This window comes from Ensifer sp. YR511, assembly GCF_900103045.1.
Lineage (GTDB): Bacteria > Pseudomonadota > Alphaproteobacteria > Rhizobiales > Rhizobiaceae > Ensifer > Ensifer adhaerens.
In genome coordinates this window covers 280,559-335,958 of record NZ_FNGR01000002.1, presented here as the reverse complement: position 1 = coordinate 335,958, position 55,400 = coordinate 280,559, and the positions used below count along the sequence as shown (strand labels likewise).

Here is a 55,400-nt window from a genome sequence, read left to right as displayed (position 1 = left end):
AACCGCTGTCAGGATCTGCTGGCGGGCCGCGTGGATCGCGTCCGGATCGTTGTTGGTGCCGATCTCGCGGGCGATATCGGATTCGCTCGGCAAGGCCAGCGCCTGCGAACGGAAGGCCGGCTCCAGGCTGTTGTCGGCGGCGGCCCGTATCAGGCCGTCGATCAGCGCCTTGTCCGAGGTGACCGGCTTGCCGGCGCGGACATTCGCCGTCGCCTCGACGAGATTGCCAAGCGCGATGGCGTTGAGCGCCTGCCAGCGGGCGAAGAGGTCGCTTTCGTGATGCGCGATCAGCGCCAGATCGTCGGCATTCTGCTCGATATGCAGGTTGACCGGCGCGGAGAAGCTGCGGTTGAACGACGGAACCGGGCGCGACGGGATGCCCGAGAAGACCACCGTCTGATTGCGCTCCGTCAGATGCAGGACATCGTCGGTCATGTCGGCGCCGGAAACAGCGGCAAGGGCGGCTTCGCTGCCGTCTTCGAGCAGCAGACCCATCTTCAGCGGAATGTGCATCGCTTCCTTGGCGCTCTGTCCGGGCGTGGGCGGCACGGTCTGTTCGAGCGACAGGGTGAAGGTCTGCTTGGCGGCGTCATAGGCGCCCGAAGCGGTGACCAGCGGCGTTCCGGCCTGGTGATACCAGAGCGCGAACTGGCGCAGATCCCGACCGCTTGCCGCCTCGAAGCAGGCGACGAAATCCTCGATCGTCACCGCCTGGCCGTCGTGCCGGTCGAAATAGAGATCCATACCCTTCTTGAACAGATCGCGGCCGAGGATGGTCGCGATCATGCGGGTGACTTCCGATCCCTTTTCGTAGACGGTCGTCGTGTAGAAGTTGTTGATTTCGCGGTATTTCGTCGGGCGCACCGGATGGGCGAGGGGACCTGCATCCTCCGGGAACTGTTCCGACTTCAGATGCCGCACTTCGGCGATGCGCTTGACCGCGCGTGAGCGCATGTCGGCGGAGAACTCGTGGTCGCGGTAGACCGTCAGGCCTTCCTTCAGGCAGAGCTGGAACCAGTCGCGGCAGGTGATGCGGTTGCCGGTCCAGTTGTGGAAGTATTCGTGCGCGATGATCGCCTCGATGTTGGCGTAGTCCGCATCGGTCGCCGTTTCCGGGTCCGCAAGCACGTATTTGTCGTTGAAGATGTTGAGGCCCTTGTTCTCCATGGCGCCCATGTTGAAGTCGGAGACGGCGACGATCATGAAGATGTCGAGGTCGTATTCGCGACCAAAGGCCTCTTCGTCCCACTTCATCGAGCGCTTGAGCGCATCCATGGCATAGGAGGCGCGAGGCTCCTTGCCGTGTTCGACATAGATCTTCAAGGCAACGTCGCGGCCGGACATCGTTGTGAACGTATCCTCGACCACGCCGAGGTCGCCGGCGACCAGCGCAAAGAGATAGCTCGGCTTCGGATGCGGATCGAACCAGGCGGCGAAGTGACGGCCGTCGCCCATGTCGGCGCCGCCGAGATAGTTGCCGTTCGAAAGCAGGAGGGGAGACGACTCCTTGTCGGCGACGATGTTGACCGTGTAGACGGCAAGTACATCGGGACGATCGGGGAAATAGGTGATGCGGCGGAAGCCTTCGGCCTCGCACTGGGTGCTGTAGACGCCGTTGGTGCGGTAGAGCCCCATCAGCTGCGTATTGGTCTCGGGCGAAAGCAGGGTGGTGATGGTGATTTCGAACGGGGCGGTTTCGGGCAGGCCGCGGATCGTCAGCGTATCGTCGGCGACATCGTAGAGCGTTGCGGCGAGTTCTTCCTGGTCCAACAAAAGGCCGGTCATGGTCAACTCGTCGCCATCAAGCACGAGCGGCGCGGCACTGTCGACACCTTCGCGGCGATGGAAGATCAGCCGGGCCTCGACCTTGGTCTCCTTCGGATCGAGCTCGAAGGTCAGATCCACTCTCTCCAGAACGAAGTCGGTCGGCCGGTAGTCTTCCAGATGAATGATCTGGCCAGTATTTGTCCGCATGGTCAGTCCCGCTTGCACCGTTCTACTGGAGAATTTGTAGAGGGTGCCTGTGATGGTGAAAAGGCCAAGGGGCGAAAAGCTGGGCTGTGCCACACGATTGTGATGCCGGCGACCGCACTTCCGACAGAAAAGACATGGCGCCCGTTATTCTTCCCGCTCCCTTATCGGACCGATGTGTATCGAAGTGGGACTAACAAGACATGAATTGGAAAGGTTTTTTTCGGGGCAGCTAAAGAAAAGCCGGCCGCCCTACTGTCGAAGGTTAATCGATCAAGAAAAAACGTCATTCATCACGAAGTTTGATCCGACTTTCGAGAAAAGCGTCGCTAAGGTGGCCCGGTCCTGCAGCGGTGCTCTCCGCTGAAAAATCTCCAAACCAGCCCGCGTGCCAGCTGATCGCCGGTCAAGGCTGTTCGAAAAGTGCCCTCAATGGATGCGGAAGTCGAAAGCCCGATGAAGGGGATCCTGCTCAAGGTCCTTTCAGTCGTTATTTTCGTTTGCATGTCGACGCTGATCAAGGCGGCCGGAAACGAGATCGCCACCGGCCAGATCACCTTCTACCGCTCGGCCTTCGCCATGGTGCCGATCCTCGGCTATCTCGCCTTCCGCGGACAGCTGCGCGACGCCTTCAAGACCGAAGATTTTACCGGCCATATCGCTCGCGGCTTCGTCGGCATTCTCGCAATGAGCTTCGGTTTTTACGGCCTCGTACACCTGCCGCTGCCTGAAGCCATCGCCATCGGCTATGCCATGCCGCTGATCGCCGTCGCCTTCGCCGCGATTTTTCTAGGCGAGTCGGTGCGGCTCTACCGTTGGTCGGCCGTTGTCGTCGGGCTGGTCGGCGTGATGATCATCACCTGGCCACGGCTGACCCTTTTTCGCGAAGGCGGCTTCGGTTCGCTGGAGGCGCTGGGCGCTGCTGCTGTGCTGGTTTCGGCGGCCCTGGGCGCAGTTGCCATGGTGCTGGTACGAAAACTCGTCAAGAATGAGCGCACCCACACGATCGTGCTCTATTTCTCGCTGTCGGCCTCGGTCTTCTCTCTCGCGACCTTGCCCTTCGGCTGGCCGTCGATCTCGCGCGAGGCCTTCCTGTTGCTGATGGTCGCCGGTTTCTGTGGCGGTGTCGCCCAGATCCTTTTGACCGAGAGCTATCGCCATGCCGACATGTCGACCATCGCACCGTTCGAATACACTTCGATCGTGCTCGGCCTGATCATCGGCTACTTCCTGTTCGACGATATCCCGACGGCCGCCATGCTCGTCGGCACGGCCATCGTCGTTGGCGCAGGCATCTTCATCATTTTCCGCGAACATCGGCTTGGCCTCGAGCGCCGGGGCGCTCGCAAGCATGTGACGCCGCAGGGCTGAGCCACGGCCTACGGCCGCGGGTTTTCCCAGGCCGGAACCGTATCGTCGTCGATCAGCGGTTCCTGCGCCGCCTGCTGGGCAGCCGGGCTCGTCACATCAGGGCCGGGCGTCGGCATGACGCTCGTTGCCTGGAAGTCGGTCTTGACGACGAGCCCCTTGTGCTGCTCGCGCCGCAGAATGCGCCAGGCTGCATAGCCGCCATAGAGCGCGAAGTAGACGGCAAGGACGAGAAACAGCGCCGCCGGGCCGAAACGATCCATGACCGGACCGACCATCAGCGGGCCGGAAATCGTGCCGAGCCCGTAGGTGATCATCAGGCCCGAGGATGTTTCGACATACTCGTTGGGTTTGGCGAGATCATTGGCATGGGCGACGTTCAGTGCGTAGATCGGGAAGAGCACCGATCCGACGAAAGCGGCGATGATGTAGAGAACGGCGGGCTGGCTGCCGATCGATGCCGACATCACCAGGCACGAGATGACGCCGACGATGCCGCAGCCAACCATGACGATGCGCCGGTCGATCTTGTCGGAGAGACGTCCGATCGGGATTTGCGAGAGGGCGCTGCCGGTCAATAGCGAGGCGAGCAGTGTCGCGCCTTCCGCCGTCGAAAGTCCGATCTTCTGGGTGAAGACACCGCCGAGGTTCAGCCAGGCGCCCGAGAGCGCGCCGGCGAGAAAACCGCCGACGACGGCGACCGGCGAGCGGCGGAAGAGGGCGGGGATATCGAACTTCGCCTGTGCCGGTGGCGCCGGCATGGGGGAGGAGGAGAGCGCCGTCGGCAATAGCGCCAGCGAGAACAGCACGCTGCAGAGCATGAACAGCGACGTGTTTGTCGGGTCGCCGAGCGGCACCATGTACTGCCCGCCGATCGTGCCGACCATCGTCGTGATCAGGTAGAGCGAAAAGAGCAGGCCGCGGTTCTCGTTGGTAACGCGCTCGTTGAGCCAGCTCTCGATGACGAGATAGCTGCCGGAGATGGCAAAGCCGGCAATGGCACGGAACACAATCCAGAGGCGCCAGTCGACGATGAGGCCGCAGAGCAGGATAGCGATGGAGAGCAGCGTGATCAGCGCGGTGAAGACGCGCACATGGCCGACACGCAGCACGAATTTCGGCGTGACGACGCAGGAAAGGGTGAAGCCGACCGTATAGCCGGTGGCGATCACCGAGACCGTCAGCGTCGACCAGTTCTCGGCGACGGAACGCACGGGGATCACATAGCTCTGCAGGCCGAAGCCGACCATCATGAGCAGGGTCGACACCATCAGGCTGAAGACGGAAGCGAGGCTGGCCAGCATCGGCGCTCCTGGAAACGTGGCGCTTCGTCATTTGTCCGATGACAAGCAAACGCAGATGGAGCGAGGAACGGTCTGGCAGGGCCGGATGAGCCTGACACTCCTTAGTCGGGACGAGTGTGGCTCTATCCAGTTTTTTACGCCCTGTCGATTGCGACAGGCGATGGCAAAAAGGCGGTGCTTATACCTGCGGGCAGCAGTCAGTTCGGCAGCAACGGGCTCACGGCCGTGCGATGGGCGCGGCGTGCATCCTTCTTGGTGCTGAGAACGGTATATTCGCGCGAGGCGCGCACGGCCGTACCGATGTCGGAGATCGAATCGAGCAGGACCTTGAGGCTGGCAATCGGCTTGGTCATGGGTTCGTTCCTTTCTTCGTGTCGGGTCAATCGATGCGTCACGCGATACGCAAAAGCCGCGTATCGCGTGGGGATCAGCGCTGGATGAAGTCGGCGAAAATCTGCGCCGGACGGGTGGTCCGGGCGAGGCCGATCGCGGTCATCTGCTCGTTGGCTGCCGTGCCAAAGCGGTTGAACGGCGTCCGGTAAGCAGCGCCAGTGTGGCGGAGCGTCTCAAAGCTGCTGTGGATCGGACGAAAGCGGGCAGTCATGGTTCAATTCCTTAAATTCCATTCCTCCCGTGCCAGTATATTGCGCTGCAACATAACGTTTTGCAATGCGTCAAAATGCGCCGCTGATATGCGCAAACCGCATGGCTTTCTTCATTCTTTGTTCATGAAACGGGCAAGCGGCCGGGAGCACGATCCGGGCAGGGCGCTTTCCTTAGGATCAGCCGTGAATGCGGGCCTTGAAGGCAAGCAGGTCCTGCCAGGCGAAGCGCTTGTTGATCGGCGCCGTCACCAGGTCCTGCGGATGCAGGGTGGCAAGGGTCGGCACATTAATGCCGCCGATCGCAAGCTCGCGCCATTCGCCGCGAAGCTGGTGGATCGTGTCGTTGCCGCCGAAGAAGAAACGGGCGGTGAAATTGCCGAGCAGCAGCAGATGCTTAGGCTCTGCCAGCGCGATCTGGCGTTCGATGAAGGGTCGGCAGATATCGGCCTCGCGCGCCGTCGGCACGCGGTTACCCGGCGGGCGCCAGGGCACGACATTGCTCAAGAGCACGCTCTCGCGCGTAAGACCGATGCCCGCCATCATCCGGGTCAGCATCTCGCCGAGGCGGCCCGCAAAAGGCTGGCCGTCGCGATCGTCGTCGGCATAGGGCATCGGGCCGACGATCATGATGCCGCTTGCCGGATCACCCTCGGCAAAGACCAGATTGCGGGCGCTGTTCCTGAGATTGCAGCCGGCAAAACCTTCCATCGCAACGCGGAGCTCGGCGAGCGACCGGGCCGTTTCGGCGGCAAAGCGCGCCTCTTCGATCGCCTGCGCATCGGGGATGGCGACCGCAGGGGCGTTCGCGACTGGGGCAGGTGCGCGGGAAGGGGTGGGAGCAGCGGCCGCCGCTGTCTGGCGCGCCGTCGGTTGCGAAGCGGGTGCCTCCGCCCGGTTGCTGGTTGCCGCCACGCGGGCGTTGCCGCGTGCTGCCTTCATCGCCTCGAACTCGGCGAAACGGTCGACCGGTTCCTCTTCCAGCAGCCATTCGACGCCCGCATCGCCGTGGAAGGCGAGAAGGGCGGCAAGCTGCGCCGGAGAAAGGTCGTTGGCGGAAATCATGGCCGCCAACCTAGCCCATAAGCGGCCGGACCGGAACCGCTTTTCCGGCGCTCGACCCTCCTATCCAAGGTCATGCACATCCGGTTCGCGCGTCGGCTCAGACCGCATTCGCGGTCCAGTGGGCGATGTCCTCGTGCTCGCCGATCAGCGCCAGGCCATGGGCGATCGACAGCAGTTCGCCGCCGCTCTCGATCCGGTCGGCATCGAAACGCCGCTCGAAGATGCCGCGTACGGCCGGAACGAAGGAGGTGCCGCCGGTCAAGAACACCTTGTCGATCGTCTCGGGTGCCGTTGCCGTCGACTGCAGCACATCATCCAGCGCGCCCTCGATGCGGGCGAGCTCCGGCGCGATCCAGCCTTCGAAATCGCTGCGGCGAACGGTGCGGCGCGACATTTCGCCGAGCGGGGCGAAATAGAACTCGGTCTCGTCCTCCTTCGACAGTTGCATCTTCGTGGCCGAGATTGCGTTGTAGAGCGGATAGCCCTCGTCATGCTCGATCAGGTCAACGAAGGCCTCGAGCTTTTCCGGCTCCAGGCTCTGGCGCACGAGCTTCTTCAGATCGGTGAAATCTTTCAGTGTCTTGAAGATCGAAAGCTGATTCCAGCGGCCGAAATTCGCGTAGTAGTTCGACGGCACTTCAAGCAGCTTGTCGAAGCTCTTGAACAGACTCCCCTTTCCGATCAGTGGCGAGACGACGTTGTCGATGATGCGGAAGTCGAAATGGTCGCCGGCGATGCCCACGCCCGAATGGCCGATCGGGGTTGCCGTCAGGCGCCCGGCATTGGTCTCGAAGCGGATCAGCGAATAGTCGGTGGTGCCGCCGCCGAAGTCGGCGACGAGCACAGTTGCGTCCTGCTTCAGGTTCTGGGCGAAGTAGAAGGCCGCTGCCACCGGTTCGTAGACGTAGTGCACCTCCGGAAAGCCGAATTCGGAGAGGGCTGCGCCATAGCGCTCGAGCGCCAGCGCAGGGTCGGGGCTGGAGCCGGCAAAGTGCACCGGACGGCCGACGACGATGCGGCTGTACTGGTCCGCCCAGCCGTCACCGGCATAGTCGCGCAGCTTGGTCAGGAACACGCGCATCAGGTCTTCGAAGCTGTGGCGCTTGGCAAAGACCTGCGTGCCCTGGAAGAGGGGGCTTGCGGCAAAGGTCTTGATCGACTGCAGGAAACGACAGTCACCGGGATTGTCGATGAAGGCGCGGATGGCGGCCTGGCCCGCCTCGACCTTCAGCGCCTGGGCGCCAAGCTTGGCATCCTTCATGAAGGAGAGGGCAGTGCGCATGGCATCGGTCGAGCCGGCGAGGCTGTCGAAGCGCATCGAATGGGTCGTGTCGCCCGCGGCAACCGCCAGAACGGAATTGGTGGTGCCGAAATCAAAGCCGAGTGCCTTGACCATGAGTGTCTCCTTGCATCTGGCGTCGCTTCGCCGCCCGGAGTGGGGCCGGTGGCGCGCGACGCAACATGAATTCCGTGGGCCGCTTTCGGGGATCGATGGGCGGCCGGCTTCAAAGCCGAAAGACACGCCGTCCGGACGCCGAGAGGCGCCTTGCCGCGTGCCGATTGCGAATGGGGTGTGCCAGCGCGTACCGCTGGAAGGGTGCGGCGGCCTCGTCGCACGGCTCTTCGGCAAAAGCAAGGCCGCATGGGTCATAGCTTCGCTGCGCGACAAATTGATGTATTTACGTTTACGTACACGTCATATAGATATTTGCCTATACTCATGACCTCATGCGCAAAAGCGGGCATCGTCTGTCGCATCCCGGCTCGACAAGCCAAACTGCATTTGCCATGACGGAATGATATGCCCTGGGAACGGAGCCGGCAGAAGACCGGTGAGACTGGAGAGACGGTATGACCGAACAAGACCTGCCCGAACGCGAGAGCATGGAGTTCGACGTTGTGATCGTGGGTGCGGGGCCGGCGGGTCTTGCGGCGGCGATCCGGCTGAAGCAGGTCAATCCGGAGCTTTCGGTCGTCGTGCTCGAAAAGGGCGCTGAAGTCGGTGCGCATATCCTGTCGGGCGCCGTCGTCGATCCCATCGGCATCGACCGCTTGCTGCCGGACTGGCGCGCCGACGCCGACCATCCGTTCAAGACCGAGGTGACGGACGATCATTTCCTGTTCTTAGGGCCCGCCGGCTCGATCCGCCTGCCGAACTTCCTGATGCCGCCGCTGATGAACAATCACGGCAACTACATCGTATCGCTTGGGCTCGTCTGTCGCTGGCTGGCGACAAAGGCGGAGGAACTCGGCGTCGAGATCTATCCGGGCTTTGCCGCCACCGAAGTGCTCTACAACGACGAGGGTGCGGTCATCGGGGTTGCCACCGGCGACATGGGCATCGAGCGGAACGGCGAACCGGGCCCGAACTTCGCCCGCGGCATGGCGCTGCTCGGCAAATACACGCTGATCGGCGAGGGCGTGCGCGGTTCGCTCGCCAAGCAGCTGATCGCCAAGTTCGATCTCTCCAGGGACAGCGACGTCCAGAAGTTCGGCATTGGTCTGAAGGAGCTCTGGCAGGTCAAGCCCGAGAACCATCGCCCGGGTCTGGTGCAGCACTCCTTCGGCTGGCCGCTCGGCATGAAGACCGGTGGCGGTTCCTTCCTCTATCACCTCGAAGACAACATGGTCGCCGTCGGCTTCGTCGTGCACCTGAATTACAAGAACCCCTATCTCTTCCCGTTCGAGGAGTTCCAGCGCTTCAAGACGCATCCGGCGATCCGCGGCACGTTCGAGGGCGGCAAGCGTCTTTCCTATGGGGCGCGTGCGATCACCGAGGGCGGCTACCAGTCGGTGCCGAAGCTCTCCTTCCCCGGTGGCGCGCTGATCGGCTGTTCGGCCGGTCTCGTCAACGTGCCGCGCATCAAGGGCAGCCACAATGCGGTACTTTCAGGCATTCTCGCGGCGGAGAAGCTGGCGGCGGCGATCGCCTGTGGCCGCGCCAATGACGAGCCGATCGAGGTCGAACGCGGCTGGCGTGACAGCGCCATCGGCCAGGACCTGAAGCGGGTGAGGAACGTCAAGCCGCTGTGGTCGAAGTTCGGCACGGCGATCGGCGTTGGGCTCGGCGGTCTCGACATGTGGACCAACCAGCTGTTCGGCTTCTCCTTCTTCGGCACGCTGAAGCACGGAAAGACCGATGCGCAGTGGCTTGAGCCCGCAGCGCAGCACCAGAAGATCGACTATCCGAAGCCGGATGGGGTTCTGACCTTCGACCGGCTGTCCTCGGTGTTCCTGTCGAACACCAACCATGAGGAGGACCAGCCGGTTCATCTCCAGGTGAAGGATATGGATCTGCAGAAGCGCTCCGAGCATGACATCTATGCCGGTCCGTCGGCGCGCTACTGTCCGGCCGGGGTCTACGAATGGGTGGAGAAGGACGGCAGGCAAGTCTTCGTCATCAACGCGCAGAACTGCGTGCACTGCAAGACCTGCGACATCAAGGACCCGAACCAGAACATCAACTGGGTGCCGCCCCAAGGCGGTGAAGGCCCGGTCTATCCGAATATGTAATGTTCGAAGTCGGGTCTCAGAATCTCGACCCGTAAAGGATTACAAGGGCGCCGGCGGCCATTGGCCGCGGCGCCTTTGTCGTTTCATGCCTTCGCCCAGATGCGATCAACGAAATCGGCAATCAGCGGTGCGATCTCCGGCAGGTTTTCTTCCAGCGCGAAGTGGCCGGTATCGAACAGGTGGAACTCGGCCTCAGGAAGGTCGGTGAGGAAGGCGCGGGCGCCCTTCTCTGTGAAGAAGGGATCGTTACGGCCCCAGGTGATCAGGGTCGGCGGCCGTTCGCGGCGCAGCCACTCTTGCCATTCGCCATAGCGGGCAAGGTTGCTCTTGTAGTCGAAGGCAAGATCGATCTGCGGCTGGCGGCGGTCCTGGCGATCGAGGAAGTGCTGATCCATGGTCCAGCCGTCAGGTGCGACTAGGTCCGGATCCTTCGTCCCGCCGACATATTGCGCACGGGTCATCTCCAAGGTCAGTAGCTGCCGCACCTGCTCTTCAGCGCCTTCGTCCTCGGATTTGAGCGCAATGAAGTCGCGGGCAATGTCGGAAAGCCCCTCCAGATAGGCATTGCCGTTCTGGACGATCAGCCCGGCAATGCGCTCGGGCTTTCTGCTTGCAAGACGAAACCCGACGGGCGCGCCGAAATCGAAGGCGTAGAGGACGAAGCGTTTCAGCGCGAGCGCATCCACGAAAGCTTCCATGACATCCGCCAGCTTGTCGAAACTGTAGACGAAACTGCCGCCTTCGTTCGTCGAGGTCGGCGCGTCGCTATGCCCGAAGCCCGGATAGTCAGGCGCGATCAGACGGTAGTCGCTGCCAAGCGCGTCCATTAGCCGCCGGTACTGGTGGGAAGACGAGGGGAAGCCGTGCAGAAGCAGGATTGTCGGGAAATCGGCCGGCGCTCCGGTCGGCACGCTCTCGCGGTAGAAGACCCGGACGCCTCCGGCCTCGATGAACCGGTGCCGGATCGATGGAATGCTATGCCTGCTCATTTAACACTCCTATTGGCAATATTTATGCATTAGAATTGCGCCGGAAAAACTAATGCGTCAATATCGAAATTATGCATTATGTGAGGCCTGTATGGATCTGGTTCCTTTCGTCGGAGAGTCCCTTGCTCTTGATCTCGTCAACACTCGCCCTTTGACCGCGAGCGGCCGTGTCGATCTCTTCGCGGCCGATGGCGGGCTCGCGCATTGGCTGGCATTGGAGGGGCCTCGCATGTCGGATGTCGCGTTTGCCAGCATCGGTGCGGCCGACGCCGACGATCTCGCGCCAGTCCTTGCCGTCCGCTCGCATGTGGCGTCGGCCATCGCACATGTGATGGACAGGCAACCTGTTCCGGCCGCGGATATCGAGGGCCTTAACGCGGCAATGGAGGCAGCACCGGTCGTCCGCCGTCTCGATTGGACCGATCCGCCGCGGCTCGTCAGCGAAAGAACGGCGGAGCCCATGGTCCAGCTAGCCGGTTTCCTCGCCGAGGACGCTGCGGCGTTGCTTGCCGGCGGCGACGCCAGGCTGATCCGCAAATGCGAGGCGGAGGATTGTGTCATGCTGTTCGTTGGCAGCAATGCCCGGCGGCGCTGGTGCTCGGCGGCGCGTTGCGGAAACCGGGTGCGCGTGTCGCGCTATTACCAGCGCAGCAAAACGTTCTGACGACCACTTCAGCGATGCGCAAATATTAGGAAAGGCACCCGTTGACGCAAATGGGAAAGTCCTTGCCGGAAAAGCCCGTTAGCTTTCATGATGTCATCGGCTTGAAGCCGACGGATCTGCAGGCCGTTCGGTCCCTGTTGTCTTGAGTTGGACCGAGCCCTGTGACGCTGTCGATCCCCGCGGTGAGATCGGCAGTGCGACGGGATGCACCGCCAAAACAAGGGAACGGAAATGAAGAAGCTTCTTGCAACGACTTGCCTGGCCGCGGGCCTCTTTGGCCTCGCCGGCGCAGCTTCGGCCGCCGAATGCGGCGACGTGACGATCGCCAACATGAACTGGCAGAGCGCCGAGGTGCTGGCGAGTGTCGACAAGATCATCCTGACGGAAGGCTACGGCTGCAATGCCGAATTGGTGGTCGGAGACACCGTGCCAACGATCACCTCGATGATCGAAAAGGGCCAGCCGGATGTCGCACCCGAAGGCTGGGTCGACCTGCTTCCGGATGTCGTCAATCGCGGCCTCGAGGAGGGCAAGCTCGTCGGCGCCGCCGTGGCGCTCTCCGATGGCGCCGTCCAGGGCTGGTGGGTGCCGAAATACATCGTCGATGCCAATCCCGACATCAAGACGATCGATGACGCCTTGAAGCACAAGGAACTGTTCCCGGATCCGGAAGACGCAAGCAAGGGCGCCGTCTTCAACGGCCCGCAGGGCTGGGGCGGCACGGTCGTGACGACGCAGCTTTATAAAGCCTATGGCGGCGAAACGGCTGGCTTCACGCTGGTCGATACCGGTTCGGCCGCCGGCCTCGATGGCTCGATCGCCAAGGCCTATGAGCGCAAGCAGGGCTGGGTCGGCTACTACTGGGCGCCGACGGCCCTTCTCGGCAAGTACGAGATGGTGAAGCTCGAGCATGGTGTGGCCGCCGATCCGGCCGAATGGAAGCGCTGCAACACGGTTGCCGATTGCCCGGATCCGAAGAAGAACGACTGGCCGAAGGACAAGGTCCAGACGCTGGTGACCAAGGCCTTCGCCGATCGCGCCGGCCCGGCTATGGATTACCTCAACAAGCGCGCCTGGACCAACGACACGGTCAACAAGCTGATGGCCTGGATGACCGACAATCAGGCGAGCGGGGAGGAGGGCGCCAAGCACTTCCTGCAGGAAAACCCCGATATCTGGACCCCGTGGGTTTCGCCCGAGGTCGCCGAAAAGGTGAAGGCCGCGCTCTGATCGCGATGGTCATAACCAGCGGGCGGCGCAGTCATGTGCGCCGCCTCTTCGTTCGAGGTCCGGCAAAGGCAAAACAACAATCGCGGCCGGCGAAATCTGAAGGGGAAATGGAATGGACTGGTTAACCCAGTTTCCACACATGGATGACGAGAGCCTGAGAGCCTTGAAAAAGGCGATCGACGAGGGATTTCGCGGCTTCACGCGCGCCTATGGCGACGCGATCGAAGGCTTCTTCGAGCCCTTGCAATTCTTTCTCATCCAGTCGGAGCGCTTCATGACGAAGACGCCCTGGCCAATCATCCTGATCTTGATCGCTTTCATCGCCTGGGTGGCAAGCCGCAACTGGAAGATCGTCGCCGGCTGCATCGGCACGCTGCTTCTGATCGGCTACTTCGACATGTGGGACGACACGATGAAGACGGTCTCGATGATCTTCGTCTGCACCGTGCTGTCGATCGCCATCGGCATTCCGATCGGCATCGTCATGTCCCGTTCGGATCGGTTTCAGAACATCGTCAATCCGATCCTCGACGTGATGCAGACCATGCCGAGCTTCGTCTACTTGATCCCGGTCGTCATGCTGCTCGGCATCGGCAAGGTGCCGGGGCTGATCGCCGTCGTCATCTACGCCATCCCGCCGATGATTCGCCTGACGAACCTTGGCATTCGCCTCGTCGACAAGGACGTGCTGGAGGCGGCCGATGCCTTCGGTTCGTCGGCGTGGCAGAAGCTCAAGAACGTTCAGATGCCGCTCGCCTTGCCGACGATCATGGCCGGCATCAACCAGACGATCATGATGGCGCTCGCCATGGTGGTCATCGCCTCGATGATCGGTGTTCAGGGCCTCGGCCAGCCGGTGCTGAAGGCGATTGCCAACCAGTACTTCACGCTCGGCATCTTCAACGGCCTTGCGATCGTCGGCATTGCCATCATCTTCGATCGCGTCAGCCAGGCCTACGGTCACCGGCTGCAAAAACACCGTGAAATCATTCACGGTTGAGCTTGTCGTCGAGACAGAAAAAGGCCCCGGAGCGAACACCTCCGGGGCCTTCGCATTCTAACGAGCTTTGCGTTCAGGGCCTGGACGAAAGAATGCCGGTCGAAAGCGCGACGCCTGTAGCGGTGACGACCGCGGCGAGGATCTCGAAGGGGCCGATCTGCTCGCCGAGCAGGACGGCGCCGCCGATCATCGCGAGAACCGGTGTCAGCGCCGTGAAGGCGGCCGCCTGGGTACCGCCAAGGCTCTTCACGGCAAAGCCGTAGGCTACCATGGCGACGAGGCCGGACAGGAGGCCCTGGCTGGTGACCTGCAAGGCGATCTCCTGGGCCGGAACGCTGGCAAGGGTGGTTCCAAAGCAGGCGGCAAGTCCGAGATGGATCAGGAACGACCAGATGGCGATCAGGGCGCTTCCCTGCAGCGGGCTGAGGCCGGAGCGGCGGAAGGCATGGGTATAGATCGCCCAGAGGGTCGCCGCAGTCGGCAGCAGCGCATAGCCGCTCCAGCCGGTCGAGGCCGCACTTCCGAGGCTGCGCGCCAGGAGGATGGCGACGCCGGCAAGGATTGCGGCAAAGCCGAGCACGCGCATCCGGTCCGGCCGCTCGCCGAAGACCGTGATGCCGATGAGCGCGGTGGCAAGCGGCATCGAGCCACCGAGGAGAACGCCGACCGAGGAAGCTGGAACGGAGTGGATCGCAAAGGCGGAGACCTGGAAGAACAGGGCGCCCGAACCGGCGACCATCAGGACGAGCAACAGCAGCGGCAGCTTGCGCGGCAGAAGCCCGGTCTTCAGCCAGACCGGGGCAAGAAGGACCGCCGGCACGCCGTAGCGGATCAGCCCGAGGTCGATCGTGCCAAGCGCGGTGCCGGCCGAGTGGCGGGTCGCCAGTATCCAGCCCGCCCAGATGAGGACGGTTACGAAGGCGCCGGCATAGCCGGCGGCGACAGGCGTCGTATTGCCGCGATCGAGAGCGAGCGCAACCATTTGAATTTCCTTCCCGAATTGGATACCTGAGAGGCTTTTGGGTCTGGAAGGAAGATTACGCCCTGATAGCGGGGCATGTCCTTGCGATTTATGCCCGAAATAGACTATCGTCAGCAACAATGTGCCAATAACAACAATCGAAGTTCATAAAAATGCCAAGCCTCGATAAATTCGATCTCGCCATCCTTAGAATCCTTCAGGAGGACGCGCGCGCAACGAACGTCGAGATTGCCGAAAAGGTCAATCTTTCGCCGTCGCCCTGCCTGCGGCGCATCCGCAACCTGGAAAAATCCGGCATCCTGCGCGGCTACAGGGCCGACATCGATCGTAAGGAAGCCGGTCTCGGGCTGACGGTCTTCGTCGAAATCAAGGTTGGGCGCCATAGCCGCGAGAACGCACAGCAGCAGCAGGAGGCGCTGCTCGCCATCCCCGAGGTGGTCTCCTGCTTCCTGATCTCCGGCAATGCCGATTTCCTCGCCGAGGTCGTCGTCGAGGATCTGCCTGCCTATGAGAAACTCTTGACCGAGACGCTGTTGGCCTTGCCCGGCGTCACCGACATCCGGTCCAATTTCGCCATCCGCTCGATCAAGACAGGCGGACCGCTGAAGTTGCCCGAACCGCGCTGATCGCTGCATTGCTGTGACACTCGGCTTCTGTTGTGCTGGTCGTGATGGAGCGGACGAACGACCGGCGCTCCCGTTAAGTTTCGGTAAGGTTCTGGAATTGGCCGCAATCGCGCTTATCTGATCGCGGTGAGCCGCATTGCCGCGGCAATGGAGCCGACGAGCCGTTCATGAAAATCAAGGCAATCTTCAATCGCGACGGCGGAACGTTCCGCACGACGGACATAGCCGCCTATGGCCAGAAGGTCGAAGAGGTCTTCCAGGCCGCAGGCCACCAGATCGAGATTGCAGCGGTTTCCGGAAACGAGATGCAAGAGGCGTTGGAGCGGACCTGCCGTCGCGACGACCTCGACGCCATTCTTGCCGGCGGAGGTGACGGCACGATTTCGGCCGCCGCCGGCGTCGCCTGGAAGAACCGCATGCCGCTCGGCGTCGTTCCCGCCGGAACGATGAATCTTTTTGCCCGCACGCTGAAGCTGCCGCTCGATATCTGGAAAGTGCCGGAAGTGCTGGCGAATGGCGTGATCATCGACGGTGACATCGGCAGCGCCGATGGCCGTGCGTTCGTGCATCAATTCTCCATGGGGCTGCATGCGCGCATGGTGCGCTACCGCGAATCCTACAGCTTTCGCTCAAGAGCGGGAAAGATCGCCGCCAGCACCCGCGCCGCAGTCGGAGTGATTCTCAATCCTCCGGATTTCGAGATCGAGTTCGATGTCGATGGTCACAAGGAGAGCCGTCATGTCTCGGCGGTCTCGGTTTCCAACAATCCGTTCGGCCGCGACACGCTGATGTATGCGGACGACGTGACCGCCGGCCATCTCGGCTTTTACACGGCGCCGCCGCTGAGCCCGCCGGGTGTCGCCAAGCTCGCGCTCGATGTAATGCGCGGCAAGTTTCGCGACAGTCCGCTGATTACCGCCATGAGCGGTCATGCCCTCGATCTGCATTTTCCGAAGGTCGAACGAAAGATCAACTGCGTCATCGACGGCGAACTTCTGCCCATGGGCCGCGACGTCGCGCTGCGCATTCACCCTGGCGAACTCAAGCTGCTCGTCGGCGCGGATCGCGACGGATCGTCGATCCAGAAGTAGCCGAAACTGTAGCGATCCTCGAGCGTGCCGTGGAGATAGGGCAGGGCGAGTTGCTGCGGCTGCAAGTGCGTTTCCGGCACGCCGAAGGATTTGAGGACATCGACGAGTGGCGCCGGTGGCGCTGCATCGGCCTTGCCGTCGTTGGTCCAGACAACGAGAAGCGGCCCGGCCAGCTGACCGATCGCCGGGCTGCTGTTGTTGCCGGGCACGTAGACCTTGGCCCCGTGCAGGCGCGTTCGCAGATTGCCGGCCACCTGCTTGTTGGTGGCCAGAACCATCGCCGGTTCGCGTCCCTGCTGCTGAACGATGGTGTCGACGAGGCTGCTGTAGGGGATGCTTAGTCTCGAAACCTTGCCGAACCAAGGCCGCACGACTGCGCGGGTAGACACCACGACCAGCGTGGTCACGATGACGAAGCCGATAAAGAGGGCGACGGGCCGGACGCTACGTGTGGTGTCAACGCCGGACGCCTTGACCTTGAGGGCCAGATAGAGCGGCAGCAGGACGAGGAAGAGAACCAGCCACTTTTCCCGCATATGGGTGGCGCCGGTGACCAGCATGATGACGAGAACGGCGCCGAGACAGAGGACCAGCATGCGCCCGACGACCCGAGCCCAGAGGCTGTCGGCGCGCCAGATCGCCGGCAGGTCCTTGCGAAACACGAGGGCGAAGACGGCGAGGATGATCGCTGAGCCGCGAAGCGTCGAGGCAAAGAGCGCGACGATCGCCTTCAACGCCTTCGACACGAAACCGGCTTCCTGCCCCGTTCCCATTTCCTTGAAGGTATTGCTCGACGCGGCGCCGATATTTTGCAGGACCCAGGTGCCGTGCGGCAGGGCAATCAGCGCGCAGACTGCGATTGCGACAAGGATGCGCCAGTCGAAGAGCCGGGCGCGAAGTTTCGGTTCGGGCAGGATCGCGACGATCGCCGCGACCGGAACGATCACGAAGTTGTACTTTGAGATGACGCCGATCCCGACGGCGACGCCTGTAAGAGTGTAGGCAAAGAAGGTCGGCCGGCTCATCGTCCGCAGGAATGCGTACAGGAAGAGCGAAACGGCAAATAGCGCGGCGACCGTGTGCGAGAGGTCGCGCTGGGCAAGCAGGAAGATCGGCGGCAGAGCGAGGACGCCCATTGTCGTGATGGCTGCAAGGCGCCGGTCGCCGAGAACCTCGCGGGATGCAAGGCCGAAGAAGAGACAACAGAGGAACAATAGGCCGTTCTTGAGTACGGTCATCGTCGCCACTGACGGGCCGAGCAGCGAGGTCAGCCCGTATTGCAGCCAATTGTAGAAAGGCGGTTGCGAGCCGTAGCCGAGCATCAGGAACTGCGAGACATAGGCCTGCTCGGATTCGTCGATCTCGAGCGAAGTCGAAGCGGAAAGCCTCAGTGCGATGCAAAGCAGGAAGTAGCCCGCAATCAGCGCAAGGATCAGGTTTGGCCGGCGGTTGACGGCCTCAAGCATCTGTCTGGTCCCGCACGAAGACCTGCCGGACGATATAGTTCGTCGTGCCGTCGTCGCTGAAATAGGTGCGCGCCATCATTTCCGCGAGGATGCCCGTGGTGATGAGCTGAACCGACGACAGGAACAACATCACACCGACGATCAGCATCGGGCGGGTTCCGATATCGTTGCCGAGCACGAACTTGTCGAAGCCGAGATAGAGCAGGATCAGGGCGCTGAGCGCCCCCGTCGCAAGGCCGATCGAACCGAAGAAGTGTCCCGGGCGCGCCTTGTAACGCATGAAGAACAGCACCGACAAAAGATCGAGAATCACCCGGAAGGTTCTGGAGATCCCGTACTTGGATTGGCCATGCTGCCGTGCGTGGTGGGTGACCGGCATTTCGCCGATGCGGCTGCTCGGCACGACGCCTGCGACCCAGGCGGGGATGAAGCGATGCATTTCGCCCATCAGCTTCACCTGCTTGATGACGGACGCGCGATAGACCTTCAGGCTGCAGCCATAGTCGTGAAGCCGGACGCCGGTGATCTTGCCGATCAGGCGATTGGCGCACCAGGACGGGATTTTCCGAAGGAGCAGGCCATCCTGCCGGTTCTTTCGCCAGCCGACGAGCAGGTCGAGCTGACGCTCCTCGATCGCTGTGACCATCTCGGGAATATCGGCCGGGTCGTTCTGCAGGTCGCCGTCGAGCGTGGCGATCAGGCGGCCGGTGGCGGCATCGATGCCCGCCTGCATCGCGGCCGTCTGTCCGAAGTTCTTTTGCAGTTCAACGATCTTGAGGTCGATGCCGGGATCGGAAAGGGCCTTTCTTGCATTCACAAGCGTTCGATCGGTGCTGCCGTCGTCGACGAGGATCAGTTCCCAGGGGGACGGAAAATTCGCCAGCGCATCGCGGACCCGCGTAATCAGCGGCTGAATGCTGTCTTCTTCGTTGAATACGGGAATGACGACGGATAGCTCTATGGGATGCATGGGAACCGCTCATACATACGGCGCTCACGCTGCCGCAAGAATTGGACTGCTTACATAATCGTTTTCTTGCACAGTTATCGGTGATAACCAACGTTCAATCTTGCCCTTCAACACGGGAAATCGAGGCCTGATGACATCGGATTGCGAGCCTGACCGGCGATCCTGGCTCGTCCGCAACCGGATGACATTGCTGTCGGCGGGCGCCATTGCGGCCTACGCGGCCTTCGTTGAGTGGTTCTGGGGCTGGTCAGCGCTCTTGCGCCAGTGGTCCGAAATCGGCGTTGGTGCCGCATCTGCGGCCCTCTTGCTGCTCATCGCGACCTACTTCATTCGCTGCTATCGCATCTACGATTACTTCCCGAGCGAAACGTCGGGGCGTTTCCTGCCGCTCTTTCGGGTCACCCAGGTCCACAATCTCCTGAACATCATGCTGCCGTTTCGGGCCGGCGAGACCAGCTTTCCTCTCCTGATGCGTTCGGAGTTTTCTGTCCCGCTCGCCAGGGGGACGGCCGCTCTTCTGGTCATGCGCCTGCTCGACCTGCATGCGCTCCTCGTCGTGGCCGTCGTCGGATTGGTCTTCGGCAGAGGGTCGATCGGGCTCTGGCTCGTCTGGTTTGCGGCGCTTGCCTCGCCGCTTCTCTTCTTTCTCTTGAAGGACCACGCAATCGCGCTGGCGCGCAGGCTCCTGCCGGCAAAGTTCGAGCCGGTCGTCGAGGAATTGGAGGCGGGCCTGCCGGGCACCGTGGCTGCGTTCCTGCGCGCCTGGGGCATGACCATCCTCAACTGGGCCGTCAAGGTAATCGTGCTCGCCTGGGTGCTGGCGTTCATGGGAGTTGCGCCGCTTGCGGCCTGTTTTGGCGGCGCGCTCGGAGGCGAGCTTTCTTCGGTGCTGCCGATGCATGCGCCGGCTGGCGTCGGCACCTATCCGGCAGCGATTGCGGCCGGTGCCGTTTCCTTCGGCGCCCCCGCCGGCCGGGCGGGCCTCGAACTGCTGGCGACCGCCGGCGTCAACGCGCATCTCCTGATCATCGTGTCCGCAGTCGCGGGCACGCTGTTGTCGATGGTTTTGGGGAAACGTCGCTAGACGCCGTGCCGTGGGGCAATGTCCTAGCGAGGTTTTGACCTCTACTGGAACGAGGTCTCGTAGAAGCTTCTGAGCTTGCGCGAATGCAGCTTTTCCGGCGGCATCGCCGCGAGCTTCTGCAGCGCCAGGATGCCGATCTTCAGATGCTGGCTGACCTGCGTCTTGTAGAAGGCCGTTGCCATGCCCGGCAGCTTCAGTTCGCCATGCAGCGGCTTGTCGGAGACGCACAACAGCGTTCCATAGGGCACGCGGAAACGGAAGCCGTTGGCGGCGATCGTTGCCGATTCCATGTCGAGCGCGATGGCGCGCGCCTGCGACAGGCGCTTGACCGGGCCACGCTGGTCGCGAAGCTCCCAGTTGCGGTTGTCGATGGTGGCGACGGTCCCGGTGCGCATGATCTGCTTGAGATCGTAGTCCCGATAACCGGTCACTTCGGCTACGGCATCCTGCAGCGCCACCTGCACTTCGGCGAGCGCCGGCAGCGGGATCCAGACCGGCAGGTCGTCGTCGAGCACGTGATCCTCGCGCATATAGGCATGGGCAAGCACGTAGTCGCCGAGCCGCTGGCTGTTGCGCAAGCCGGCGCAGTGGCCCAGCATCAGCCAGACGTGCGGGCGCAACACGGCGATATGGTCGGTGATCGTCTTGGCGTTGGACGGGCCGACACCGATGTTGACCATGGTGATGCCGCCGTGGCCCTTCTTCTTCAGGTGATAGGCCGGCATCTGCGGCAACCGCGGAAGGGTAAAGTCCGTCTCCGGCTTGTCGGCCCCGGCGGGCGTAATGATGTTTCCGGGCTCAACGAAGGCCGTGTAGCCGTTGCCGCCTTCCGCCATCTGCTGGCGGGCCCAAGCGCAGAATTCGTCTATATAGAACTGGTAGTTGGTGAAGAGCACGAAGTTCTGGAAATGATTGGCGCTCGTCGCCGTGTAGTGGCTGAGGCGCGCCAGCGAATAGTCGATGCGCTGCGCCGTGAACGGGGCAAGCGGCGACGGTTCGCCCGGACCTGGTTCGTAGGAACCGTTGGCGATCTCATCGTCCGTGGTCGTCAGATCAGGCGCGTCGAACAGGTCGCGCAAGGGGATGTCGATGGCATTGGCGGCCGATGCCTCGACATAGGCGCTTTCGCCGAAGGCGAAATGCAACGGGATCGGGGTGGCCGATTCCGAGACCGTGATGCCGAGACCGTGGTTGCGCGTCAACAACCCGAGCTGTTCCTTCAGATAGTGCCGGAAGAGTTTTGGCCGCGTGATCGTCGTCGTATAGACGCCGGGCGCGCTGACATAACCATAGGAAAGACGGGAATCGACATGGCCGAAGCTGCTCGTCTCGATGCTGACCTGCGGGTAGCAGGCGCGATAACGGGTCAACGGCTTGCCGCCCTTGCCCAGCCCCTCGAACGCCTCGCAGAGGAACCGGGTATTGCGCTCGTAAAGCGCCTCGAGGCAATCGACTGCGGCCGCAGGATCATCGAAATGCTGCGGCTCGAAAGGCTCGGGCGTTGCTGTGGAAAGGACGGAGTGTGAAGAGATTCGCTTGTTCATGTCGCATTATAGGCTGCGGCTTCTGACAAGCAAACGACAAGATGGCGGCACGCACAACCGCGGGGCGATTTGAGGCCCGTCGCTCAACGCGGGCCGGCGAGGATGATCGCACTGCCGATCAGCGCAACCGTCATGCCGGCAAGATCCCAGCGGTCCGGTCTGACGCCTTCCGCCAGCCAGAGCCAGATGAGCGATGCGGCGATATAGACGCCGCCATAGGCCGCATAGGCGCGGCCGGCCGCGGGGCTGTCGATCAAGGTCAGAAGCCAGGCAAAGAGCGCCAGCGAGACGATTCCGGGAACAAGCCAGAGCGCAGACTTGTCGAGCTTCAGCCAGGCCCAGAAGGCAAAGCAGCCGGCAATTTCTGCAAGGGCGGCGAGGGCATAGATGAGATAGGCGGGCATCGGTTCGGGTCTGGTGGCCTTGGCTGAGACGAATCCTCTGGAAAACCAAGGATAGGAAAGCGGCTCGCCGATGCGCAAGCCGGTTAAAACAAAAGGGCGCAATGTGCGCCCCTTTCAGCTCGTAGTTCCGATCCGCAACGATCCGTCAGGTCATGGCCTGGCGCTGCAGGGTGACGAAGAGGACAAGGCCCGCGCCCTGCTTGCCGACGCCCGTGCCGCTGGCCTTGGAATAGGCGAGCGCCCCGACCGGCGCCATCAGCAGGCTGGCAAGCGCCAGGACGCGCAGCGACAGAAAGGCCGAAGTCGAAAGTGCTGCCAGCATGTTCGTCTCTCCATCAGACCACGAAGTGATCGGTTTCAGTTGAGGCTCTGGAACTTAGCCTGCCTGGCTGCGTTAGAGCTTGGCCTGGCAGTACTGTGCCGTGTGGGCGGTGCAATCGGTCAGCGAACCGAGATAGGTGTTGCTGCGGCGACGTTCGGTGTCAGCGCTGACTGCAGCTGCAAGAGTGACAGCGAAAACGACCATCAGAAGGCTGATGATGGTGAGGCGCCGAGCGAGGATATCCATGGTTCTGTCCGTTGTTTGGAGGCAGGTTCAAATCGATTGAGTGTGTTTTCGCATACCCAAACTGAATTGATGCTGAGATGTCCGTTCATCTGGCGTTCATCTTCGGTTGTACGCCCACGGAGCCGAGAGCCGGCCGACCCCGGTGGCACTGTCCGTCGAAACGGAAGGCGTATGCTCGGGCCATTTCAAAAGGCCGGTTGAGGGCGCCGGCGAAAGGCCGCTCGGCAGATCCTTCGCGCCCATAAAAAAGGGCAGCCATCGGCTGCCCTTTCATCGTCGTAATCGTAGCGGCGATTTCTGCCGCGCCGGCTCTGTTAGAGACGGGTCCATGTCTGCGACTTGCACAGCACCTTCAGCACGCAGCCCTTCATCTTCAGCGAATTGCCGTTGACAGCGCCCGAGCCGCTATAGGTCTTGTCGGTGTCCGGATCGGTAATCTCGCCCGAGTAGCTGCCATCGGTGCCCGAAAGGTTGCCGATGCGCTTGCCGGCATGCTTGCCGGTCTTCAGCGTGATGCAAAAGGCGCCGCCGCAGGGGGCGATTTCCGCCGTGGCGCCGCTCGCCGTCTTCCAGTTGCCTAAGATCGGTTCCGCCGCCGCGGCGGTTCCGGCAATGCCGAGAGCCAGCGTCGCGGTGATGAGCAATGTACGTAGCATTCGTGTCCTCCAGATTGAGGCTGCCGGCGTGGTCCGCTCCGCCGGCAGCTCAAGATGTCCTCGTATGAAAAGGCAGTCTCCTCACCGCCGCGGGCAAGATAGCTTACGCGCACGTAAAGGTAAACCAGCCGAATCGCGGCCTTTGCCGCTTTTTCCTGGGCGGTTTTGAGCGCTTCTTGCGCAAGGAATTGCGCGGACTTTTCTGGCGCCGATCTTTTCGTGGTTAGCGTTTGGTTGAAATCGTCGATTGAATTTTTCGTAAATTTTGAGGCGAATGCGCGCGATTTCAGGCCTTCCGATGTTTAACAAAAACTCAAGTTTACCAAGCGTTTGAACTTTGTTTGTCGCAAATTAAGCATGCATTTTAAGCGCCCATTGAAGCCCGTCAGGCATAGTGAAGCCATAAGACGAGCGGAACGAAACGCTCCGAAAAACCACCGAAGACGACACCGCAAAAAAGACGGCGCGCTTCGGAAAGGCCCGCAAAGAGGCAAGGTCGAACAGGGACCAAAACAAGTGCTGATCTGGAGCATGGTCCGCCCCAAACGGGCGGGCCGCTTCGGAAAAACCAACCAGGCAAGACAGGGACACGACAATGGCACGTTTTGATATGCAGATTGCTTCGGATGCCGCGATGGGTGGTGACAACCAGGCGGAAGTCTTTTGCGACATGGGTCTGGCCTATGCGACCGGCCACGGTCGCCCGGTCGATCTCGTCGCCGCCCACAAGTGGCTGAACATCGCGGCGATCAAGGGTTGCGACCGCGCCGTCGATCTGCGCGCCGACCTGGCGATGACGATGAGCAAGCCGGACCTCGCAGCGGCGCTGCGCGCAGCTCGCGAATGGATGACGGTTCACTGATCGGACGGGCGGCGCCCGACGGCGCCGCAAGCTGGGCCTTGAGAAAAGGGGTCAGGCGAGTTTCTTCAGGACCGCGGGCATAGCCGCTTCGAGCAGGACCATCTCCGTCTCCGGTCCGGTGCTGATCCGGATGCAGCGATTGAGCGGCGCCACCCCCGGCATTCTTATGAAGATGCCGTGGTCGCTCATCAAGGTATCGACGATCGCGCGGGCATAGACCGCGTCCCGGCCACAATCGACGGCCACGAAGTTGGTGGCTGAGACGAGCGGGGCAAGGCCATTTTGCGTGGCGATAGCAGCAATTCGCTGCCGCGACGCCGCAATCTTGGCCGTCACTTCCTTCAGATACACCTCGTCCGCAAGCGCTGCGATTGCCGCGGCGACGCCGATCCGATTCATGCCGAAATGGTTGCGGATCTTGTCGAAAGCCTGGGCCGTGCCCGGCGTGGTGACCACATAGCCGACACGCGAACCCGCAAGCCCGTAGGCCTTCGAGAACGTGCGCGTGCGCACCACGTTCGGCATGTCGATCAGGGCGTCGATCGGTGGTAGCGCTTCGGCCGGTGCGGTTTCACAGTAGGCTTCATCCAGAATGAACAGCGTCGTTTCGGGCAGGCCCCTCGCGAACTCGACAATGCGTTCGGCCGACCACCAGCTTCCCATCGGATTGTCGGGATTGGCGAAATAGACGAGCGGCGCATTTTCCTGCTTCACGGCTGCCAGTAACCCGTCGAGGTCTTCCCGGTCCCCCGCATAGGGCACTGTGACGAGCCGGCCGCCATGGCCGACGACGTGGTAGTTGAAGGTGGGGTAAGCCCCGAGCGAGGTGACGACCGGCATGCCCGGCTCGATCACCATGCGGACGATCTGGCCGAGCAAGCCGTCGATGCCTTCGCCGATCGCGAGATTGGCCGGGCTGGTTCCGAGACGGGCTGCAAGCGCCTGTTTCAGATCGTGATTTTCCGGGTCAGCATATTTCCAGGTTCCGCTGGATGCCTCTCTCATCGCTGAAAGCACGCTCTCCGCCGGACCGAAGCCGCTTTCATTGGCGCCGATGCGCGCCGCGATCGCGCGCCCGCGCTGGCGTTCGATCGCCTCCGGCCCGACAAAGGGGATGGTGGATGGTAGGGATTGGATGAGCGGCGTGAAGCGAGAGAATGCGGACATGCTGAAGATAAGGCCCCGTTCGGATGACGTACGGGGGAACTTATCGCATGCTTTGGCAATTCGGAATCGTTCCCGAAAGAAAAGCTGCGGGAATCCGCCGCCTTTCGTCTTGCGGGTTGCCTATCGCCGCGGCTTTGCGTTCTTGACCTGCCCGGTGAAGAACTCCTGCCGGATGATTTCGCGCAGCAAGGTCTGCTCGATCGGCTTGATGAACTGGACGCCGATGCGCTCGCCGTTGCGATAGACCTCTGCACAGCCGATCCGAAGCGAAGTGCCGACGATGTGCAGATAATAATGTTGCGGCAGACCGATATTGGTGTCGACGGCAAAGCTCGCGCCGCCGCGCGATATGTCGATCATCCGGCAGGACCGGACCGAGACGCTTCCGAGCCCCGGCTGCACGGCGGTCAGCGTGCCCGCATGGCCGATGTTGAAACGCTCGTAGCGCCGCTCGTAAAATGGCGAGGGGACGCAGGAATACATGGTCTGGTTCTGCATGCGTCTTTCTCCGCCAGTGCCGGGTCGCACGGCACGATCAACCTTTGACCGCATTCGTGGACCCCGGACAATTCATTTGTCCCACATCATATCGGTGGACGATTTCCACCGATGCTAGAATCAGTCTTGCAGAAGAAACTTGCAATCCCCTGAAATCGATCACTAAAAATCTAATGTCGGGGCTCGCTTGATTTGAGGAGATCAAAGTCCGCCGCTGGAAAACTGCATGCGGATCAGGCGTCTCAGGAAATCTGCCGAAAGCAGCATGTTGAAACGCACCCCGAGTTCCGCTCTCTCACGGTAAACCTCGGAGCAACCGATCTCTTCCTTGAAGCCCTCGATCTCGAGGAAGAAGTGCTTCGGCAGCGGGATCGTCGCATTGAAGTCGAGCATCGCGCCGGCAATAGAGATATGGCGCAGCAGGCACCGATACTTTGTCTTGGCTCTCAGGTGCTGGCCAATGACGAGGATCCTGCACGGCCGCTCGATGAAATAATGCTGGTGGGTCGTGGCGAGCTGGCCTGGCTTTCCCTCGGCGACATGCATTTTCATCGACATGGCAAGCTCCGTATCAGCGCAGCCCTCGGCGGATCTGTGGTGTTCTTGGCGGACTCGCTGCCCCCGTGATCGAGCTAAGCACGCCGCCTTGCTTCGACCTTGTGCCATCGGCAAGCGTTGTCGCTAAATTATGGCAGGTGCGCACATTGAAAGCCCCAACCTCATACGTAATACTTTCATTAGACATGAGCGGGGCGCCGATGGCCGCCTCCGAGGGTAATCGGGCGAGGCATCGCCTGTCGTTCACGCTGGGCAAGGCGGAAGACGATGATCGGTGCTGGAGGGAATAACATGGCCTTGGGGCTTGCGCGGCGGTGGCTGCCGCTTTCGATCGTCTGTGTGGCGCTGCTTGTGTCGATGCCATCAGGGGCATGGGCGGCAAAACGCGTCGCGCTGCTGATCGGCAATGAGAAATATGAAGCGACGTCGCCGCTCAACAACCCCGCCAACGACGTCGAACTGATGAAGGCTTCTTTTGAGGATGCCGGGTTCGACTCGGTGACGACGGTGCACGACGTCGGTCGCCAGGACATGGTCAAGGCCCTGCGCGACTTCGAGGATCTCGCGACCGGTGCCGAAGTTGCGATCGTCTATTACTCAGGCCATGGCATGGAGATGAATGGCGAGAACTTCCTGCTTCCCGTCGACGCGCAACTGAAGACTGACAAGGATATCGAGGACGAGGCGATCGGCCTCGATCGAGTTCAGCGTTCGCTCGAAGGCGCGACCAAGCTCAAGCTGGTGATTCTCGACGCCTGTCGCAACAATCCTTTCGAGCAGAGCATGACGCGTTCGATCTCGACCAGGGCCGTTTCGCGCGGACTGGCGCGCGTCGAGCCCGAATCGGCCGATCTGCTCGTCGCCTTCGCCTCGAAGGCCGGCACGGTCGCGCTCGACGGGGAGGGCAATAACAGCCCCTTCGCCACGGCACTCGCCAAGTATCTGACGGAACCGGGCGTCGATGTCCGCATCGCGCTTGGAAAGGTTCGCGACGAGGTGGTGTCGGTGACCAATCGCGGCCAGGAGCCTTTCGTCTACGGCTCGCTCGGCGGCGCCCAGATCTTTCTCAACATCAAAGAGGTGAACATCACCGTCACCAACAATGGCGGACAGCTGTCGCCCAACAGCCAATCCGAGGCGGCTGCCGACTGGCAGAACATCCGCGATCTCGCGGACAAGGACCTGTTGACCGCCTTCCTGGCCAAGCATGGTTCGGACCCGGTCTACAAGATGCTCGCCGAAAAGAAGTTGAAGCTCTTGAGCGAAGCCGAGCAGACATCGAGCGTGACGCCGGACGAGATTGCCTGGGACGCCTTGAAGCAGTCGACCGATGCGGCGGCGCTGACGCGCTTCATCGAGCGCTACCCTGACAGCAAGCACAAGGCGGAGGCCGAGCAGCAAATTGCGGCCCTCGAGCCACAGAAGGGCCTCAACGTCTCGCCGACCGGCAAGGACACCCAGGCTTCGCGCGATTGCTATCTGCTTGCCGGCGAGCCGCAGTCGATGCCCGGTTTCCTCGGGGTCAATTTCCTGAAGCTCGACGCCGAAAGGGCGCTCACCGCCTGTGCCCAAGCCGTCAACGAAAACCCTGACGATATGATGCTCGTCAATATGTTGGGGCGCGCGCAGGACGCCGGGCGGAATTATGTCGAGGCGCGGCGCAACTACCGGAAGGCGGCCGACGGCGGCAACATGTATGCGTTGACCAATCTCGCGTGGTTCTCGGTATACGGGACCGATGGGCCGGTGGACGTCGACGAGGGCAAGCGCATGTTCGACCAGGCGGCCCGCGCCGGCAATGCCTATGGGCAGGCCTCGCTCGGCTGGCTCTATCGCGAGGGCTATGACGGCATCGCGCAGGACTATGCGGAAGCCGCCCGGTGGTATGAACTGGCGGCCAATCAGGGCTATGCCAATGCCATGGCGACGATGGGCTGGTTCTATCGCGAAGGTCTTGGCCTGCCGAAAGACCTCCAACAATCGCTCGCCTGGTATAAGAAGGCAGCCGAAAGCGGCGACGCCAACGCCATGTCGTCGCTCGGTTGGGCCTATCAGAACGGGCTGGGGACTGAGCAGAGCTACCCGGAAGCCAAGGTCTGGTACGAGAAGGCGGCCAACGTGGGTGATTCCTATTCCATGGCACTGCTCGGCTGGTTCTACGATATCGGCAATGGTGTCGCGCAGGACTATGTGCAGGCGCGCACCTGGTATGAGATGGCGGCCAACGCCGGCAGCGCCTATGCGATGGGCAACCTCAGTCGCCTCTATGATTACGGCCTCGGCACCAAGGCGGACGCGAAGGAGGCGGTTCGCTGGGCTGCAGCCAGCGTCGAGGGCGGCGATCCGGCGAAACTCGATGAACTGAAGAGCCAGCCCAACAATTTCACGCCCGCATTCCGCAAGGAAATGCAGAACCTGCTGAAGGACCGCGGGTATTATGGTGGTCCGGTCGACGGCGAGTTCGGCGCGGCGACCCAACAGGCAATCGAGCGCCTCGCGCGCAAATCGTAGGCAGCACGCGTGCGCCGATGCGGAATCACATCGCTGCGTACGCTGGTCTTGCCTGCGGAGATGAGGGCGAACACGACGCGGCACGACGGGTTGCCGATCGCGGCCCACATGAAAATGCGAGGATTTCCCGGAAACCGACAAAAAAATCTTGCATTGGCCGCTGAGTGACACTAGTCAGGCGCTAACGGAGAGGTGGCCGAGTGGTCGAAGGCGCTCCCCTGCTAAGGGAGTATACCGGAAACGGTATCGAGGGTTCGAATCCCTTCTTCTCCGCCATTATCCCAAATAGCCCCATGTCCTTTGCACCCCGCCCTTCGAGCGAGCATCTGGTCTCGGCTATCTCGCGACTGAATTTCATTTGTTGTGGTTCGTTGGCCGTGGCGGCAGTCGTCGCCAGGGGCGCCCGTGCATTCTTGGTGCTGGTGCTGATCTTTGCATCGTCCAGAATCACCTGGTCGGGGCGTTTGCCGAATCTCTGCGTTGATTCTGCTGATTCCTCAGGCCGCCATCCTTTCTCCACCAAGCGCTTTCTTGGAGCGAATGCTGTTTTAGGCATTCACTGGACATCTGAAACGGGGTTCGCGTCCAGCTTTTCCCCTGTTTTGGGCGGGTTTCTGCCTCTTTCTGAAACAGGCGACCCCCACCTTCCTTATGCTAACCCCCCGTCGCTAAAGGGTTTTCTTAATGCTTTGTTAATTTTCTGCGGGGGTCTGCGGCGATTTTGTGTCGTTTCAGCAACAGGCCTCGGCGAAGGGCGATGCAAAGGACGTGAACTCGCTAGTTGGACGTTGCGCCGGTGATCCGGTCTTGTATTTTCAACTCCGGAAGCAAGGGCGGTTGATCGTCCGACTTCTTGAACGTTGGGGATGGGGCAGGGAAAGCTGTCCTTCAGCAAAATACCCAGACCCGTTTGAAACTTTTGACTGGAGGTCAGAAATGAACATCAAGAGCCTTCTTCTCGGCTCCGCTGCAGCTCTCGCAGCAGTTTCCGGCGCTCAGGCAGCCGACGCTATCGTCGCAGCAGAGCCGGAGCCCATGGAATACGTTCGCGTTTGCGACGCTTTCGGCACTGGCTACTTCTACATCCCGGGCACCGAAACCTGCCTCAAGATCGGCGGCTTCATCCGTGTTCAGGGTTCGTTCGGTGAAGACGCTGCTGACAGCCGTTACAACCAGGGCAACCTGGGCGGTCAGTCCACGTCGGACTGGGACGTTTTCTCCCGCGCTTACATCTCGTTCGACGCCAAGAGCGACACCGAATACGGCACGCTCACTGGCTTCTTCGCTGCTGAGTTCAACGCTGACAACGACACCGACATCGGCGACAGCTTCATCGACGTTGACGAAGCCTACATCCAGCTCGGTGGCCTCAAGGCCGGCTTCTTCTACAACTGGTGGGATAAGGGCCTGAACGGCGAAACCGACTCGCTCGGCAACTTCACCGAATTCAACTCGATCGCCTACCTCTACGACGGCGGTTCGTTCCAGGCCGGTCTCTCGGTTGACGAACTCGAAGGCACCTCGACCAAGTCGAACGGTGTTGGCGTTTCCGGTATCGTTTCGGCTTCGCTCGGCGGCGTTTCCTTCGACCTGCTCGGCGGTTACGACTCTGAACTCGAAGAAGGCGCAATCCGCGCTCTGCTCTCGGCTGACCTCGGCCCGGGCGTCTTCCAGGTTGCTGGTATCTGGGCTTCGAACCCGAACGCTTACTGGGAAAAGTCTGAGTGGACCGTTGCTGCGTCGTACCGCTTCAACGCGACCGACAAGCTGGCCATCACCCCCGGCGTTCAGTACTTCGACAACCTGAGCCACGGCTCGCTCACCGACTTCAGCGGTGACGACGCATGGCGCGCTGGCGTCACGCTCGACTACAAGATCACCGAAGGTCTCGCGACCCGCGTGTCGGTTCAGTACGAAGATGCTGACGGCGAACAGGATCAGGTATTCGGCTTCGTCCGCCTGCAGCGCGACTTCTAAGATCGTCTGACCTCGGTCAGAAGAGAGAAACCCGGCTTTCGAGCCGGGTTTTTTCGTTTTGGTATGGCACCATGAATTTTGGTCCTGCACTTGCATCATCGTGCTTGAGGAGATCAGGGAGTAAAGACCGCGTCGGCGCGGCTTCCTTGGGTCAGCGCGAGCGCGCGAGGTCGTTTAGAAATGCGGTGATGGCGTCGCGTGGACCGTCCAGATGAAGCAGCGGCGCATGGCCCTGGCCAGGCGCGATGAAGGCGGTCATCGCATTATGTCGTCGGCGCATTTCGCGCACTGTCGTCTCTGAAAGAAGCCGCGAATGCTCGCCCCTGACGACCATCAGGGAGACCTGGTTCATGGCGTCAAAGGGTGTCCACAGATCGGGCAATGGTGTTTCGCGTGTCAATCCGCGCAGGGACTGCGCGATTGCTGGATCGAAATCGGGAACCGGGATGCCGTCCTCGTCGCGAAAAATCGCTTTGGCCATGTCCGACCAGTCGCCGTCGCTTAAGACTGGAAAGTCGCCGCCGTGCAGTGTCCTCAGGTAGCCGGGTGCCTTCGCCCAGCTTGGCGGAGCGGCGCTGGAGTTGAGGTAATCCCGGATCGCAAGCAGACCTTCAATTTCGATCACAGGCCCGATATCGTTGAGCACTGCGGCTGCAATCAACGAAGGGGCGCGATCGACGAGGTTGTGGAGGATCAGGCCACCTCGCGATGTGCCGATAAAGATTGCCTTTTCGACCGCAAAGTGAGCACAGGCCGTTATCACATCGGTCGTTTCGACGACCACCGTGTAGTGGCTCTTATCAGCGTCGCGTTCCGAGTTGCCGCGCCCCCGATAATCCAGTGCGATGACGGGAATGCCCCGTGACGTCGAAAGAAAGCTTGCGAGTTCGTGAAAGTCCCGGCTGTTGCGGGTGAGGCCCGGGAGGCAGATGATTGGTGTCGCCGCGGATGGCGAAGGGGGAGGGCCGTAGCTTCGGGCGTAGAGAAGCAGCCCATCGGAACTACGGAAGTTATGCTCTTGGAATACGTCTTGGCCCATGCTGCTCCCTCTCGGACAGCTAAAATCTATCCGTTTGAAGGTGAGGAGCAAGTTGTTCGGGCCGACATAGCTGTTCGGCGGCCCGAGCGTGGCTGGCGATAGCCAACGGATGTGACTTTTCCCCTTGCGTTGGCAGCGGTCTGCTCAACAACTTTTTAGCTCAATAGGGCGAGCTACATTGGCGTCGCGGGCCGCCATAGGGCTGGTAGCTGTTGTCCCAGGCCCTATAGGAACGATAGCGCGCATAACACCAGCGCTGGTGTGCATTGCCGCTGACGGCTCTTGGTCCGTTGTAGTATCTCGGTTGGCTCAACAAACCGCCGATGATCGCGCCTGCGGCCAGTCCGCCGATCACCGCCCCGACGTCGTTGTCGTCGTGGTCATAGTGGCGGCGATATCGATCCCGGTAGTATCTGTCGCGGTAGTACCCGCTGCGATTATAGTCGCGGTAGTCGCGGTAGTCGCGATCCCGATAATAGCCATGTCGCCCGCGAAGTTCGCAATAGGGAACGGCGCAACTGGATCGGCTCTTGCGTTCTTCGCCGCGCTCGTAGGAGAATTGAACCTGTTGGACATTGGTCGTCCCGGAGACGATCGGCGGAGCGCTCGGGAACGCGCCGGCGGGCGGCACGCTGCTCAAGGCGGTCGCCAGCGAAAGGGCGACGATTGTCAAGGTCTTCATAACGTTCACCATTTCCTTCGGAAAAGTCTGGCTTTAGAAGGGAAATGGTTGAAGGCGTGGTTTGTGCCGTTGACGCTGATCACAATTATTTGATCGCGGCTGAGGCCGGCTATTGCCGTCCCATTCTCAGGTCTTCGACGATATCGGCTTTTTGCCCGAGCCTCGATTTGTAGACCTGATAGTTCTCCATCACCCGTTGGACATAGGTGCGCGTTTCCTGAAACGGAATGCGTTCGATCCAATCGACGACCTCGTCGATCGGCTTGCCGCGCGGGTCGCCGTAGCGGTCGAGCCATTCCGGAACGCGGCGCGGGCCGGCATTGTAGGCGATAAAGGTGAGGATGTAGGAGCCGCCGAAACTGCTGATCTGTTCGCCGAGATAATGCGCGCCGAGCGTGGCGTTGTAGCCGGCGTCGCTCGTCAGCCGGTCCTGCGAGTAGGCAAGGCCGTAGCGGCTGGCAACGCCCTTGGCCGTTCCCGGCATCAACTGCAACAGACCGCGGGCGTTGGCGGTGGAGATGGCGCCCGGGTTGAAGGCGCTTTCCTGGCGCGCGATCGCATAGGCGAGTGCCTTGCCGGAGCCGTCGATATTGGCGCTTGACGGGATCACGCCCACGGGAAACGCGAGCGCTGCAACATCGATTCCGCGCCCAAAGGCAATCTTGCCGACCTGTAGGGAAAGCTGGTGGTTGCCGGTTCTTTCCGCTCGGGCGGAAAGTAGCGCCAGTTCGCCGGGGCTCGTCAGTTCGTCGGCAAGCGCCCGGTAGATGCTGTCGGCGCGCCAGGTGTGGCCTGTGCCTTCAAGCCGCGTGATGGCGCGCACCGCCTCGCGGCTTTCGAACCGCGATCGGTCGTCTGCCGTCGGGGCCGGATAGGCGACGTTCAGCGTCTTGCGACCCAGCCGGGCGGCTGCGAGTTGCCCGTAGAACGTTCCGGGATAGCGGGCTGCGTTTGCGAAATACCCGTTGGCGTCACCCGGTCCGCCGGCCTCGGCCGAGCGGCCGAGCCAGTACCAAGCGCGCGAAGCGGAGAGGGGACGGCTCGACACATCCAGAATGCGGCGGAAGTGACGCGCTGCGGTCGCCGGGTCCTCCATGCCGCGCAGGGCATACCACCCGGCATGAAACTCGGCGTCGATAATATCGGTCGCGTCAGTCGCGAGATGGCCGGCGGCGATCCGATAGGCGCCTCGAAAGTCGCCACTGTCGAGCAGCCCGCGGCTGACGACCCTTTGCTCGACCCACCATTCGCCAGGGTTGACCAGGGCGCTCTTGTCCTTGGGCATGCGCGCAAGGAGCTTTGCTGCTTCCTCGTATTTCTTTTGTTTGCGCAGGTGCTCGATCTGAATGAAGAGATAGGCTGCGTCCTTGCGCCAGGCAGGATCGACCGCTGCGATGAGGGCCGGCGCCTTGTCGCTGCCACGGCTGACCGCCGCCCAGGCGCGATAAAGCGATTGAGCGTTTCCTAGGTCGCCGAACCGTTCGGCCTGCTCGACGCGGTTGCGATAGAGAAGCAGCACCATGCGGTGCTGATGATTGTCTGTGGTCAAGAGGCCGGAAAACTCGTCAAGGATCTTGGTCTCGATGTCCTTGTCGAGCGTGTCACGTTGCCAGATTGTACGCAGGTTCTTGGCGGCTATGTCGGCTTTTCCGGTGGCGACGAGAGCACGCGCAAGAATGAGGGAGCCTTCCGTCGTTTCCGGCTGCGTGTTGCCGAAAGCGGCGAGCACATCGGCCGCCGGCGGGTTCTCTCGATAGAGCGCTCGTTCGGAGTTGGCGCGCAGCGATTTTAGCCCCGGCCATCCCTGCAATTCCCGTTGGGCATCGGCGATTTCAAAGGAAGGTACGCCCCGCTGGCCGGAAACGGCGATCGCCCAGGTCAATATGTGCCGGTCGAGCGTGCCTTCGGTCATCGCGTCGCGTACGGCAATCGCTGCGGCCGGCTGCTTGTTGGACAGAGCATCGAGCCCCGCCTTGAGATCGCTGCTGACGGGTCCGGCAGCCGTCGCGATGGCATTCGTGGTTTCGTTCGCGGCAATGGGAGCTGCCTTGTCCAAGAGCGCGGGCTTGCGTGTCGGAACTGGTATGCGGTCAAGGGTTTCTGCGTTGCCCGTTGGCGCTGCCAGAAGCACCGCGCCGATGATGGCGGCGACAGGCAGATATATTGACCCGCGCATCAAGAACCCCGTGTTCCCCGTGTCCAACATTCATCCGCCGCCAGATTGCCCGATGACAAGACGGGCGGCCAGTATCGATCGTAACAATTGCGCCAAACCCGCTCTCGCCCTGGTTGGGCGGTCGTGATTATGCAGGCCAAACATCAAGCTTTTGCATGAAAACCGGCGTGAAATGCCGTGTTACAACGCTTGCCGCAGCCACCTCACATGATTATGGTGCGGCAGTTTTTTAACCGTCGATTACGGCCAAAGCATGAGTGCAGACTTCGCTTTTACGCCGTCAGGAGTTGTGCATGTTCAAGGGTTCCATTCCCGCTCTCGTAACACCGTTCACCGCCACCGGCGCGGTGGATGCGGATGGTTTCGTCGCGCATGTGGAATGGCAGATAAAAGAAGGCAGCCATGGCCTGGTGCCCGTTGGCACCACCGGCGAGTCTCCGACCCTTTCACATGATGAGCACAAGAAGGTGGTCGAGCTCTGCATCGAAGCGGCTGCCAAGCGCGTGCCTGTTATCGCCGGCGCCGGCTCCAACAACACGACGGAAGCGATCGAGCTTGCACAGCACGCCGAAAAGGCTGGCGCCGATGCGATCCTCGTGGTTACGCCCTACTACAACAAGCCGACGCAGAAGGGCCTCTTCGCGCACTATGCCGCGATCGCCGAGAGCGTGAAGCTGCCGATCGTCATCTACAACATCCCCGGCCGCTCGGTCGTGGATATGAGTGTCGAGACCATGGCGGCGCTCAGCAAGGCTTACGCCAACATCATCGGCGTCAAGGATGCCACCGGCAAGATCGAGCGCGTCTCCGAGCAGCGCATGGCCTGTGGTCCGGAGTTCGTCCAGCTTTCGGGCGAAGACGCAACCGCGCTCGGCTTCAACGCCCATGGCGGCGTTGGCTGCATTTCGGTCACGGCAAACGTTGCGCCACGCCTTTGCGCCGAGTTCCAGCAAGCGACGCTTGCCGGCGATTATGCCACGGCGCTTGCCTATCAGGACAAGTTGATGCCGTTGCACAAGGCGATCTTCATGGAGCCGGGTCTCTGCGGCGCCAAGTATGCGCTGAACCGCCTCGGTCGTATGAGCCGCACCGTGCGCTCGCCGCTGTTGCCGACGCTCGAGCCGGCAACCGAGGCCGCGATCGATGCAGCACTCAGACATGCAGGATTGATGAACTGATGGCACCCAAAGGAAGCCAGCGCACGGTCAATAAGGTTGTGGCGGAAAACCGTAAGGCCCGCTTCAACTACGAGATCGTCGACACCTACGAGGCCGGTCTGGTTTTGACCGGCACCGAGGTCAAGTCGTTGCGCGAAGGCAAGGCCAACATTGCCGAATCCTATGCGACGGACGAGGGCGGCGAGATCTGGCTGATCAACTCCTATCTGCCGGAATATCTGCAGGCGAACCGTTTCAATCATGAAACGCGGCGGCGGCGGAAACTGCTCCTGTCGAAGCGCGAGGTCAATCGGTTGCAGGGCGCCGTCAACCGCGAAGGCATGTCGCTGATCCCGCTGAAGATCTACTTCAACGATCGCGGCCGCGCCAAGTTGGAGCTGGCGCTCGGCAAGGGCAAGAAGCTGCACGACAAGCGGGAGAGCTCGAAAGAACGCGACTGGAACCGGCAGAAAAGCCGCCTGCTGAAGGACCGTGGCTAAGAGAAATCGCTTTGCGTTGCGTCCGCCAAAGACGGCCGATGCAACGCAGCTGTCGGCCACGGCGCGCTGAAAGCCCTGCCTGCAATTTTTGATATTTATTGAGAGAACTCAACGATCGACGTCGTTGACGCGGACTGGTTCAAGCGGCGCTCGCGCAATCGCGATCACGCGCCTTGCGTTCGAATGAACGCCTCAGATCTCGACCGGATCGGCCACCGGCTCGGTGTTGTGTCGCGGGGTACGTTCGGACGGTTCGCGGCCGATTTCGGCACGCAGCGTCGCAAGATCGATAAAGTGGTCGGCCTGGCGGCGCAGGTCGTCGGCAATCATGGGCGGCTGCGTCGACATGGTCGAAACGACAGAAACCTTGCGCCCCCTGCGCTGCAGGGCTTCCACCAGCGTGGTGAAATCGCCATCGCCGGAGAAGATGACGAGGTGATCGACGGTTTCGGACTGTTCCATGGCATCGATCGCCAGTTCGATATCCATATTGCCCTTGATCTTGCGGCGGCCGAGCGAGTCGGTGAATTCCTTGGCCGGCTTCGTCACGACCTTGTAACCGTTATAGTCTAGCCAATCGATGAGCGGGCGGATTGAAGAGTATTCCTGATCCTCGATGAGGGCCGTGTAGTAGTAGGCGCGCAGCAGATAGCCGCGCTTCTGGAATGCTTTCAGGAGCTTACGATAGTCGATGTCGAAGCCGAGGCTTTTCGATGCCGCATAAAGATTCGCGCCGTCGATAAAGAGTGCGATTTTTTCGCGGGGGTCGAACATCGTCTTTCCTTTTTCAATCGCGGCGCATCAAAGGCCGCCTGCCGGCGGGTGCGCAAAAGTAAGTCGATTACATTAATAATTGCTGATATGGCAAATAATGTAGCTTATGTATTGCATTATTCCAGCCGCGCGCTCGCGAATATAGCTAGTTTTAGCAGTTGCTATAGATCGTCCACATCTCTGGGTCGCTTTTTCCATCAGGGGCTTTATTTATGGCCAGAAAATGCAACCGTAATGTGTGAGCGACGTCTCCAGCTCATTCGCATCGCATTTTATCACGAAGTGTGACGTTACGTGAGCGTCCCTTGAAGGAAAAACTTGAACTTGCCTTGTTTTGATTGTATCCGGGCGCTTAATTCCAGAAATCGGACCCGATGAGGCGCCGTCAGGCGACTGCTCCGGTTTCGTGTTGTCAATCCGTGCAGCGGCGATGCCGCCGCGCTTCGAGCCCAAAAGGACAGGCAATGGCCCGCGTCACCGTCGAAGATTGCATCGACAAGGTCGATAACCGTTTCGAACTCGTTCTGCTTGCCAGCCACCGCGCGCGCCTGATTTCTCAGGGCGCCGCCATCACCATCGATCGCGACAACGACAAAAACCCCGTCGTCGCGCTCCGCGAGATTGCAGACGAGACCCTGTCTCCCGGCGACCTCAAGGAAGACCTGATCCACTCGCTGCAGAAGCATGTCGAAGTGGACGAGCCCGAGCCCGATCCGGCTTCGCTGCTACAGACCGATGCCGAGACGACGTTTACCGAAGTCGCCGAAGACGAAGATCAGCCGGAAGCCATCACCTTCGACCGCATGTCGGAAGAAGAACTGCTTGCCGGTATCGAAGGTCTGGTGCCGCCGGAAAAGAGCGACGACTACTGAGATCCGTCGCGGAACGCCCGTTCCCACGTGTTTTCAAAGCAGTGCGCCACTCGTATGATTGGCGCACTTTTTTATTGATTTCTTCTAGAGCGGGAAAAGGAAAGTGTTTGCGGTTTTCCGCCCGCATCCCGCTCTAAATTAGGAGAACGATCACGTTTATGATTTTAGGTCGATGGGACCTGAAATCATCATGATCTAGAGGATCGCCAGCGAATGATGCGCCAATACGAGCTCGTTGAGCGCGTGCAGAAGTACAAGCCCGACGTCAATGAAGCCTTGCTCAACAAGGCTTACGTCTATGCGATGCAGAAGCATGGCCAGCAGAAGCGGGCAAGCGGCGATCCCTACATATCCCATCCTCTGGAGGTGGCGGCGATCCTGACCGAGATGCGTCTCGACGAGTCGACCATCGCCGTTGCTCTTCTGCACGACACGATCGAGGACACGACGGCCACACGGCAGGAAATCGACGATCTCTTCGGCGAGGATATCGGCGCGCTCGTCGAAGGACTGACGAAGATCAAGAAGCTCGATCTCGTCACCAAGAAGGCCAAGCAGGCGGAGAACCTGCGCAAGCTGCTGCTCGCCATTTCGGACGATGTGCGGGTTTTGCTCGTGAAGCTCGCCGACCGGCTGCACAACATGCGCACGCTCGACCACATGTCGGCGGAAAAGCGCGCCCGCATCTCCGAAGAGACCATGGATATCTACGCGCCGCTCGCCGGCCGCATGGGTATGCAAGACATGCGTGAGGAGCTTGAAAACCTCTCGTTCCGCCATATCAATCCCGAGGCCTTCGAAACGGTCACCCGGCGGCTGGAGGAATTGTCCGAGCGCAACGAGGGCCTGATCAAGAAGATCGAGGACGAGCTTCGCGAGCTGCTTCAGGCCGAGGGCCTGAAGGCGGCGCAGGTGAAGGGTCGGCAGAAGAAGCCCTATTCGGTCTTCCGCAAGATGCAGTCGAAGTCGCTGTCCTTCGAGCAGCTGTCCGACGTCTGGGGCTTCCGCATCATCGTCGACGATATCCCGTCCTGCTACCGGGCGCTCGGCATCGTCCATACGCGCTGGCGCGTCGTCCCGGGCCGCTTCAAGGATTACATCTCGACACCGAAGCAGAACGACTACCAGTCGATCCACACCACCATCGTCGGCCCGTCCCGCCAGCGCATCGAGCTACAGATCCGCACCCGACGCATGAACGACATCGCCGAATACGGTATCGCGGCGCACTCGCTCTACAAGGACAGGGAGGGCAAAGAGGGTGCGTCGGCAGATGCGGCCCTGTCGCCGACGTCGAACGCCTATTCCTGGCTCCGGCGCACGATCGAATCGCTCGCGGAAGGCGACAACCCGGAAGAGTTCCTGGAGCACACCAAGCTCGAACTTTTCCAGGATCAGGTATTCTGCTTCACGCCCAAGGGCCAGTTGATCGCACTGCCGCGCGGCGCGACGCCAATCGACTTTGCCTATGCCGTTCACACAAATATTGGTGACACCTGCGTCGGCGCCAAGATCAACGGCCGTATCATGCCGCTGGTCACCCGCCTCAATAATGGCGACGAAGTGGAGATCATCCGCTCGGGCATCCAGGTGCCGCCGCCGGCCTGGGAAGAAATCGTCGTTACCGGCAAGGCCCGCTCGGCGATCCGCCGCGCGACGCGTGCGGCCATCCGCAAGCAATATGCCGGCCTCGGCTATCGCATTCTTGAGCGCACCTTCGAGCGCGCCGGCAAGAGCTTTTCGCGCGAGGCGCTGAAGCCGGCGCTGCATCGGCTCGGTCAGAAGGAAGTCGAGGACGCCATCGCCTCCGTCGGCCGTGGCGAGCTTTCCTCGCTCGACGTGCTGCGTGCGGTCTTCCCGGATCATCAGGACGAGCGGGTCACGGTGAAGCCCAGTGCCGACGACGGCTGGTTCAACATGCGCAGTGCCGCCGGCATGGTGTTCAAGTTGCCGGGCCGCGGCAAGGATGCCAACGGTGTCGCCCACGTCGAGGGGCCGGAGGCCCTGCCGATCCGCGGTCTCTCGGGCAATGCCGAGGTTCATTTCAGCCCGGCCGGGGCCATCCCGGGCGACCGCATCGTCGGCATCATGGAGAAGGACAAGGGGATCACCATCTACCCGATCCAGTCGCCGATCCTGCAGAAGTTCGATGACGAGCCGGAGCGCTGGATCGACGTGCGCTGGGATCTGGACGAGGCCAACAGCAGCCGCTTCATCGCCCGCATCGCGATCAGCGCCCTGAACGAGCCGGGGACGCTGGCCGAGGTGGCTCAGGCGATCGCCACCAGCGACGTCAACATCCGGACTTTGTCGATGGGGCGCGTGGCTGCGGACTTCAGCGAACTGCAGTTCGACCTCGAAGTCTGGGACCTGCGCCAGCTCAACCACCTGATCACGCAGCTCAAGGAATTGCCGAGCGTGTCCATGGTGAAGCGCCTGTTCGAATGAGCCGACTGGCCGCGCCTTGCGCAAATGCCTGCAAAACAGGCAGCCTGCGCGGGGCGAAATGGCAAGCCATGCCATCAGCGCATGGCTGCCGCTATTTCCTGTGTCTGGTGGAACAGGGACCTCTAAACTATCTTCTCGGTCGGGAGGTAAACAAAGAGGTTTGCCATGTTTAGTCAGTTGAAGAAGATCACCCGCGCTCTGCGCGTCCCCACTCAGGAAGAGCGCGAGCTCGCCTATCTCAATAACTCGGTCGACCGTATCGACCTCGAGTACCGCCAGCGCCAGATCGATCGCGGCCTGTTCCGTAACTACTAAGCCCGCTGCGTCCCGTCTTCTGGCGGGATGCTGAGCCATGCGTTCGGTGGATGGCTCGCCTGCGACATGCGCGCGGCGCCTGTGCGGGTTGCAAGCGACAGGCAGGACGCCTATCTTGCGGCCAGAAAACAGGCGGACGCGCGGTCTTGTGCCGGCTGACGGCTTCAAGACGCGGTCATGACGGCATAATGTTATTCAGGCGCAGAAAACCGGTTACGATTTCCGAAAGGCTGCGGTCCATCGTTTGGCCGCGCAAGGGTTTTGCACGCGGCCTGCGTTATGTGACGCTGCGTGTGTTGCGCCTTTCATCGACACCGCATTCGATTGCCGTCGGCGTGGCGGCGGGTGCCGCTTCGTCTTTCACGCCGTTTTTCGGTCTGCATATCCTTATTGCGGTTGCGCTCGCTTTCCTGTTCTCGGGCAATCTCGTGGCGGCGGCGATCACGACCGCGCTCGCCAATCCCGTCACGATCCCGATGATCCTGACGGCGTCCTACGAACTCGGGACGGCAATCCTCGGCGTCGAGAGCGCACACGCTGCGAGCTCGGCCGACGTCATGCGCATGGTCGAGCACCTCGACCTTCCGGCCCTTTGGGGTCCGGTGTTCAAGCCGATGCTGGTCGGCTCATTGCCGCTCGCGGCAGGCGGCGCCGTCCTTTCCTATATTGCGGCCTACCAGGCGGCCCGGCTCTTCCAAAAGCGCCGCCGGGCACGCACCAAAGAGCTCGGATCCTCTTCATGATCATAGGCATAGGCAGCGATCTGATCGATATCAGGCGGATCGAAAACTCGCTTTCCCGCTTCGGCGAGCGCTTCGTTCAGCGCTGTTTCACCGAAATCGAGATCGCCAAGTCCGAAGGGCGGAAGAACCGCGCGGCATCCTACGCCAAGCGCTTCGCCGCCAAGGAAGCCTGTTCCAAGGCGCTCGGCACAGGCCTCGCGCAGGGCGTCTTCTGGAAGGACATGGGCGTCATCAATTTGCCGGGCGGCAAGCCGACAATGAACCTGACCGGCGGTGCCGCCGCGCGTCTGGAGCAGATGTTGCCGCCGCATCATCGCGCCGCCATTCATCTGACGATCACCGATGATTTTCCACTGGCCCAGGCCTTCGTGATTATCGAGGCGCTGCCCGTTGCCCCGATTGAGGGAACGGTTTAGAGCATTCCGCTGGAAAAACCGGCCCTGACCGATTGAAGGGGCGGCGGTTTGCAGCATATGAGACCGGGATTGCGCGCAGTCCAAAGCCGGACCGAGAGTACGGACAAAAGTTGAGAGCAGGCCCCGCGCGGGCGTTGCGATGATAAAGGAACACAGTAGCGTGGCAGAAAAGACAGAAGCGAAGCAGAGCGGCCTCTGGGAGAACGTGAAGGTCGTCATCCAGGCATTGCTCCTGGCCTTGGTCATCCGTACGGTTCTCTTTCAGCCCTTCACCATTCCGTCCGGCTCGATGATGCCGACGCTGCTGGTTGGCGACTACATCTTCGTCAACAAGTTCGCCTACGGCTTCTCCAAGTACTCGCTGCCGCTTTCGCCCGATCTGTTCTCCGGCCGCATCTTCGCAAGTGAGCCGAAGCGCGGCGATATCGTCGTCTTCCGTTTCCCGCCGAACCCGGATATCGACTACATCAAGCGCCTCGTCGGCCTGCCGGGCGACCGCATCCAGGTGCGCAACAGCATCCTCTACATCAACGACAAGCCGGTCGAGCGCACGCCGGATGGCGGCTTCCGCGCCGACGACCAGTACGACACCGGCGGCGACGTTCCGGTTTTCCGCGAAACGATGGACAATGGCGTCTCCTATGACACGCTTGACCAGTTCCCGGATGCGCGCGGCGACAATACCCGCGAATTCATCGTGCCCGCCGGCCATTACTTCATGATGGGCGACAACCGCGACAACTCGGCTGACAGCCGCTTCGACGTCGGCTTCGTGCCTGCCGAAAACCTCGTCGGCCGCGCCAGCATGATCTTCTTCTCACTCGGTCACGACACGTCGTTCCGCGAAGTGTGGAAGTGGCCGACGAACCTGCGCTACGACCGTCTGTTCAAGGCGGTCGAATGATGAAGTCGCGGTCGCTGGGCGCGGAGGATCGGGTAAAGCTTGAGGCCGTGATCGGTTATCAGTTCACGGAGAAGGAGCGCCTTGATCGGGCGCTCACCCATTCCAGCGCGCGAAGCGCCAAGGGTTCCAACTATCAGCGCCTCGAATTCCTGGGTGACCGGGTGCTCGGGCTTTGCGTGGCGGAGCTTCTGTTCCAGACCTTTCGCGATGCCAATGAGGGCGAGCTTTCGGTCCGGCTGAACCAGCTCGTCAGCGCCGAAAGCTGCGCCAAGGTCGCCGACGACCTGGAGCTGCACCAATTCATCCGCACAGGCTCGGACGTCAAGAAGATAACCGGCAAGGCGATGATGAATGTGCGGGCGGATGTGGTAGAGTCGCTGATCGCCGCCATCTATCTCGACGGCGGTCTCGAAGCTGCCCGCGGCTTCGTGCTGCGCCATTGGAAAGATCGCGCGGTGCGTGCCGATGGGGCGCGCCGCGATGCAAAGACCGAATTGCAGGAATGGGCGCATGCCAAGTTCGGCATCGCGCCGGCCTACCGGACGGATGAGCGCTCCGGCCCCGACCACGACCCCCGCTTCACGGTAACCGTCGAAGTTACGGGTGTCGCGCCGGAGACCGGAACAGACAGATCCAAGCGCGGAGCCGAGCAGGTGGCCGCGACGAAATTGTTGGAACGCGAAGGCGTGTGGCGGAAGAGTTCCGCCGGAAATTGACGGAAAACATGACGGACATGGAAAAAGATACGGCCGCCGAAGGCGCGCCGACCCACTCGGGCTTCGTGGCGATGATCGGAGCGACCAACGCAGGCAAGTCGACCCTGGTCAACCGCCTCGTCGGTGCCAAGGTTTCGATCGTCAGCCACAAGGTGCAGACGACGCGCGCGATCGTGCGTGGCATTGCCATTCATGACAACGCCCAGATCGTTTTCATGGACACGCCCGGCATCTTCAAGCCGCGCCGCCGGCTCGACCGCGCCATGGTCACGACCGCCTGGGGCGGCGCCAAGGATGCGGACGTGATCATGTTCCTGATCGACAGCGAACGCGGCCTGAAGGGCGATGCGGAAGCGATCCTCGAGGGGCTGAAGGAAGTGCACCAGCCGAAGATCCTGGTGCTGAACAAGATCGACCAGGTGCGTCCCGAAGACCTCTTGAAGCTGGCGGCTGCCGCCAACGAGACGATCAAGTTCGAGCGCACCTTCATGATCTCGGCGCTGAACGGCTCGGGCTGCACGGATCTGATGGATTACTTGGCTGAGACGCTGCCAGAAGGCCCCTGGTACTATCCGGAAGACCAGATCTCCGATCTGCCGATGCGCCAGCTTGCCGCTGAAATCACCCGCGAAAAGCTCTTCCTGCGGCTGCACCAGGAACTTCCCTATGCCTCGCATGTCGAAACCGAGAAGTGGGAAGAGCGCAAGGACGGCTCGGTGCGCATCGAGCAGGTAATCTACGTCGAGCGCGAGAGCCAGAAGAAGATCGCGCTTGGCAAGGGCGGCGATGCGATCAAGGCGATCTCGACCGCATCGCGCAAGGAGATCTCCGAGATCCTTGAGCAGCCGGTGCACCTGTTCCTGTTCGTCAAGGTACGCGAAAACTGGGGCGACGACCCCGAGCGCTTCCGCGAAATGGGCCTGGAATTTCCGCGATAAGGCCGCACGCACACCGTTTGGTGTGATGTTCTACGGCACCCGTTGAAACGGGTGCCGTATCAAACGCAGGCGGCCTCAGGCGCCCGCTATCAGCTTTCCTTTTGCATCGAGAACCGGTTCGCCGTCCTCCTTCGAGAACGGGCCCTTGTGCGTGTCCGGCAGGATGTCGAGCACCCGTTCGGATGGACGGCAGAGCCGCGTTCCGATCGGCGTCACCACGAAGGGGCGGTTGATGAGGATCGGGTGGGCCATCATTGCGTCGATCAGCCGTTCGTCGCTGACCGTGGGCTCGCCAAGCCCGAGTTCCGCATAGGGCGTGCCTTTCTCGCGGAGTGCGTCCCGCACCGTCAGGCCGGCATCGGCAATCATTTTTTCCAGCGCCTGCCGCGACGGCGGCGCCTGCAGATACTCGATCACCGTCGGCTCGATACCGGCGTTGCGGATCATCGCCAGCGCGTTGCGCGAGGTGCCGCAGGCGGGGTTGTGGTAGATCGTGACGTTCATGCGCTTGCCTTCCGCGGTGTTGAGACCGCCGCTGCGGCCAGCTTCGACGGTTGCTCAAAGCCATAGGGTCGAAGCTTGCCGCAGGCAAGTCGGCCGCCCGTGTCAGTTCGTACCGGCGTCAGCGACCTGCCGCTTTGCGAGCGCCGGGCCGATCATCTCGATCCGGTTGGTCCAGATGTAGCCGGAGAACCCTGGCGGTACCATTTCCAGATCCTGCATCGTGTCGATGCCGGTGGTGAAATCGCCGCCGCCATAGGGACCGAGCAGGATGATCTCGCTTCCGGCCGCCTTCATCCGTGCAGCGAAACGGTCGGGCCAGCCCCAGAGAAGCGGCGCATAATTGCCGGGCACGATCACAAACGTGTTCTTGCACGCGTCCGGCATCAGGCCGCTCCAGCCGTAGCCGAGATAACGGGTCAGGCACGCCATCGTCGACGTCCGGTCGTAGCCTCGCATCCCTTGCAGGCGTTTCAGCGTCTCGCGGGTCGGCTCCTCGCCGCCATAGACGCCGAACACGGCCTCCCGCCATTGCGGTTGCGCGTCGACACGCGTTGCGAGTTCAGCGCCTTCCTCGGCGCGCCGGCTCTTGAAGTTGATCAGGAACCTGCGGTCGGGCAGGGCGGCCAGCACCTCCTCGAGCGTCGGCATCTGGCCGACGCCCTTGCCGCGGAACGGGAAGGTCTTGCCGCCGTCTGCCGTGTAGCCATAGCCGATGTCGAGAGACTTCAGCGCCGTCATCGGCGTTTCCTCGGTGACGCCCTTGGCCTCGGTCCGGCAATCGAGCGTCCAGTCGTGGAAGACGGCGAACTGTCTGTCGGGCGTCAGATGCACGTCGAGTTCGACGACATCTGCGCCGGCGTCGAAGGCGGCCTGCATCGAGGCGATCGTGTTTTCGAGATAGGGATGCTCCGGCGTCCTGATGATCGTTGCCGTACACGTGTCCCTGCCGACGTTGTCCGTCGGATAGGTTTGATGCATGCCCCGGTGGGCAAGCAGTTTTGCGGTGCCCGCCGGCGGCGCGACGAACAATGATGTGTTCATCAACCACACGACCGCGACAAACAGCACGAAAATGGCAAGCGCTTTCTTCATCCTGATTCTCCTCTGGGAATCGGGATTGCCCGACATTGTGGCGCGACGATGTTGTTTTGCACGTATCGCGTGCGTGCGTGTCGCGGATTGCGAACAATGTGTCACCCGCGCGCGCGGTTGACCGTGGTCCGGGCCCCGTGAGAGGTAGCCGTCACAGACTTGCGATCCAGGAGAAAGAGATGCCGCAGCTCGTCGAGGGAAAATGGATCAAGGGCGACGTTGCGGCGAGCGAGATGAAGGGCGGCGCGTTCCATCGCGAGCCGACGCGGTTTCATCGCTGGATCACGCCCGATGGCAGGCCGGGCCCGGAAGGGCAGGAGGCCTTGCCAGCCGAGGCCGGGCGCTTCCGCCTGTTCGTTTCCTATCTCTGCCCTTGGGCCTCGCGTACGATCGCCTTCCGCAATCTCAAGGGCTTGCAGGACATTGTCGGCTTGACCGTTTCCAATCCGGAACTGGGCGAAGATGGCTGGGTCTATGACGAGCCTGTCGATGCCGGCGCGCGCGTCGGCAAGATCCGCTTCCATCACGAGCTCTATGTGGCGAGCGATCCGACCTACACCGGTAAGGTCTCTGTTCCCGTGCTCTGGGACATGCGCGAAGGGCGGATCGTCAACAACGAGTCCGCCGATATCATCCGCATCTTGAACTCGGCCTTCGATGGGCTCACCGGCAACCGGCTCGACTTCTACCCCGAGGCGCTGCGTGCCGAGATCGACCGCTGGAACGGCCCGATTTACGAGCGTGTCAACAACGGCGTCTATCGATCCGGCTTCGCCAAGACCCAGGGCGCCTATGACGAGGCGGTGGCAAGCCTCTTTGGCATGCTCGACGAACTGGAGGCCCACCTTGCGGACAATCGTTACCTCGCCGGCGAGCACCTGACCGAGGCCGACATCCGCCTCTTCGTCACCCTCGTTCGCTTCGACGCGGGCTATCACGGGGCGTTCAAATGCAACATCCGCCGGATCGAGGATTATCCGGCGCTGTCGAATTACCTCCGCGAGATCTACCAGTGGCCAGGCATCCGCGAGAGCGTACGCATCGACCATATCAAGCGCGGCTACTATGGCATCGTCCACATCAACCCGACGCGCATCGTTCCGGCAGGCCCGCTGCTCGATTTTGACCGGCCCCATGACCGCGCGCGTCTACCCGGTCTAGGCGTCGCTGAAATCTAGGTTTGTTTCTCAGCATTTGCTAAGGAAACAAATTTATGAGGGGCCATAAAGAACCCATTGTCAATCGATCGAAGCTTCCTACCTTATTTTGAGTTCTGATGGATAGGAGCCCGATGGCGGCTGCCTGACGAATTCGCGGCGATGTGCCCGCCGGATACCCGTGAGGCTACGCCCGTGCCGGTTCTCGCCGCTTCCGGACGCGCTGGCGCCTGTTCCCGATGCGCCCCGCGCAACCACTCCTGAAGCCCCGAAAGAGCCGACCCTTCGCATCTCTCATGCACCAGGACACGTTCGGTAGCTCTGGTAGGGGTGGGATATGAATGCAGCATTGTTGACATTGCTTCGCCGTCTGGTGCGCAACGGTAACCTGACGGTTGTATTTTCTTCCGGTGAAAAAGTGATCCTGGGTGACGGCAGCGGAAAGCCGGCATCAATCCGCATCATCGATGCGGAGGCGGAGGCGGCGATCGTTCGTGATCCCGGTCTTCGTTTCGGTGAAATGTATATGGACGGGCGTGTCGTCATCGAGAAGGGCGACATCTTTGATGTGCTCTCGATCGTCAAGGAAAACGGCATCGAGAACGCGGCCAATGCCACCAACACGATGACCGGCCTGTGGCATGTGTTGCGTCAGCAATTGCTGAGCCGAATCCCGGTCAATCGTAACCGGCACAACGTCGCCCATCACTACGACCTTGATCGCAAGCTTTTCGACCTGTTCCTCGACGAGGACTGGCAATATTCCTGCGCCTATTTTCAACCGCAGGGCATATCGCTCGATGCCGCGCAGCTCGCCAAAAAACGGCATATCGCGGCAAAGCTCCTGCTGGAGCCGGGCCAGAAGGTGCTGGAGGTCGGCTCCGGCTGGGGCGGCATGGCCATGTATCTGGCCGAATCCTCGGGCGTTGAGGTCACCGGCATCACGCTCAGCGAAGAGCAGCTGAAGGTCTCGCGGGATCGTGCCGCCAGGCGTGGGCTCTCCGATCGGGTCCGCTTCGAACTGCAGGACTACCGCACTCTGCAGGGCCGGCAGTTCGACCGCATCGTCTCGGTCGGCATGTTCGAGCATGTCGGCACCGGCAACTACGGCAACTTTTTCGGCAAGATGAACGCGCTGTTGAAGCCCGACGGCGTCATGCTGCTGCATTCGATCGGCCAGATCTACAAGCCCTGGGCCACCAACCCGTGGATCGAGAAGTACATCTTCCCCGGCGGCTATATCCCGGCGATTTCGGAGGTCCTGCCTTCCGTCGAGCGCACGCGGCTGCTGGTGAAGGATGTCGAAATCCTGCCGATGCACTATGCCTGGACGTTGAAAGCCTGGCGCGAGCGCTTCGTCGCCCGGCGCGAAGAGGCGATCAAGCTCTACGACGAGCGGTTCTTCCGCATGTGGGAGTTCTATCTGGCTGCGTCTGAGACGGCCTTCCTCTACGACAAGCACTTCATCTTCCAGCTGCAGATCTCACCGTCTCTCGGTGCCGTCCCTGCCTCGCGCGGCTATATCGAGGAGAGGGAGCGGCAATTGATCGAGTTCGAAAAGCGCCGGCCGCCGCTCGAGCCAGTCAACACCTGGGACGTCGTGCCCGAGCAGGAGCATGTCGAGCCTGCCGCCATGGCGTGCTGAACCATCGGCCGTCCCGCCTGAAAGCGGGGCGGCCGATCCATCTTCTGTGGAGTTCCGGTTTTCCGCTGAAGGCCTTCACTTGGCCTTCAAGGTCTGCGCCTTTATGGTCGCCGATCAAACAGCAAAGACGGAATTCCCATATGGCCAGCCCTGCAAAACCCATCGCCGCCATCATCGCCAGCGAAATCAAGGCGACACCTTCGCAGGTCGTCGCGGCGGTCGAGCTGCTCGACGAGGGCGCCACGGTGCCGTTCATCGCGCGTTACCGCAAGGAAGTGACGGGCGGGCTCGACGATACGCAGCTGCGTATGCTTTCGGAACGGCTGACCTATCTGCGCGAACTCGAGGCGCGCCGTGCATCGATCCTCGAATCGATCCGCGGCCAGGACAAGCTGACCGCCGAACTCGAAGCCAAGATCGCCGCCGTCGAAACCAAGGCCGAACTCGAGGACATCTATCTGCCCTATAAGCCAAAGCGCCGCACCAAGGCGGAAATCGCCCGCGAGCGTGGCCTCGGGCCTCTGGCAGAAGCGATCCTTGCTGATCGCTCCATAGCACCTGCCGACCGCGCCGCGGCCTTCCTGACTGCAGAGGTGGCCGATGTGAAGACGGCGCTCGATGGTGCGCGCGATATCATCGCCGAAGGCATGACGGAGAATGCCGATCTGCTCGGCCGCCTGCGCAACCACATGAAGGGGGCCGCCTTCCTGCGCGCCAAGGTCGTCGACGGCAAGCAGGAGGCCGGTGCCAAGTTCTCCGACTACTTCGATCATTCCGAGCGCTGGGCGACGACGCCAGGCCATCGCGCCCTGGCCATGCTGCGCGGCTGGAACGAAGAGGTGCTGTCCGTCGATATCGTCGTCGACCAGGACGATACCTCGCCGGTCAAGCCGGTCGAGCGCATGATCGCCGCCGCCTACAATGTCGGTGGCCACCTGCCGGGCGACAAGTGGCTTGCCGAGATGATCGGCTGGACCTGGCGCGTGAAGCTCTCCATGTCGCTGTCGCTCGATCTCATGCGCGAACTGCGTGAGCGCGCCGAGGAAGAGGCGATCCACGTCTTTGCCCGCAACCTCAAGGATCTGCTGCTGGCCGCACCTGCGGGATCGCGGGCGACCATGGGGCTTGATCCGGGCATCCGCACCGGCGTCAAGGTCGCCATCGTCGACGGCACCGGCAAGTTGCTCGAAACCACAACCGTCTACCCGTTTCCGCCGAAGAACGATGTCCGTGGCACCCAGGCGGAACTCGCTTCGCTCATTCGCAAGCACAAGGTGGAGCTGATCGCCATCGGCAACGGCACCGGCAGCCGCGAAACCGAAAAGCTCGTGACCGACATGCTCTCGCAGCTCCCGGCGCCGAAGCCGACCAAGGTCATCGTTTCCGAGGCCGGCGCCTCGGTTTACTCGGCTTCCGAAACCGCCGCCCTGGAATTCCCGGGTCTCGACGTTTCGCTGCGCGGTGCGGTCTCGATCGCCCGCCGCCTGCAGGATCCGTTGGCCGAACTCGTGAAGATCGAGCCGAAGTCGATCGGCGTCGGCCAGTACCAGCACGATGTCGACCAGTCGAAGCTCAGCCGTTCGCTGGATGCGGTGGTGGAAGACGCGGTGAATGCCGTCGGTGTCGATGTCAACACGGCTTCTGCGCCGCTGCTGGCGCGCGTTTCAGGCCTCGGCAAATCTTCCGCCGAGGCGATCGTCGCTCATCGCGATGCGACCGGCCCGTTTGCGAGCCGCAAGGAACTGTTGAACGTGCCACGGCTCGGCGCGCGCACCTTCGAGCAGTGCGCGGGCTTCCTGCGCATTCCCAACGGCAAAGAGCCGCTCGACGCCTCCTCGGTCCACCCGGAGGCCTATGGGGTCGCCAAGAAGATCGTTGCTGCCTGTGGTCGCGACGTACGTGCGCTGATGGGCGACAGCGTCGCGCTGAAGAGCCTCGATCCGAAGGTTTTCGTCGACGAGCGCTTCGGCTTGCCAACGGTCAAGGACATCCTTGCGGAACTGGAAAAGCCCGGTCGCGACCCGCGCCCGAGCTTCAAGACCGCGACCTTCGCCGACGGTATCGACGACATCAAGGACCTGAAGGTCGGCATGCAGCTCGAGGGCACCGTGACCAATGTCGCCGCCTTCGGCGCCTTCGTCGACATCGGCGTGCACCAGGACGGCCTCGTGCACGTGTCCCAGCTCGCGGACCGCTTCGTCAAGGATCCGCATGAGGTGGTAAAGGCCGGCGATGTGGTGACCGTTCGTGTCACGGAGGTCGATGTTCCGCGCAAGCGGATCGGCCTCACCATGCGCAAGGATGGTGGCGCCGAGACGGGCCGCGAGCCGCGGTCGGGCGCGCCGGGCGGCAACAACAATCGTGGTCCCGCCCCGCGCCAGCAGAAGCCGCAGCAACCGGCTCAGGGCGCCTTCGGTGCGGCGCTGATGGAAGCGATGAAGCGCAAATAGGGCAGGCCTTCGCCGCGGGCGCATCCGGCGTCCCCGGCCGCATGCTCTATAAATTAGCTAATTGTAATAATCCGGCCTTTCCACCATACTGACTGCAGGGCGGCGCGGACATATTGTGCCCATGCCGCAGCCGGCCGGCGACGGAAAGGTCAACGCAAACTCCTTCGCCGGGCGTCCGGTGAAAGGAGTTCGGTGATGGTGGGCAGTGCGATCCGCGGCCTGGCATTGGTCGCCCTCTTGGCGGCGGGCGTGGCGGCGCGTCCCGTTCCCGCGATCTCCCAGGCTCCGGTCAATTGTGCCGACCGGTCCGAAGTGATCGCGTTTCTGACGCGGCAATATCAAGAGAAGCAGGCGGCAACCGCGCTGATCAACCAGCAGGCGATCATGGAGATCTACGCTGCCGACAACGGCAGCTGGACGCTGATCGTCACCGACGTCAATGGGCGAAGCTGCGTCATCCTTGCCGGCAAGAGCTGGGAAACCCTGCCACCCTTGCCGATACCGAAAGCCTAGCTTCTTGGGGCTGAGCGGGCGCAGCCGCTCCTGTCAGAGCGACCGGCCGACGCTCGAATAGCTGAAGCCGTGCTTCACCACCTCGTCCTCGCGGTAAATGTTCCTGAGGTCGACGAGAATGGGCGTCTTCATCACGGTCTTGAGCCGGCGGAAATCAAGCGCCCGGAACTCGTTCCATTCGGTAACGATCACCAGCGCATCGGCTTCGTTGGCGGCCTCGTAGGGGTCGCTGGCGTAGTCGATCCCGTCGATCACCTTCTTCGCGTTTTCCATGCCCTCCGGATCATAGCCGATGACATGGGCGCCAGCGTCCTGCAGCGTCTGGACGACCACGATCGCCGGGCTGTCGCGCATGTCGTCGGTGTTGGGCTTGAAAGTGAGGCCGAGGATCGCGATCTTGCGGCCGCGCACGTCCCCGCCGGCCGCTGCGATGACCTTGCGGCCCATGGCCCGCTTGCGGTTGTCGTTGACGGCCACCGTCGTCTCGACCAGCCGCACCGGGCTGTCATAATCCTGCGCGGTCTTCACCAGCGCCAGGGTGTCCTTCGGGAAGCACGATCCGCCGTAACCTGGACCGGCATGCAGGAATTTCGAGCCGATTCGGCCATCGAGGCCGATGCCGCGGGCGACATCCTGGACATTGGCACCGACCCGCTCGCAGAGATCCGCCATCTCGTTGATGAAGGTGATCTTCATCGCGAGGAACGCATTGCCGGCATATTTGATCAGCTCGGACGTACGGCGCGAGGTGAAGACCAGCGGCGACTGGTTGAGATAGAGCGGACGATAGACCTCGGTCATCACGTCCCGCGCCCGCGCGTCGTCGCCCGAAAGGCCGATGACGATGCGGTCGGGCCGCTTGAAGTCCTCGATCGCGGCACCCTCGCGCAGGAATTCCGGGTTGGAAACGACGGCGAAATCGGCGTCCGGATTGGTTTCGCGGATGATGCGCTCTACCTCGTCGCCGGTGCCGACCGGAACGGTCGATTTCGTCACGATCACGGTGAACCCCTTGAGGTTCTCGGCAATCTCGCGCGCAGCCGCATGCACATAGGAAAGGTCGGCATGACCGTCACCGCGCCGTGACGGCGTGCCGACCGCAATGAAGATGACATCGCTGTCGGCGACGGCGGCAACGAGATCAGTCGTGAAGGTAAGGCGGCCCGAAGCGACGTTGCTGGCCACCAACTGGTCGAGGCCGGGTTCGAAGATCGGAATGCGCCCCTGCATCAAGGCGTCGATCTTGCTCTCATCCTTGTCGAGACAAACGACGTCGTGACCGAAGTCCGCAAAACACACGCCGGAAACAAGGCCAACATAGCCGGCGCCGATCATCGTGATTTTCATAGGCTCTTTCCCTTGTTGTGTTCCACAGCGAACTCAGTTCATAGAACGTGCAATTGCGTATTTTTGCAATTGCTTATGCGCTCAGGTTCACACCCATTTATGCTCGATTGCGCTTAAAGCAAGCCGTCCCGCCAGCAGAATAATCCGTGGGGAGTAGCGGGTGAGCGGCTCACCGGTTCGCGTTGTAGTAATCCTTGTACCAGGCAGCGAAGCGCGCCACGCCCTCTTCGACAGAAAGCGAGGGCTTGAAATTGGTCAGCGCTTCGAGAAGGTCGGGGGAGGCGTAGGTGCGGGGCACATCGCCCTGCTGCATCGGCAGCATGTTGCGCACCGCCGGCTTGCCGACCGCCTTCTCGACCGTTTCGACGAAGGTCATCAGTTCGACCGGCTGCCCGCCGCCGATATTGACCACGCGGAAAGGCCCCTGGCGCGAGAGCGTGTCCTCGGCCTTTTCCTCCGGCACGCGGTTTTCTTCCGCCGGCGCCACATGGGAAAGCCGGAGAATGCTCTCGACCAGGTCGTCGATATAGGTGAAGTCGCGGCTCATGCGGCCTTCGCCATAGATATCGATCGGCTGTCCCTTGTGGATGGCATCGACGAACTTGAACAACGCCATGTCGGGCCGCCCCCAGGGGCCGTAGACCGTGAAGAAGCGGAAGGCAGTGGTCGGCACCTTGTAGAGATGGGCATAGCTGTGCGCCATCAGCTCCATCGACTTCTTGGTGGCGGCATAGAGCGTCATCGGCTCGTCGGCACGGTCGGTTTCGGCAAACGGGATTTTTTCGTTGGCGCCGTAGATCGAGGAAGTCGAGGCCAGCATCAGGTGCTTAGGGTTAAGCTCCCGCGCCAGTTCCAGCATGTTCCAGGAGCCGACCAGGTTGGAATCCACATAGGCCTTCGGGTTTTCGAGGCTGTAGCGCACACCCGCCTGGGCGGCGAGGTGGATGATGACTTCGGGTTCGGCGAGCTCGGCCGCCCGGCGCAGCGCGTCTCTGTCCTCAAGCATGCCGACGACGGGCTTGAAGCCGTTCGAGCGGGCGAGGATCGCGTGCCGATTCTCTTTTAGCGTCACGTCGTAATAGGGGGTCATCCCGTCGAAGCCGACAACGAAATGCCCTTCGTCGATCAGCCGCTTGGCGAGGTGAAAGCCGATGAAGCCTGCGGTGCCGGTGATGAGGTAGCGCACGACGATGTCCCCAATTTACGTATCGGCCGTTCATACGAAGAAAGCCGATCGATTGAAAGCCGAAACCATCGGTCTGGTTACCGGTCGAGGTCCTGTTGCAGGGCGGACAGCACCGACATCGCATGGCCGGCATACTGGCTGATCCAGCGATCATGGATCGCCTGGATCGGCAATGCGTTCAGATGGTTCCAGCGTTCACGCCCCTCGCGGCGGACGAGTACGAGCTCGGCCTGCTCAAGGACTTTCAGGTGCTGCATGACCGTACAGCGGTCGAGATTGCTGAAGCGCTCGCAGAGCATGCCGGTGGTCTGCGGCTCCTGGCGCATGGCGTCGAGCATCTGCCGGCGCAGCCCGTTGGCGAGCGCCTTGAATACCAGGTCATCTTTCGAATCGGTTGACATGTTATGTTTCTATAACATACTCTTGTTGGCCCCGACAGGAGGAATACGCCATGCCCTTTGAATTTCGTGTGAACGGACGGATCGGCCGCCCTGTCGCCCAGGTTTTTGATGCGGTCGTCAATCCGGACCAGCTCAGCCGCTACTTCGTGACGCTCGGCGGCATCAGCGGGCCGCTGGTGGCCGGCGCAACCGTGACCTGGTGGGGCGAGGTGCCGATTCAGGTGGAGGTGGTCGAGCCCAACGAGCGTATCGTCTTTTGCTGGGGCGCCATGGTCGCCGAGGGCGAGGATGCCTACCAGACCCGTGTGGAGATGCGCTTCCAGCCGCTGGAGGATGGCGCCACGATGGTGACGATCGCCGAAACCGGCTGGCGCGAGAACGCGCAGGGGCAGAAGAGCTCCTACGTCAACTGCGAGGGCTGGTCGCAGATGCTCGCCTGTATGAAGGCCTGGCTCGAATACGGCATCAACCTGCGCGACGGCTATTACCTCAGCGAACTCTCAGGCAAGCCGGCGCTCGAGCCGCAGGCCTAGCCGGCCGGTCGTCTGCAGTGCGGCGCCGACTTGAGCGACGGGCGTTAATGTACCTGAATGCGCCGGGCGTCACTGAGGCGCGCCCGGCTGAGCATTCGGCGTCTCAATACATCGGAGGAAGGCCGCCATTGGCGGCGCTCGCCATGGGAATGCCGCCGGCCGGCTCCGTCATCGGCGGTTCGGCCTGCAGCACGACGACGCGCGAATCGACCGGTACGCGGC

At 61.7% G+C, this 55,400-nt stretch carries 54 protein-coding genes and 1 tRNA gene (2 of these 55 running past the window's edge); 27 read left to right on the top strand and 28 right to left on the bottom strand.

From position 1 onward, the window contains the following. Positions 1-1,974, bottom strand: the 5' portion of a protein-coding gene (pepN, locus tag BLU15_RS06115; RefSeq protein ID WP_090294806.1) for an aminopeptidase N. 675 nt of this gene lie to the left of the window's left edge; only the first 1,974 of its 2,649 coding nucleotides appear in the window; the start codon lies at positions 1,972-1,974; the stop codon falls past the left edge of the window. A gap of 429 nt (positions 1,975-2,403) precedes the next feature. Here pepN and BLU15_RS06110 point away from each other — a divergent pair, with 429 nt between their 5' ends. Then, positions 2,404-3,342, top strand: coding sequence for a DMT family transporter (locus BLU15_RS06110; RefSeq protein ID WP_060516200.1), 939 nt, complete (start codon positions 2,404-2,406; stop codon positions 3,340-3,342). An 8-nt stretch (positions 3,343-3,350) separates the two neighbouring features. On the opposite strand, the gene BLU15_RS06105 is transcribed toward BLU15_RS06110, so the two are convergent. The 5 genes from BLU15_RS06105 to BLU15_RS06085 form a co-directional block, all read right to left on the bottom strand. Continuing rightward, positions 3,351-4,643 carry an MFS transporter gene (locus BLU15_RS06105; protein WP_060516199.1) on the bottom strand — a complete coding sequence of 431 codons (1,293 nt, stop codon included), beginning with the start codon at positions 4,641-4,643 and terminating at the stop codon, positions 3,351-3,353. Positions 4,644-4,840: 197 nt separating this feature from the next. Beyond that, a complete protein-coding gene (locus BLU15_RS06100) occupies positions 4,841-4,996 on the bottom strand; it encodes a hypothetical protein (protein WP_089043881.1) in 156 nt (51 codons plus the stop codon). Between the two features lie 74 nt (positions 4,997-5,070). After that, positions 5,071-5,247: a hypothetical protein gene (locus BLU15_RS06095; RefSeq protein ID WP_089043882.1), complete on the bottom strand. Its 177-nt coding sequence runs from the start codon at positions 5,245-5,247 to the stop codon at positions 5,071-5,073. A gap of 178 nt (positions 5,248-5,425) precedes the next feature. Next, positions 5,426-6,310, bottom strand: a complete 885-nt coding sequence (locus BLU15_RS06090) for a uracil-DNA glycosylase (RefSeq protein ID WP_090294805.1) — start codon at positions 6,308-6,310, stop codon at positions 5,426-5,428. Between the two features lie 97 nt (positions 6,311-6,407). Continuing rightward, on the bottom strand, positions 6,408-7,706 hold the full coding sequence (locus tag BLU15_RS06085) for an Hsp70 family protein (RefSeq protein ID WP_090294659.1): 1,299 nt from the start codon (positions 7,704-7,706) through the stop codon (positions 6,408-6,410). A 455-nt stretch (positions 7,707-8,161) separates the two neighbouring features. Between BLU15_RS06085 and BLU15_RS06080 the strand changes: the two genes are divergently transcribed. Further along, positions 8,162-9,823 (top strand): electron transfer flavoprotein-ubiquinone oxidoreductase, encoded by a 1,662-nt coding sequence (locus tag BLU15_RS06080; protein ID WP_090294658.1) that lies wholly within the window; start codon positions 8,162-8,164, stop codon positions 9,821-9,823. An 83-nt stretch (positions 9,824-9,906) separates the two neighbouring features. Here BLU15_RS06080 and BLU15_RS06075 read toward each other — a convergent pair whose 3' ends face one another. After that, the gene (locus tag BLU15_RS06075) at positions 9,907-10,812 is read right to left on the bottom strand and encodes an alpha/beta fold hydrolase (RefSeq protein WP_090294656.1); all 906 of its coding nucleotides are present in this window, start codon (positions 10,810-10,812) and stop codon (positions 9,907-9,909) included. 91 nt (positions 10,813-10,903) lie between these two features. On the opposite strand from BLU15_RS06075, the gene BLU15_RS06070 reads away from it, so the two are divergent. From BLU15_RS06070 to BLU15_RS06060, 3 genes are all read left to right on the top strand, one after another. Beyond that, positions 10,904-11,476, top strand: a complete 573-nt coding sequence (locus BLU15_RS06070) for a CGNR zinc finger domain-containing protein (protein ID WP_090294655.1) — start codon at positions 10,904-10,906, stop codon at positions 11,474-11,476. Between the two features lie 231 nt (positions 11,477-11,707). Beyond that, positions 11,708-12,706, top strand: coding sequence for an ABC transporter substrate-binding protein (locus BLU15_RS06065; RefSeq protein WP_034804335.1), 999 nt, complete (start codon positions 11,708-11,710; stop codon positions 12,704-12,706). A gap of 112 nt (positions 12,707-12,818) precedes the next feature. After that, a complete protein-coding gene (locus tag BLU15_RS06060) occupies positions 12,819-13,706 on the top strand; it encodes an ABC transporter permease (RefSeq protein WP_060522087.1) in 888 nt (295 codons plus the stop codon). A 73-nt stretch (positions 13,707-13,779) separates the two neighbouring features. Here the strand turns inward: BLU15_RS06060 and BLU15_RS06055 are convergent, their stop codons facing one another. Continuing rightward, entirely contained in the window at positions 13,780-14,688 is a 909-nt protein-coding gene (locus BLU15_RS06055; protein WP_090294654.1) for a DMT family transporter, read from the bottom strand. Between the two features lie 152 nt (positions 14,689-14,840). Between BLU15_RS06055 and BLU15_RS06050 the strand changes: the two genes are divergently transcribed. Together BLU15_RS06050 and BLU15_RS06045 are read left to right on the top strand one after the other, a co-directional pair. After that, on the top strand, positions 14,841-15,314 hold the full coding sequence (locus BLU15_RS06050) for an Lrp/AsnC family transcriptional regulator (RefSeq protein WP_060522089.1): 474 nt from the start codon (positions 14,841-14,843) through the stop codon (positions 15,312-15,314). Between the two features lie 167 nt (positions 15,315-15,481). Beyond that, complete coding sequence (locus tag BLU15_RS06045; RefSeq protein WP_090294653.1) at positions 15,482-16,405, top strand: diacylglycerol/lipid kinase family protein; 924 nt, start codon at positions 15,482-15,484, stop codon at positions 16,403-16,405. Here the strand turns inward: BLU15_RS06045 and BLU15_RS06040 are convergent. Further along, positions 16,342-17,871 (bottom strand): ArnT family glycosyltransferase, encoded by a 1,530-nt coding sequence (locus BLU15_RS06040; protein WP_090294652.1) that lies wholly within the window; start codon positions 17,869-17,871, stop codon positions 16,342-16,344. The two genes, BLU15_RS06045 and BLU15_RS06040, sit on opposite strands and share 64 nt — an antisense overlap. Beyond that, positions 17,864-18,841, bottom strand: a complete 978-nt coding sequence (locus BLU15_RS06035; RefSeq protein ID WP_034804195.1) for a glycosyltransferase family 2 protein — start codon at positions 18,839-18,841, stop codon at positions 17,864-17,866. The genes BLU15_RS06040 and BLU15_RS06035 overlap by 8 nt, the downstream gene beginning before the upstream one ends. 130 nt (positions 18,842-18,971) lie before the next feature. Between BLU15_RS06035 and BLU15_RS06030 the strand changes: the two genes are divergently transcribed. Beyond that, positions 18,972-19,925 (top strand): lysylphosphatidylglycerol synthase domain-containing protein, encoded by a 954-nt coding sequence (locus tag BLU15_RS06030; RefSeq protein WP_034804192.1) that lies wholly within the window; start codon positions 18,972-18,974, stop codon positions 19,923-19,925. 41 nt (positions 19,926-19,966) lie between these two features. Here the strand turns inward: BLU15_RS06030 and BLU15_RS06025 are convergent, their stop codons facing one another. The 5 genes from BLU15_RS06025 to BLU15_RS06005 form a co-directional block, all read right to left on the bottom strand. Further along, on the bottom strand, positions 19,967-21,469 hold the full coding sequence (locus tag BLU15_RS06025; RefSeq protein ID WP_090294650.1) for an AMP nucleosidase: 1,503 nt from the start codon (positions 21,467-21,469) through the stop codon (positions 19,967-19,969). 83 nt (positions 21,470-21,552) lie between these two features. After that, positions 21,553-21,873, bottom strand: coding sequence for a YnfA family protein (locus tag BLU15_RS06020; protein ID WP_034804329.1), 321 nt, complete (start codon positions 21,871-21,873; stop codon positions 21,553-21,555). 145 nt (positions 21,874-22,018) lie between these two features. Next, positions 22,019-22,195, bottom strand: coding sequence for a hypothetical protein (locus tag BLU15_RS06015; protein ID WP_162728748.1), 177 nt, complete (start codon positions 22,193-22,195; stop codon positions 22,019-22,021). Positions 22,196-22,267: 72 nt separating this feature from the next. After that, a complete protein-coding gene (locus tag BLU15_RS06010) occupies positions 22,268-22,441 on the bottom strand; it encodes a hypothetical protein (protein WP_034804185.1) in 174 nt (57 codons plus the stop codon). 314 nt (positions 22,442-22,755) lie between these two features. After that, positions 22,756-23,097, bottom strand: coding sequence for a DUF2147 domain-containing protein (locus tag BLU15_RS06005; protein WP_034804181.1), 342 nt, complete (start codon positions 23,095-23,097; stop codon positions 22,756-22,758). A gap of 595 nt (positions 23,098-23,692) precedes the next feature. Here BLU15_RS06005 and BLU15_RS06000 point away from each other — a divergent pair. Beyond that, complete coding sequence (locus tag BLU15_RS06000) at positions 23,693-23,959, top strand: sel1 repeat family protein (protein ID WP_034804178.1); 267 nt, start codon at positions 23,693-23,695, stop codon at positions 23,957-23,959. A 51-nt stretch (positions 23,960-24,010) separates the two neighbouring features. On the opposite strand, the gene BLU15_RS05995 is transcribed toward BLU15_RS06000, so the two are convergent. The 3 genes from BLU15_RS05995 to BLU15_RS05985 form a co-directional block, all read right to left on the bottom strand. Next, complete coding sequence (locus BLU15_RS05995) at positions 24,011-25,126, bottom strand: pyridoxal phosphate-dependent aminotransferase (protein ID WP_090294648.1); 1,116 nt, start codon at positions 25,124-25,126, stop codon at positions 24,011-24,013. Between the two features lie 120 nt (positions 25,127-25,246). Further along, on the bottom strand, positions 25,247-25,624 hold the full coding sequence (locus BLU15_RS05990; protein WP_034804171.1) for a PilZ domain-containing protein: 378 nt from the start codon (positions 25,622-25,624) through the stop codon (positions 25,247-25,249). A gap of 201 nt (positions 25,625-25,825) precedes the next feature. Beyond that, positions 25,826-26,182 carry a hypothetical protein gene (locus BLU15_RS05985; protein WP_090294647.1) on the bottom strand — a complete coding sequence of 119 codons (357 nt, stop codon included), beginning with the start codon at positions 26,180-26,182 and terminating at the stop codon, positions 25,826-25,828. A 291-nt stretch (positions 26,183-26,473) separates the two neighbouring features. Between BLU15_RS05985 and BLU15_RS05980 the strand changes: the two genes are divergently transcribed. From BLU15_RS05980 to BLU15_RS05970, 3 genes are all read left to right on the top strand, one after another. Then, on the top strand, positions 26,474-28,693 hold the full coding sequence (locus BLU15_RS05980) for a caspase family protein (RefSeq protein ID WP_176960269.1): 2,220 nt from the start codon (positions 26,474-26,476) through the stop codon (positions 28,691-28,693). 186 nt (positions 28,694-28,879) lie between these two features. Further along, positions 28,880-28,969, top strand: a tRNA-Ser gene (locus BLU15_RS05975). Between the two features lie 660 nt (positions 28,970-29,629). Then, positions 29,630-30,670, top strand: a complete 1,041-nt coding sequence (locus tag BLU15_RS05970; protein WP_034804167.1) for a porin — start codon at positions 29,630-29,632, stop codon at positions 30,668-30,670. 151 nt (positions 30,671-30,821) lie between these two features. Here the strand turns inward: BLU15_RS05970 and BLU15_RS05965 are convergent, their stop codons facing one another. From BLU15_RS05965 to BLU15_RS05955, 3 genes are all read right to left on the bottom strand, one after another. After that, positions 30,822-31,709 (bottom strand): alpha/beta fold hydrolase, encoded by an 888-nt coding sequence (locus tag BLU15_RS05965; protein WP_090294643.1) that lies wholly within the window; start codon positions 31,707-31,709, stop codon positions 30,822-30,824. Positions 31,710-31,869: 160 nt separating this feature from the next. Then, complete coding sequence (locus BLU15_RS05960; RefSeq protein ID WP_090294642.1) at positions 31,870-32,391, bottom strand: BA14K family protein; 522 nt, start codon at positions 32,389-32,391, stop codon at positions 31,870-31,872. 109 nt (positions 32,392-32,500) lie between these two features. Further along, on the bottom strand, positions 32,501-34,567 hold the full coding sequence (locus BLU15_RS05955; protein WP_162731778.1) for a lytic transglycosylase domain-containing protein: 2,067 nt from the start codon (positions 34,565-34,567) through the stop codon (positions 32,501-32,503). Positions 34,568-34,860: 293 nt separating this feature from the next. Between BLU15_RS05955 and dapA the strand changes: the two genes are divergently transcribed. Beyond that, complete coding sequence (dapA, locus tag BLU15_RS05950; protein ID WP_060580958.1) at positions 34,861-35,745, top strand: 4-hydroxy-tetrahydrodipicolinate synthase; 885 nt, start codon at positions 34,861-34,863, stop codon at positions 35,743-35,745. After that, a complete protein-coding gene (gene smpB, locus BLU15_RS05945) occupies positions 35,745-36,224 on the top strand; it encodes an SsrA-binding protein SmpB (RefSeq protein WP_034804150.1) in 480 nt (159 codons plus the stop codon). Before dapA ends, smpB begins: the two co-directional genes overlap by 1 nt. A 192-nt stretch (positions 36,225-36,416) precedes the next feature. Here smpB and BLU15_RS05940 read toward each other — a convergent pair whose 3' ends face one another. Continuing rightward, a complete protein-coding gene (locus BLU15_RS05940) occupies positions 36,417-36,998 on the bottom strand; it encodes a LabA-like NYN domain-containing protein (protein ID WP_034804147.1) in 582 nt (193 codons plus the stop codon). Positions 36,999-37,462: 464 nt separating this feature from the next. Here BLU15_RS05940 and rpoZ point away from each other — a divergent pair, with 464 nt between their 5' ends. The 8 genes from rpoZ (at position 37,463) to era (ending at position 44,350) form a co-directional block, all read left to right on the top strand. Beyond that, the gene (gene rpoZ, locus BLU15_RS05935) at positions 37,463-37,870 is read left to right on the top strand and encodes a DNA-directed RNA polymerase subunit omega (RefSeq protein WP_034804144.1); all 408 of its coding nucleotides are present in this window, start codon (positions 37,463-37,465) and stop codon (positions 37,868-37,870) included. Between the two features lie 213 nt (positions 37,871-38,083). Further along, complete coding sequence (locus BLU15_RS05930) at positions 38,084-40,318, top strand: RelA/SpoT family protein (RefSeq protein ID WP_090294639.1); 2,235 nt, start codon at positions 38,084-38,086, stop codon at positions 40,316-40,318. Between the two features lie 165 nt (positions 40,319-40,483). After that, positions 40,484-40,633 carry a DUF3563 family protein gene (locus tag BLU15_RS05925; RefSeq protein ID WP_064816984.1) on the top strand — a complete coding sequence of 50 codons (150 nt, stop codon included), beginning with the start codon at positions 40,484-40,486 and terminating at the stop codon, positions 40,631-40,633. Positions 40,634-40,821: 188 nt separating this feature from the next. Beyond that, complete coding sequence (locus BLU15_RS05920) at positions 40,822-41,376, top strand: DUF2062 domain-containing protein (protein ID WP_060580957.1); 555 nt, start codon at positions 40,822-40,824, stop codon at positions 41,374-41,376. Continuing rightward, positions 41,373-41,792 carry a holo-ACP synthase gene (gene acpS / locus BLU15_RS05915; RefSeq protein ID WP_034804122.1) on the top strand — a complete coding sequence of 140 codons (420 nt, stop codon included), beginning with the start codon at positions 41,373-41,375 and terminating at the stop codon, positions 41,790-41,792. Before BLU15_RS05920 ends, acpS begins: the two co-directional genes overlap by 4 nt. Before the next feature lie 160 nt (positions 41,793-41,952). After that, positions 41,953-42,696, top strand: a complete 744-nt coding sequence (lepB, locus tag BLU15_RS05910) for a signal peptidase I (RefSeq protein ID WP_060522099.1) — start codon at positions 41,953-41,955, stop codon at positions 42,694-42,696. Then, entirely contained in the window at positions 42,696-43,412 is a 717-nt protein-coding gene (gene rnc / locus BLU15_RS05905; protein ID WP_090294803.1) for a ribonuclease III, read from the top strand. Before lepB ends, rnc begins: the two co-directional genes overlap by 1 nt. Before the next feature lie 8 nt (positions 43,413-43,420). Continuing rightward, positions 43,421-44,350, top strand: a complete 930-nt coding sequence (gene era, locus BLU15_RS05900) for a GTPase Era (protein ID WP_034804323.1) — start codon at positions 43,421-43,423, stop codon at positions 44,348-44,350. Between the two features lie 75 nt (positions 44,351-44,425). On the opposite strand, the gene arsC is transcribed toward era, so the two are convergent. Beyond that, on the bottom strand, positions 44,426-44,854 hold the full coding sequence (gene arsC / locus BLU15_RS05895) for an arsenate reductase (glutaredoxin) (RefSeq protein ID WP_090294637.1): 429 nt from the start codon (positions 44,852-44,854) through the stop codon (positions 44,426-44,428). A gap of 102 nt (positions 44,855-44,956) precedes the next feature. Further along, the gene (locus tag BLU15_RS05890; protein ID WP_090294636.1) at positions 44,957-45,946 is read right to left on the bottom strand and encodes a glycerophosphodiester phosphodiesterase family protein; all 990 of its coding nucleotides are present in this window, start codon (positions 45,944-45,946) and stop codon (positions 44,957-44,959) included. Between the two features lie 179 nt (positions 45,947-46,125). On the opposite strand from BLU15_RS05890, the gene BLU15_RS05885 reads away from it, so the two are divergent. From BLU15_RS05885 to BLU15_RS05870, 4 genes are all read left to right on the top strand, one after another. Further along, the gene (locus tag BLU15_RS05885; protein WP_090294634.1) at positions 46,126-47,124 is read left to right on the top strand and encodes a glutathione S-transferase family protein; all 999 of its coding nucleotides are present in this window, start codon (positions 46,126-46,128) and stop codon (positions 47,122-47,124) included. A 316-nt stretch (positions 47,125-47,440) separates the two neighbouring features. Continuing rightward, positions 47,441-48,748 carry an SAM-dependent methyltransferase gene (locus BLU15_RS05880; RefSeq protein WP_090294633.1) on the top strand — a complete coding sequence of 436 codons (1,308 nt, stop codon included), beginning with the start codon at positions 47,441-47,443 and terminating at the stop codon, positions 48,746-48,748. A 140-nt stretch (positions 48,749-48,888) separates the two neighbouring features. Then, on the top strand, positions 48,889-51,198 hold the full coding sequence (locus tag BLU15_RS05875) for a Tex family protein (protein WP_090294631.1): 2,310 nt from the start codon (positions 48,889-48,891) through the stop codon (positions 51,196-51,198). 195 nt (positions 51,199-51,393) lie between these two features. Then, positions 51,394-51,711 carry a hypothetical protein gene (locus BLU15_RS05870; protein WP_034804097.1) on the top strand — a complete coding sequence of 106 codons (318 nt, stop codon included), beginning with the start codon at positions 51,394-51,396 and terminating at the stop codon, positions 51,709-51,711. Between the two features lie 33 nt (positions 51,712-51,744). On the opposite strand, the gene rkpK is transcribed toward BLU15_RS05870, so the two are convergent. The 3 genes from rkpK to BLU15_RS05855 all read right to left on the bottom strand — a co-directional run bounded on the left by rkpK (position 51,745) and on the right by BLU15_RS05855 (position 54,645). Further along, positions 51,745-53,058, bottom strand: a complete 1,314-nt coding sequence (rkpK, locus tag BLU15_RS05865) for a UDP-glucose 6-dehydrogenase (protein WP_060522103.1) — start codon at positions 53,056-53,058, stop codon at positions 51,745-51,747. Between the two features lie 169 nt (positions 53,059-53,227). Continuing rightward, positions 53,228-54,244: an NAD-dependent epimerase gene (locus BLU15_RS05860; protein WP_090294629.1), complete on the bottom strand. Its 1,017-nt coding sequence runs from the start codon at positions 54,242-54,244 to the stop codon at positions 53,228-53,230. 77 nt (positions 54,245-54,321) lie between these two features. Then, positions 54,322-54,645, bottom strand: coding sequence for an ArsR/SmtB family transcription factor (locus BLU15_RS05855; RefSeq protein ID WP_034804089.1), 324 nt, complete (start codon positions 54,643-54,645; stop codon positions 54,322-54,324). A gap of 50 nt (positions 54,646-54,695) precedes the next feature. On the opposite strand from BLU15_RS05855, the gene BLU15_RS05850 reads away from it, so the two are divergent. Further along, the gene (locus BLU15_RS05850; RefSeq protein ID WP_034804086.1) at positions 54,696-55,178 is read left to right on the top strand and encodes an SRPBCC domain-containing protein; all 483 of its coding nucleotides are present in this window, start codon (positions 54,696-54,698) and stop codon (positions 55,176-55,178) included. A gap of 103 nt (positions 55,179-55,281) precedes the next feature. Here the strand turns inward: BLU15_RS05850 and BLU15_RS05845 are convergent, their stop codons facing one another. Continuing rightward, positions 55,282-55,400, bottom strand: partial view of a L,D-transpeptidase gene (locus BLU15_RS05845; protein ID WP_034804083.1) — the end only. The gene runs 625 nt beyond the window's last position; 119 of the gene's 744 nt are visible here — the last part of the coding sequence; its start codon lies beyond the right edge, outside the window; the stop codon is at positions 55,282-55,284.

What these genes read in the sequence shown, in the direction of transcription:
- BLU15_RS06110 (WP_060516200.1), top strand. Translation starts at nt 2,404, where the DNA reads ATGGATGCGGAAGTCGAAAGCCCGATGAAGGGGATCCTGCTCAAGGTC.
- BLU15_RS05965 (WP_090294643.1), bottom strand. Translation starts at nt 31,709, where the DNA reads ATGGGCCAAGACGTATTCCAAGAGCATAACTTCCGTAGTTCCGATGGG.
- BLU15_RS05995 (WP_090294648.1), bottom strand. Translation starts at nt 25,126, where the DNA reads ATGTCCGCATTCTCTCGCTTCACGCCGCTCATCCAATCCCTACCATCC.
- BLU15_RS05920 (WP_060580957.1), top strand. Translation starts at nt 40,822, where the DNA reads ATGTTATTCAGGCGCAGAAAACCGGTTACGATTTCCGAAAGGCTGCGG.
- BLU15_RS05890 (WP_090294636.1), bottom strand. Translation starts at nt 45,946, where the DNA reads ATGAAGAAAGCGCTTGCCATTTTCGTGCTGTTTGTCGCGGTCGTGTGG.
- BLU15_RS06050 (WP_060522089.1), top strand. Translation starts at nt 14,841, where the DNA reads ATGCCAAGCCTCGATAAATTCGATCTCGCCATCCTTAGAATCCTTCAG.
- BLU15_RS06005 (WP_034804181.1), bottom strand. Translation starts at nt 23,097, where the DNA reads ATGCTACGTACATTGCTCATCACCGCGACGCTGGCTCTCGGCATTGCC.
- BLU15_RS06065 (WP_034804335.1), top strand. Translation starts at nt 11,708, where the DNA reads ATGAAGAAGCTTCTTGCAACGACTTGCCTGGCCGCGGGCCTCTTTGGC.
- BLU15_RS05850 (WP_034804086.1), top strand. Translation starts at nt 54,696, where the DNA reads ATGCCCTTTGAATTTCGTGTGAACGGACGGATCGGCCGCCCTGTCGCC.
- BLU15_RS06060 (WP_060522087.1), top strand. Translation starts at nt 12,819, where the DNA reads ATGGACTGGTTAACCCAGTTTCCACACATGGATGACGAGAGCCTGAGA.
- acpS (WP_034804122.1), top strand. Translation starts at nt 41,373, where the DNA reads ATGATCATAGGCATAGGCAGCGATCTGATCGATATCAGGCGGATCGAA.
- BLU15_RS06100 (WP_089043881.1), bottom strand. Translation starts at nt 4,996, where the DNA reads ATGACCAAGCCGATTGCCAGCCTCAAGGTCCTGCTCGATTCGATCTCC.
- BLU15_RS06085 (WP_090294659.1), bottom strand. Translation starts at nt 7,706, where the DNA reads ATGGTCAAGGCACTCGGCTTTGATTTCGGCACCACCAATTCCGTTCTG.
- BLU15_RS06055 (WP_090294654.1), bottom strand. Translation starts at nt 14,688, where the DNA reads ATGGTTGCGCTCGCTCTCGATCGCGGCAATACGACGCCTGTCGCCGCC.
- dapA (WP_060580958.1), top strand. Translation starts at nt 34,861, where the DNA reads ATGTTCAAGGGTTCCATTCCCGCTCTCGTAACACCGTTCACCGCCACC.
- BLU15_RS06020 (WP_034804329.1), bottom strand. Translation starts at nt 21,873, where the DNA reads ATGCCCGCCTATCTCATCTATGCCCTCGCCGCCCTTGCAGAAATTGCC.
- BLU15_RS05960 (WP_090294642.1), bottom strand. Translation starts at nt 32,391, where the DNA reads ATGAAGACCTTGACAATCGTCGCCCTTTCGCTGGCGACCGCCTTGAGC.
- arsC (WP_090294637.1), bottom strand. Translation starts at nt 44,854, where the DNA reads ATGAACGTCACGATCTACCACAACCCCGCCTGCGGCACCTCGCGCAAC.
- BLU15_RS06105 (WP_060516199.1), bottom strand. Translation starts at nt 4,643, where the DNA reads ATGCTGGCCAGCCTCGCTTCCGTCTTCAGCCTGATGGTGTCGACCCTG.
- BLU15_RS06080 (WP_090294658.1), top strand. Translation starts at nt 8,162, where the DNA reads ATGACCGAACAAGACCTGCCCGAACGCGAGAGCATGGAGTTCGACGTT.
- BLU15_RS05875 (WP_090294631.1), top strand. Translation starts at nt 48,889, where the DNA reads ATGGCCAGCCCTGCAAAACCCATCGCCGCCATCATCGCCAGCGAAATC.
- BLU15_RS06035 (WP_034804195.1), bottom strand. Translation starts at nt 18,841, where the DNA reads ATGCATCCCATAGAGCTATCCGTCGTCATTCCCGTATTCAACGAAGAA.
- smpB (WP_034804150.1), top strand. Translation starts at nt 35,745, where the DNA reads ATGGCACCCAAAGGAAGCCAGCGCACGGTCAATAAGGTTGTGGCGGAA.
- BLU15_RS06045 (WP_090294653.1), top strand. Translation starts at nt 15,482, where the DNA reads ATGAAAATCAAGGCAATCTTCAATCGCGACGGCGGAACGTTCCGCACG.
- rnc (WP_090294803.1), top strand. Translation starts at nt 42,696, where the DNA reads ATGAAGTCGCGGTCGCTGGGCGCGGAGGATCGGGTAAAGCTTGAGGCC.
- BLU15_RS05955 (WP_162731778.1), bottom strand. Translation starts at nt 34,567, where the DNA reads ATGCGCGGGTCAATATATCTGCCTGTCGCCGCCATCATCGGCGCGGTG.
- rkpK (WP_060522103.1), bottom strand. Translation starts at nt 53,058, where the DNA reads ATGAAAATCACGATGATCGGCGCCGGCTATGTTGGCCTTGTTTCCGGC.
- BLU15_RS06000 (WP_034804178.1), top strand. Translation starts at nt 23,693, where the DNA reads ATGGCACGTTTTGATATGCAGATTGCTTCGGATGCCGCGATGGGTGGT.
- rpoZ (WP_034804144.1), top strand. Translation starts at nt 37,463, where the DNA reads ATGGCCCGCGTCACCGTCGAAGATTGCATCGACAAGGTCGATAACCGT.
- BLU15_RS05990 (WP_034804171.1), bottom strand. Translation starts at nt 25,624, where the DNA reads ATGCAGAACCAGACCATGTATTCCTGCGTCCCCTCGCCATTTTACGAG.
- BLU15_RS05925 (WP_064816984.1), top strand. Translation starts at nt 40,484, where the DNA reads ATGTTTAGTCAGTTGAAGAAGATCACCCGCGCTCTGCGCGTCCCCACT.
- BLU15_RS06010 (WP_034804185.1), bottom strand. Translation starts at nt 22,441, where the DNA reads ATGGATATCCTCGCTCGGCGCCTCACCATCATCAGCCTTCTGATGGTC.
- BLU15_RS05880 (WP_090294633.1), top strand. Translation starts at nt 47,441, where the DNA reads ATGAATGCAGCATTGTTGACATTGCTTCGCCGTCTGGTGCGCAACGGT.
- BLU15_RS06025 (WP_090294650.1), bottom strand. Translation starts at nt 21,469, where the DNA reads ATGAACAAGCGAATCTCTTCACACTCCGTCCTTTCCACAGCAACGCCC.
- BLU15_RS06015 (WP_162728748.1), bottom strand. Translation starts at nt 22,195, where the DNA reads ATGCTGGCAGCACTTTCGACTTCGGCCTTTCTGTCGCTGCGCGTCCTG.
- BLU15_RS06095 (WP_089043882.1), bottom strand. Translation starts at nt 5,247, where the DNA reads ATGACTGCCCGCTTTCGTCCGATCCACAGCAGCTTTGAGACGCTCCGC.
- BLU15_RS05985 (WP_090294647.1), bottom strand. Translation starts at nt 26,182, where the DNA reads ATGTCGATGAAAATGCATGTCGCCGAGGGAAAGCCAGGCCAGCTCGCC.
- BLU15_RS06040 (WP_090294652.1), bottom strand. Translation starts at nt 17,871, where the DNA reads ATGCTTGAGGCCGTCAACCGCCGGCCAAACCTGATCCTTGCGCTGATT.
- BLU15_RS05870 (WP_034804097.1), top strand. Translation starts at nt 51,394, where the DNA reads ATGGTGGGCAGTGCGATCCGCGGCCTGGCATTGGTCGCCCTCTTGGCG.
- BLU15_RS05930 (WP_090294639.1), top strand. Translation starts at nt 38,084, where the DNA reads ATGATGCGCCAATACGAGCTCGTTGAGCGCGTGCAGAAGTACAAGCCC.
- BLU15_RS05970 (WP_034804167.1), top strand. Translation starts at nt 29,630, where the DNA reads ATGAACATCAAGAGCCTTCTTCTCGGCTCCGCTGCAGCTCTCGCAGCA.
- BLU15_RS06070 (WP_090294655.1), top strand. Translation starts at nt 10,904, where the DNA reads ATGGATCTGGTTCCTTTCGTCGGAGAGTCCCTTGCTCTTGATCTCGTC.
- BLU15_RS06090 (WP_090294805.1), bottom strand. Translation starts at nt 6,310, where the DNA reads ATGATTTCCGCCAACGACCTTTCTCCGGCGCAGCTTGCCGCCCTTCTC.
- BLU15_RS05855 (WP_034804089.1), bottom strand. Translation starts at nt 54,645, where the DNA reads ATGTCAACCGATTCGAAAGATGACCTGGTATTCAAGGCGCTCGCCAAC.
- era (WP_034804323.1), top strand. Translation starts at nt 43,421, where the DNA reads ATGACGGACATGGAAAAAGATACGGCCGCCGAAGGCGCGCCGACCCAC.
- BLU15_RS05940 (WP_034804147.1), bottom strand. Translation starts at nt 36,998, where the DNA reads ATGTTCGACCCCCGCGAAAAAATCGCACTCTTTATCGACGGCGCGAAT.
- BLU15_RS05885 (WP_090294634.1), top strand. Translation starts at nt 46,126, where the DNA reads ATGCCGCAGCTCGTCGAGGGAAAATGGATCAAGGGCGACGTTGCGGCG.
- BLU15_RS05980 (WP_176960269.1), top strand. Translation starts at nt 26,474, where the DNA reads ATGGCCTTGGGGCTTGCGCGGCGGTGGCTGCCGCTTTCGATCGTCTGT.
- BLU15_RS06030 (WP_034804192.1), top strand. Translation starts at nt 18,972, where the DNA reads ATGACATCGGATTGCGAGCCTGACCGGCGATCCTGGCTCGTCCGCAAC.
- BLU15_RS06075 (WP_090294656.1), bottom strand. Translation starts at nt 10,812, where the DNA reads ATGAGCAGGCATAGCATTCCATCGATCCGGCACCGGTTCATCGAGGCC.